This window comes from Streptomyces sp. NPDC060366, from assembly GCF_042725135.1.
In the GTDB taxonomy this organism is placed as follows: domain Bacteria; phylum Actinomycetota; class Actinomycetes; order Streptomycetales; family Streptomycetaceae; genus Streptomyces.
In genome coordinates, this window is sequence record NZ_JBHXDC010000003.1 from 113,922 (window position 1) to 171,012 (window position 57,091).

The following is a 57,091-nucleotide window of genomic DNA, read 5'->3' on the forward strand; positions in this document are numbered from 1 at the left end:
GGTGACTCGATGAGCCACCCATGACCACATTCCTTCCCGGCCGCGGTACAGCGTTCCTGCCGGCACGGAAAAGCCCTCCGGGAGCGGTGAATAGGGGCCGGCCGCCATCTTCTACTCGATGAAGCACAGTGGTGTCGGTCGCGCCCGGCCGGGTACGGTCCACCGGCCCCGGCCATCGTAGCGACGCTTTGTCGGTTCGATCGCCCGGGGGCCCATCGGTGTGATCAAACAGGCAGTCAAACAGCCACGGACGGGCTATCCGGACGGCCGGAGTCGCTGGATTCCTGCGAAACACGGGGTGCGGGCGGTCCGTCGGCCACGAGGCGCGCGACCCGGGAGCGGGCGAGGCGGCGCAGTTCGTCGGCGGCGACGGCGCGCTCCTCGTCGGGATCGTGGGTGAGCCTCTCGCGGATTGTGGTCAGCACCTGGTTCAGGCGCTCCTCGGGACGAAAGTGGTCGAGGCTGATGACGAAGGCGTGGCCGAAACTGCTCTCGTACGCGGCGTGCGCGGCCCGCAGCGCGGTCCTGGCGGCGAGTGGCGCCGCGTGGTGGGGGTCGGCGGACGACTCGTCGGCGAGCGCTTCGGCGAGATCCGTCCGGGACAGGTCGTAACTCGCCTCGTCGGCGGCGGCGAGGAGCGCGTCCACGGTCGGATACGGGCGGTGGTCGGTGAGCCGACGGGCCCAGCGGAGGTTTCCGCAGCAGGCCAGCAGGGCGTGCTCGACGGTGTCGGCCGGGGCGGTGTTGAAGCGCGCCAGGCCGGCGTGGGAATCGCTGGACAGCGTGGGCTCCTGGCGGGAGTGGCCGGCATCGGCCGACCGTGGTGGCGGAAGTGATGGGAGATAAGGGCGGGACGGATGTTTCACAACGCTATCGACGGTGGATGACGGGTGCCCGACAGATGCGCGAATTTCACCCGGACGGGACGCCCTCGGCTCGCGCGATGGGCAGGGACATGGGACGTTCGCCCTACTTCCTTCCTCTATCTCCATGCAAGGGATGATCACGGATGAGGTGGAACTCCCCAGCGACACTGGTGGGCGGCGCCGCGACAGTGGCGGCAGCCGTCACCCTCACGGTGGTGGCCTGGCCCGACGCCACCCCGCCCGACCACAGCGCCCCGGCGGGATCGACCACCGCACCGCCGGACGGCCCCAGGTCCGAGGCCTCGTCGGCGCGGTCCGACACCCGCCCGGCCGCACCCACCCCCTCGGGCAGCGGCGCGCTCTCGAAGGCGCCGAACGTCGTGCCCTCGGTGCGGAAGTTCGAGGCGGCCCCCGCATCCGGCTGGCGCCCCTCCGGCGACAGCGCCGTCGTGATCGCCAAGAACAGCGGGAAGCTGGCCGACGAAGGGCAGCTCCTCGCCAAGGAGCTGAAGATCGACTACCGGGGCGCCGTCGCGGCCGGGGCCGGTGACATCGAGCTGGCCCTGGAGTCGGGCAAGCAGGCGGACCCCGAGTCGTACACCCTCACCACACGCGACGGGCGCGTCCGGATCGCCGGGCCCGACGAGGCCGGGGTCTTCTACGGCACCCGCACGGTCAAGCAGTCGGTGCGCGCGGACGGGGCGATACCCGAGGGCGTCGTACAGGACCAGCCCGACCGCCCGCAGCGCGGACTCAACCTCGACATCGCGCGCAAGTACTACACCGCCGGCTGGATCGAGAACCGGCTGCGCGAGATGGCCGACCTCAAACTCAACCAGCTCGGCCTGCACTTCTCCGACGACCAGGGCTTCCGTATCGCCTCCGACACGCACCCCGAGATCGTCTCCCAGCAGCACCTCACCAAGGCCGAGGTCCGGGGAATCATCGCGCTCGCCGGGCGGCTGCACATCGACATCATTCCCGAGATCGACTCACCCGGGCATCTGGGCGCCGTGATGGCGCCCCACCCCGAGCTGCAACTGCGGAACGTGAACGGGCAGCCCACCCGGGGGGCCATCGACATCTCGCAGCCCGCCGCCGCGAAGATCGTGGACGACCTGCTGCGCGAGTACGACACCTTGTTCCCGGGGCCGTACTGGCACATCGGCGCCGACGAGTACCAGGCGCTCGTGGTCAGCGACCCCGAGGCGTCCTTCCCCCAACTGGCCGCCGCCGCGAAGAAGAAGTACGGCGCCGACGCCAAGGTCCAGGACCTCGCGACCGGTTGGATGAACGACCGCGCCGCCGTGGTCCGGCCCAAGAAGAAGGACATCCAGGCCTGGAACGACGGCTTCTTCGCCGGCGGTGTCGTCAAGGCCGACAAGAACCTCCAGGTCGACTACTGGACCGGCAAGGAGATCGGCGCGCGCCCCCCGCTGGACTATCTGCGCGAGGGCCGGTCCGTGGTGAACCTCAACGACGAGTTCCTCTACTACGTACTCGGCCAGCCGAACGACTTCGTGTACCCGACCGGTCAGCGGATCTACGAGCAGTGGACCCCGCTGGTGCTGCGCGGTACGACGCCGGTGCCCGAGAAGTACTCGAAGCAGATCCTCGGCGCACGGTTCGCGGTGTGGGGCGACATCGCGAACGCGCAGACACCGGCCCAGGTGGCCGCCGGGATCCAACTGCCGCTGGCGGCAATGTCGCAGAAGGTGTGGAACCCGGTGAAACCGGGGCTCACCTGGGCGGAGTTCAAGTCGCTGGCGAACAAGGTGAGCGGATGAGGACGGGCGCGGACCGCGAGCGGCTTGATCGGCGCGGTCCGTCATTCGGGACAAAACAGGTTCCGCGCGGTTCTTCCTCGCGTACCGAACCACAAGTCTGAGCCATCAGTGACGTATTTCAGCCGCCGGGCGCTGTAATGAGCAGTATTCTGCCCGCGACGGGAGACGTGAATGAGCCTGGTGGAACTGATTGTTCAGGCGGATGAGCGGGGCCTCGCCGCGAGCGGGGTCGCCTGCCTCGACCGCTGCCTGCCCCTGCTCGCCGACGAAGGCGAGGTGTTGCGCCCCCTCTGGTCCGGTATCGCCGACGGACAGGAGACCTGGGCCCCGCGGCTCGCGGTGGCCAGGGAGGCGATGGAGTCCGCCGTCATCGGCGACGAAACGGCGATCCTCGTACGGAAGATGCTCGCCGCCGCACCCTCCGAGTGGGCGGCGGAGCCGTTGCGCGGCTGGTCCGACAGCTGCTCCGTCGTGGCGCTGGAGATCCACCAGCAGTTCGACGTGGTGGGGGACCGGGTCATCGGCGCTCCCGGCACCGTCGAGAGCGGCGCGTACAGCGGCTGGGTGGAGCGCTGCCGTACGGGAGTGGCCGCGGGCCCCGACGGGGAGCCCGGCGTCGGGCCGTTCGTCGCCGGGCCGCTGGTCTCCGGTGAACTGCGCCGCCAGATCCAGATCCTGGAAATCCTGGCCGAAACGGCCGGCGCGGCGGGTTTGCGCCAGGCACTGGATCTTTCGACGGAGGGCCAGCGAGTGCTGCGGGCCGTCGTCTCGCGCCGAGCCAGAGCCCGAAGCTGAGGTCCGTCGGCCGTACCGGCACGGTGCTCCCACAGGTCGACATGCGCCCCGAGGGCCGCGTCGCGCTGCCTGAAAGCGGGCGAACGGGCAGGCCACGGAGGTGTGCGCGGGGGCTGGAGAGGACGACCGGGGCCGCCACCCCCCACAGGAGAGGCCCCGGTCGTCGTCCGGCGGGGACGCTTGGCGGCCCCGTACTCATGTCAGCGCCAGGAGAGCGTTTTCTGTCACACCGAGGTCGGAAGGCAGGTTGTTGCCGGTTGTACAAATTATGGACTTGGGCATCCGAGAGGCCGTAGCGTGCAGGAGCGCGTGGGGGCGCGCGGCAGTGACCAGCTGCGATTCAGGACGGGTTGAGTGGAGTGCTGGGGGACGACGCGGAGCTCACCGCCGCGGTGCTCGCGGCACAGGACGGGAACGAGAACGCGTTCCGGACTGTGTACCGCGCCGTGCACCCGCGGTTGTTGGCCTACATACGAACGCTCGTCGGCGAGCCTGATGCCGAGGACGTGGCTTCTGAGGCCTGGCTCCAGATAGCCAGGGACCTCGAACGCTTCAGCGGCGACGCCGACCGCTTCCGCGGCTGGACCGCGCGGATAGCGCGGAACCGCGCTCTCGACCACATACGGATGCGGGGCAGGCGCCCGGCATCCGGCAGCGACGAGACGGAGCTGGCGGGCAAGGCGGCCGATTCGGACACGGCGGACGAGGCGATGGAGGCCCTGTCCACGGGTACGACGATGGCGCTGATCGCCCAACTGCCGCAGGACCAGGCCGAGGCCGTCGTACTGCGCGTCGTGGTCGGACTCGACGCGAAGAGCGCGGCGCGCACGCTCGGCAAGCGGCCCGGTGCCGTCCGGACGGCGGCGCACCGCGGACTCAAGCGGCTGGCCGAACTGCTCGGCGCCGACGATCCGGAGGACCCGGAGTACCGTGAGAACCCGGCGGGTCCGGACAGTGCCGACCGCACCGCGCACGGCGGCGCGGCGAACGGCCTGGAGCTGCGATCCGTACCGCCCCAGCGCGGTCGCCACCAGGGCGCTCCCGAGCCTGCCGGTGTGACGCATTCGCCGCCGGGGACGCAGAAGGACATGTGATGGCGCACGAGCGTGAGACGTGGCTCGACCACGGCGCCGCGGAGCTTCTGCTGCGCGGCCGGCAGGTCGAGACCGCCGACATGCACGCCCAGGCGCAGGCCGACCGGCTCGCCAGGGTTCTGGAGGAAATCGCGTACGCCGCGTACGCGGGCCGGGTCGCCGACGGGACCCCGCGTGCGGGTACGGGTGCGTCCTCGGTCGAGACCTCGGATGAACTGCCCGGTGAGGCCGCCGCGCTCGCCGCGTACCGGCAGGCCGTCGGGACGGCGGGGCGAAGCGTGTCGTCCGGCCGGGACGCCGAGGCGGACGCCGGCGCCGACGGCATCGGGACCGTACGGCTCGGGCCCGAGCGCCGCGGGGACCGGATTCCGCGCTTCGGACGCCCGTTGCGGCTGGGGCTGGCCGCCGCCATGGCCGGATGCGCGCTGAGCGGTGTGGCCGCCGGAGCCGGTTATCTGTACGCGCCGTCCGCCGGTGAGAGCCAGCCGCAGCCGACGAACTCCGTCTCGGGCGTCGTGACACCGGAACCCCTGGCGTCCGACTCGCCGAGCGACAGCAGCCCTCCGGCCTCCCCGGACGACCTGCCGGGCGGCACGGGCGCGGGCCCGATCGTGCCCGGCGCCTCCGGCTCCGCGACCGGGACGGACACGTCCGGCGATCCGGCGCACAAGCGCCGGGGCGAGAAGGGCCAGACGTCCTCGGGCAACGGCTGGAAGAACGGCGACGGAGAGAAGTGGTACGCCAAACTCGTCCAGGCCTGCCACGAGTACCGCAACGGCACCATCGCCGTCGGAACAAAGAAGTTCCTGGAGAGCGCGGCCAAGGGACCGCAGGGCGTCACCCGCTTCTGTGAGCAGTTGCTGAGCGACGGCCCGGACGACGACGACGGCCATTACGAAGGCGCTCCCGGCAGCGGCGGCATCGGCGGTGGCAACGGCCCGCAGATCGGCGGCCCCACCGAGGGAGGTCCCTCCCACGGCGGCGGATCCGGCGGCGGTGGCGGCAACGGTGGCGGTATCGGCGGCGGGACCGGTGGGTCCGTGGCGCCGCCGAGCGGATGGCCGGGCGGTGACTACGGCGAGACGATCGGGATGAACCCGCCCACACCCGATGCCGACGACGCCGACGGCGCGAGTCTGCCGCCCCTGCTCCCGGCGATGCCCGGCGGAGACGCCGACCCGGACTCCGCCCCGGACGCGGACACCGGTACCGGCGAATCGCCCGCGCCGACGCCTGCCCCGGAATCCGACCCCGCTCCCGCCCCCGATCCCGACCTCTCCGCCCCTTAGCCGACCGCGATTTTCGGCCAGGATCGGCACCCCGGATCCGAGTGTGACGTTTTTTCGCGCTGTGGCGCAGTAAAGAGTGAGCCGACTGGTCATCGGCCGCGTCAGAGCCGGGGTTCCCCCCGTACCTTCGGCTCGACGCACAGTTGGCGCGGGCGGGATACGTTCCCCCGGTCCCGCCCGCGCCTCTCAATCCCACCGTCACCCCCGTCCCCCGGGCGCCCAGTTTTGGCGTGAAACCTCAACTTCCGCACGCGCGCGCCGTCGACTGCACGTTCACCCGCGAGCGGGATCCGCTACCAGTAGACGACGACCTTGTCGCCCGTCCGCACCTGGTCGAACAGCGAGGCGATCTTCTTCTCGTCGCGTACGTTGACGCATCCGTGCGAGGCCCCGCTGTAGCCCCTGGCCGCGAAGTCCGCCGAGTAGTGCACCGCCTGGCCGCCGCTGAAGAACATCGCGTACGGCATCGGGGTGTCGTACAGCGTCGAGACGTGGTGCCGGGACTTCCAGCCGACCTTGAACACGCCCTCACGGGTCGGTGTGTACTGCGAGCCGAACCGGACGTCCATCGTCGACATCACCTTGCCGTCGATCATCCAGGACAGTGACCGGCTGGTCTTGCTGATGCACAGCACCCGGCCCGTCATGCACCGTTCGTCCGGCTTCGGCGGCGGGGGCTTCTCGACGGCCGGCGGGCGCAGCTGGGCGGCCGTCGGCTTCTTCGTCATCCCGAGCAGCCTCTGCCAGGTGACGGTGTCGGTCGTGCCGGTGCGCGGCAGGCCGCGCTTGGCCTGGAAGGAGGAGACGGCGTCGGCCGTGACCGTGCCGTAGTAGCCGGTGGGGGCGCGGTTGAAGTGGGCGATCTGGCGCAGCCTGGCCTGGAGTTCACGGACCTGGTCGCCCTCGGCGCCGCTCGCCAGCACGATCTTCGGCTTCGGCGGCGCGGGCTTCTCGGTCGCGGTCTTCGACGGCGCCGGGGACGGCGTGGCCGGCGGCTTCGACGCGGCGGCCGGTCTGTCCGACGGCGTGCCGGACGCGGGTCCGGCCGGCTCGATCCGGACTCCGGTGCCGCTGCTCCGCTTCTCGTCCGCGCCCGCAGGATCGGTCGCGACCTGCGCCGAACAGCCGGCCGTGACCGCGAGCACGGCGCCCGTGGCGAGCGCGACGCGGAGCGTGGACGTACGCGCTCGCGTCCGCGGCCGCGTTGATGATCTGGGCAACTTCGTCCCCCTGTCTGCCACTGAGCTGTCCGATGGCGAGTACGGCGAGTGTGGCGAATGGTCTTTGAGCTTGCGGTTGTGCCGAGCGTCGTGCCGGACCGTTCAGCCGGCACGCATCTCCTGAGACATCTCAGGACCCGTTCCGGTTGCCCGGACGAGCGCGTCTGCGGGTAAAAACTTCCGGGCAGCGGAAATTCACCCCGGAGACACCGAAAAGAATGCGCGTCTCGACCGACGAGCCTTCCTGACGGACACCGTCCCGCGCAACCACGCATAACCGGATAGCCGAAACCGGAAGCGGGCCGGCGAATCCCCGCCGGAAGCGGGCCCGACACTCCGGAAGGCTCATATCGCCGTGCCGGCGGCGCCCGCATGATGGACGCGACGACAACCCTGAGCAGGAGCGACGGAGGCGGAGCGGATGGCGCACGAGCCCGGCGAAGAAGGAGCGGCACGACGGACGGAGAGCGGTGTGCCGGTCGAGCCGGTCTACGGCCCCGAGGCACTGGCCGGCTGGGACCCGGCCGAGCGGCTCGGCGAACCGGGCTCGTACCCGTACACCCGAGGCGTGTACCCGTCGATGTACACCGGCCGGCCGTGGACCATGCGCCAGTACGCGGGCTTCGGCACCGCCGTCGAGTCCAACGCCCGCTACCGGCAGCTGATCGCCCATGGCACCACCGGCCTCTCCGTCGCCTTCGACCTGCCCACCCAGATGGGCCACGACAGCGACGCGCCGATCGCGAGCGGCGAGGTCGGCAAGGTCGGGGTCGCCATCGACTCCGTCGACGACATGCGGATCCTCTTCGACGGGATCCCGCTGGACCAGGTCTCCACGTCGATGACGATCAACGCACCGGCCGCGCTCCTGCTGCTGCTCTACCAACTGGTCGCCGAGGAACAGGGCGTACCAGCCGCGGCGCTCACCGGCACCGTGCAGAACGACGTGCTCAAGGAGTACATCGCCCGCGGCACCTACATCTTCCCGCCGAAGCCCTCACTGCGGCTGATCGCGGACATTTTCCAGTACTGCCGGACGGAGATTCCCCGCTGGAACACGATCTCGATCTCCGGCTATCACATGGCCGAGGCGGGGGCGACGCCCGCGCAGGAGATCGCGTTCACGCTGGCGGACGGTATCGAATACGTCCGTACGGCCGTCGCCGCCGGAATGGACGTGGACGACTTCGCGCCCCGGCTCTCCTTCTTCTTCGTCGCGCGTACGACGATTCTCGAAGAAGTGGCCAAATTCCGTGCCGCGCGCCGCATTTGGGCCAGAGTGATGCGCGAGGAATTCGGCGCGCGGAATCCCAAGTCACTGATGCTCCGCTTCCACACGCAGACGGCGGGTGTGCAGCTCACCGCGCAGCAGCCCGAGGTGAACCTCGTACGGGTCGCGGTGCAGGGGCTGGCCGCCGTCCTCGGCGGTACGCAGTCGCTGCACACGAACTCCTTCGACGAGGCGATCGCGCTCCCGACGGACAAGTCGGCGCGCCTCGCGCTGCGTACGCAGCAGGTGCTCGCGTACGAGACCGATGTCACCGCGACCGTCGACCCGTTCGCCGGTTCGTACGCCGTGGAGAGGATGACGGACGACGTGGAGGAGGCGGCGCTGGCCCTGATGACCCGCGTCGAGGACCTCGGCGGCGCGGTCGAGGCCATCGAACGCGGCTTCCAGAAGGGCGAGATCGAGCGGAGCGCGTACGCCGTCGCACGCGAGACGGACAGCGGGGAGCGCGTCGTGGTCGGCGTCAACCGCTACCGGCTGGACGAGGAGGAGCCGTACGAGCCACTGCGCGTCGACCCGGCGATCGAGGCCCAGCAGGCGGCCCGGCTGGCGACCCTGCGCGCGGAGCGCGACCAGGACGAGGTGGACGCAGCGCTGTCGGAGCTGCGGCGGGCGGCGGAGGGGGAGACGGACAACGTGCTGTACCCGATGAAGCGGGCGCTCAAGGCGCGGGCGACGGTGGGGGAGGTGTGCGACGCGCTGCGGGAGGTGTGGGGCGCGTACGTGCCGACCGAGGTGTTCTGAAGAACGCCGAAGGGCGGGCACGGACGGAGAATCCCGTCCGTGCCCGCCCGGCTCGTGTTGTTCCTAGGTCGTGTCTTCGAAGTAGCGCCGTCCGCCCGCAGGGCGGGGCCCGCGGTGGCTGGTGCGGTGCATCGCAAGGCGGAGGATCGGCCTTGTGGATGGACCAGCCGTACTTGGCCGACTCCGACAACGCGGCGAGGTGCCGTGCCAGGCGTCGCGGGCCAGGCGGGACTTTGAAGACACGGCCTAGGGCTCGTCCGTGCCCTTCTCGGGCCGTGTCTCGCCCACTTCCTGGGTCTTGGCCAACTGCGCCCTGATGTGCAGGACGTCACCGATGAACAGGTCGTACAGCAGCACACCGATCACTCCGCCGATCAGCGGCCCGACGATGGGGATCCACCAGTAGGCGCTGAACGCCCCGGACAGGGAGCCCGGCATCGCCAGATCCCCCCAGCCGGCGGCCCAGGTGAGCAGGCGCGGGCCGAGGTCACGGGCCGGGTTGATGGCGTAGCCGGCGTTCGCCCCGTAGGACATGCCGATCGCCGCGACGGCGAACCCGATGATCAGTGGACCGAGGTTGGCCTTCACGGCCGTGTTGCGCAGGTCGACGACGGCGACGATGAACATCACCAGGAACGCGGTGCCCACGATCTGGTCGAGCAGCGGTCCCCAGATGCCGCCGTTGAAGTACGGCGCCGGGAACGTGCCGAAGATGGAGAACGACGCGAGCGTGTGACCGTTGGTCTTCGGGCCCTTCATCGCGGCGTCGAAGGCGTTGATGGCGTCGCCGTACACCCAGTAGACGAGCGCGGCGCCGACGAACGCCCCGGCGAGCTGCGACCCCATGTACGGGAGGACCTTCGCCCAGGCGAACTTGCGGCGTACCGCGAACGCCAGGGTCACCGCCGGGTTGATGTGCGCTCCGCTGACACCGCCGGCGACGTATACGCCGAAGACCACGGCCATCGCCCAGCCCCAGGTGATGAGCAGCCAGTCACCCGAGCTGATGAAGAACGTGGTGGGTCCCGCTGTGCGGCCCGACCCGGGCAGGGCCGCGACGGCCATCGCCACGACACCGCACCCGAAAGCGATGAGTACGAACGTTCCGAGGAACTCTGCCAGGCATTCGCCTCCGAGAGTTGCCCGACGCCTGAAATTCGAGGGCTTGATCAGGGGTGGAATCTCTACGGCCATGGGTCCTCTTAGGCTGTCGTCCGGTGCGCCGAAACGCGGCTGGGTCCCCTCCCTGCGATCGCACCCTAATGTCAGCCGACCGGGTGGGCCCGGCAGCGACGCGCCACGACCACGAGTGCCGCGACGACCTCATTCGGACGCACCAAGCGCCGACGCCCGCCTCGCCGCCCCGGCCCCTCACCGGACGGAACGGCGGCTAGGAGGCCGCGCCCTTCAGACGGCGCAGGATCGTCATCAGTTCGTCCGGCGGGACGACGGAGAAGGTCGTCGTCGCGTCGTCGATCCGCGTCAGACAGGTGACGGCGCCCTTGTGCCACCAGTAGATCCGCGGTGAGAGCGGCCCCGGGTTGTCCTGGTACGCGCCCAGGCCGAACGAGGCCAGGTCGTTGACCGCTCCGACCGCGTACTGGTCCTCCAGTGGGTGGAAGACCAGGAAGTGCCGGCTGGGGGCGGTGAACAGGGCCCCGTCGTCGGGGAGTTCGCGACCGGTGAGCGTACGTGCGAGGTCGCCGAGGACCAGGGCCTTGCTCGCGACGAACATCGACCCGCCCGTCACCAGGTGCACGGTCGCGCCGCTGTCCGTGCGTACCACGTCGTGGTCGACGGGCTCGCCGACCAGACGGGCGCGCCCGGCGGAGCGCAGCTCCTCAAGACCCACGCGGGCGACGTCCCGGTCGTCGAGCAGTCGCAGGGAGTCGGGCAGGTCCAGCGCGAGCGCTTCGAGCAGTCCGGTCGCCACCGGCCGGGTGTAGCCGAACGACGACGCCGCCTCGGCCGGGACGGCGTCGTCCGGCACGAGCCGCAGATACACGTTCCGGAGTATGTCCTCGGCGTCGGCGCCCGCCGAACGGGTCCCGTTGTCCAGGGCGTCGAAGTGATGCTCCACGATCCGGGGCCAGGTTTCCGGCTCCGCGCGGCGGCACAGCTCGGCGAGGTTGTACAGCGCCCGGGTGCCCTGGTCCGCGTGCACGGTGTCACCGCTCACGGTCACGGAGTCGCCCCGACGGGCGTGGTGCCGCCGCACCAACTCGCGCAGGTGATCGGCCTGTTCGGTGGTGAGCGCGGGCAGGTGGGCGTCGAAGGAGTTCATGGGCCGAGTCTATTTACGGTTCCATTCACGGATCTGTGCACGGAGCGCCGCTACGCCGCCTCCGAGTGAAGGAGCAGCGGTGACCGCCCGTCAGAAGTCGAGCGTGACGGTCGCGGCCTCGGGGACGAACTTCTTCCCGCCGTCCCGCGCCGTGAGCAGCGCGGAGACCGTCCAGTCGCCCCTCTCCATCTCCGCCGCCTCCTGCTCCGTGATCCGCAGCGTGTAGGTGCAGGTGGACTTCTCGTCGTCGACGCGCTCACAGACGGCGTCCTCCTTCACGTGCTCCATCTCCGCGGCCGTTGCGTTGAGGTCCGAGGCCCTCGGCCACGCGAGCACCTTGAGGTTCTTGACGCCCGAGTCGTCGGCCACGTCCGCGGCGAAGGTGAACGCACCCGGGGTCTCGCCCGACGGCGCGACGAAACGGGCCGACGCGTTGTCCACGGCCGGCTGGGAGGGCGCGGTGGCGGACGCCATACCGGCGACGGCGACACAGCCGATCACGGCGGCACCGCCGACGGACACCAGGACGGCACGCACGGAGATTCTGGACATGGCAAATCCTCCTCAGGACATCAGTGGGTTCGGAACATGTGACGCAGGGCCCGCGCTTACGGCCGGTGGGGCCGGGCTCGACGCGTTCCGGGCTGTGTTCCAAAACTAGGACCCCGGAGTCCGGCGGACGTCGGGCCACGGGATGACCGAGGTGTCCAACCAGAGATAGAGCCGGGACACCCGGTTCTCGATCGTCCGGGGTGAACCGTCAGCGCCCCACCCGCGCCACCGCACCCGTCTCCAGCGCCACCCACAGTGCGCCGTCCGGGCCCACCGTGATGCCGTGCGGCTCCGAGGACGGTGACGGCAGGTCGTAGACCGTGATCCCGCCCTCTCCGGTGATACGGCCGACGCGGCCCGTGCCCCACTCCGTGAACCAGCAGTCACCCGCGCCCGCGGCGACGATCGCGTGGGGCTTGGCCGCCAGGTCCGGGAGCGGGAACTCCGTCACCTCGCCCGTCACGGAGATCCGGCCGACCCGCCCCGCGATGATCTCGACGAACCACAGCGCCTCGCCGTCGGACGTGATCCCGACCGGGCCCGCGCCCGGCGTCGGCAGCGGATGCAGGGTGACGTCCCCGTCCACGGTGACGCGGCCGACGGCGTTCGCCTGGTTGAGCGTGAACCAGAGCGCGCCGTCCGGGCCCGCCGTGATCGCGGAGGGGTAGCCGCCCTCGACCGGCAGCGGGAACTCGGTGATCTCGCCGTCGACCGTGATCCGGCCGACACGGTCGGTGTTCATCGCGGTGAACCACAGCGCGCCGTCCGGGCCTGCCGTGATGCCGTACGGGCCGCCGGCGGGCGTCGGTACGGCGAACGACTCGCTCTCCCCGGTGACGGTGATACGGCCGATGGCGTTCGCCTGGTTGAGGGTGAACCACAGGGCGCCGTCGGGGCCCGGCGTGATCACCATCGGGCGGGCGGCCGACGGGTCCGGGGCGTCCACCCCGTACAGGGCCACCTCACCGTCCAGGCCGAGGCGGGCGATCTCGCCGCTGTGCACCAGCGTCACCCAGAGCGCCCCGTCCGGGCCGGCCGTGATGCCGTACGGACCGGACTCGGCGCCCGTCAACGGGACCTCACGGACGGCGGTGCGGGCGGGTGAGGCATCACGACGAGACACGGGGGAGTCCTTCCAGGACGACTGAGGGCGACTGCGCACGGGCCGGGCCCGGCCCCGCACCCTCCCCACCACCGCACCTCCGCCGCAACCATTTTTCGGGCTCCGGGCGTTCCATCCGCCGACGCAGTCAGTTCACCTTCCCGTCGCGCGGGTTTCCTAGCCTGTCGCCCACCCGCAACCTGATCGCGGGGCAGACAGACGCTGGGAGCACCATGACGAAGGTCCGCAACCGATGGCTCAGGCCGCGCGACGGGGACGGCCCGGCCGGGCCTCCCGACGAGGCCGGGCAGATCCCGGGTCGGGGGGACCGGATCACGCCGACCGAGCTGGACGTGTGTCTGCGTGCCTGCGCCGTGCACAGCGGGAAGATGGTCGCCAGCCTCGACCGCAAGCGCACCGAACTCGCCGAGAAGCTGCGCCTCGTGCTCGCCGCCCACGCCACCGACGCGGGCGAGAGCGCCCAGGCCGCGCCCGCCACGACGCCGCTCATCCGGCGCGCGGCCAAGAAAGTGGTCGCCGGAAGCACCGGCTCGCTGAGCGGTGAACTGCTGGACGCGCTGCTGGCCGTCGGCAACAAGGCCCTGGAGTGCGGCTACGACGACGAGCTGCGGCTCTCGCTGCTCATCAGCGACGCCGTGCTGACCCAGCGCAAGAACTCCCGCGCCGGCTGGCGGCTGCGCGCCCGCACGCTGGAAGCCATGGGCGACGAGCCGGCGACCATCGCCGCGTACGAGCGCTACCTCGCCCTGACCGAGGAGGACGGGTTCGGTGTCGCTCCCCGGATCGCGGGTCTGCGCACCGGCGGCGAGAAGCAGGACGAGATCCTGCGGCTGCTCGAACGCGGCTGTCCCCAGGCGGCGGTGTACGCGGACGGCCCCGCCACCGACATCTGGGCCGAGGGCGTCGAACTGCGCGAAGCGGGCGACGGCGCCGGCGCCGAGGCGCGGCTGATCGGCGCGCTGCTCGCGATGCGCGGCGACGGCAGCCCGGTGACGGACCTTCAGGTCTCCATCGGTCAGTACCTCGACCTGCGGCTCGCGGGCGGCGGAGCGGTCGAGGAGACCCGCCAACTCGCCGCGCTCTACGGCGAGATGCGCCGGAACAGGCAGCGCGGCCCGGTCCCCGACCCCACCTTCGGCGACGTCCGGTGGCTCACCCTCGGCGAGTTCCGCAACCAGATCGCGGACAAGTCCATCTGTCTGATCGCCAACTCGCAGAGTGTCGGGCGCGGTTCGCTCGGGGCCGAGATCGACGCGTACGACCTGGTGGTCCGCTTCAACTCGTACAAGATCGACGCGGCGGCCACCGGCAGGCGTACCGACATCCACACCTCCATCCACAAGCACGGCTTCAACTGGGACCAGAAGGTCACCACCCGGCTGATCTTCGGCGGACTCGGCAACGACTGGAAGAACTCGCTGCGCAACCGGCTCGTGCCCGGCGCCCAGACGTACGTCAACGACGAGTCGCTGCGCTGGCCGCTGCGCAACATCGGCCGTGTCGGCAACGACGAGTGGCCCGCCATCCCGACCAGCGGCTTCAACATGCTCTGGCTGCTGGACTTCCTGGACGTCAGTCCCAAGCTCGACCTGATCGGCTTCGACTTCTACGAGAGCGGCGCCTACCGCCTCAAGGAGGCGATGCGGATGCCCATCACGTCCGTGCACGAGTACACCAGCGAAAAGGCGTGGGTCATGGAACGCGCCCAGAGCGTGACCGACACGAGGATCTCCCTGCGATGACCGCCACCCCCCACGCCCCGGTCGGCCCCGCCGCGGCGGCCGCCGCCACCGCGCCGCTGTCCGCCAACGCGCTGACCGGCAAACGACGCCTCGCCTTCGCGTCCTTCGTCGACGAGAACTATCTGCCGGGCTTCCTCGCGCTGCTGCGCAGCCTCGCGCTGTCCAACCCCGGTGTGTGCGAGGACTTCGTCGTCCTCCACGACGATCTGCGGCCCCAGTCGGTCGCGTCGATACGGGCGCTGCACCCGCGGGTCCGCTTCCACCGCGTCGACGCCGCGCGCTACGACAGCTACGAGAAGGGCGACCAGGACAACTACCTGGTCCGCAAGGCGTACTTCATCCTCGACGTCTTCCGGCTGCGCGACTACGACACGATCATCACCCTCGACACCGACATGGTGGTCCTCGGTGACCTGTCCGAACTGCTCCAGCTCCGTGAAGGTCTCGCCGCCGTACCGCAGTTCTTCTACGGGCAGCACAAGCTCAACAGCGGACTGCTGGTCATCCAGCGTGAGTATCTGAGCGACGAGTTCTGCGCGCGGATCGACGCCACCGGACGCAGCGGCGACTACGAGCTGGACAAGCACGACCAGGGCATCCTCAACTCGGTGCTCGACGGCGACTTCGTACAGCTCGACTCGCGCTACAACTTCGTCAAGCGGCGGCTCTCCGGTGACAAGCCCGTCCCCGACGACACCGCGATCCTGCACTTCACCGGACGCCACAAGCCGTGGCAGGGCGGCGAGGCCGGTTACACACAGGCCGAGGACCGCTGGCGGGAGTTCGAGCTGACCGACGCGGAGTTCCATGCCGCGTACATGGCCGTCTCCGGCACCATGCACCACGACCTGGTCGTCAAGTACGGCACCGAGCACGTCGCGCGCACCGGGGACGTCGAGAGCGCCCGCAAGGTCGCGCACGCGCACATCAACGCGGGCGGCTTCCAGGAGGCCGCCGACATCCTCGGCAGCGTGCACATCCCGGTCGACGACACCTGGCCGCACGAGGTGCTGGGGCATGCCCTGATGAGCGTCTCGCGGTACGAGGAGGCCAGGGTCCAGCTGCACCTCGCGGCGGGCTCGCCCGGCCGCGCCGCGACGTCCTTCGGGCGGCTCGCGCAGATCGCCTGGATCCACGGCGACGACGCGACGGCGCACACGTACGCCATGGAGGGGCTGGCCGTCGACCCCACGCACCGCTCCAACCGGCTGATGCGGCTGCGGACCCGGGACCATGATCTGCCCGCCCCGCGCGAGGGCGCGCCCGAGGACCAACTCGCCCATGTGGCCTTCTACATGCCGCAGCAGGGCAACGCCGGCGACAAGCTGCTGCCCGAGTCCGTACGGCTCGCGGTCGGCACCAGCACCGGCGCGGACGGCGGCGCCGACACCGAGACGGGGCCGCGCCGCTGGCACTCGATCCACGCCCACCGGCTCTTCGACAAGGCGGCGCTGGCGCGCGTCAACGAGCGGCGCGCCCTGGTCATCGGCGGCGGCGGACTCTTCATCCCGGACACCGCGCCGAACGGCAACAGCGCCTGGCAGTGGAACGTCCCCGACGAGAACCTGAACGGCATCGACGTCCCCATCGTGGTGTACGCGGTCGGCTTCAACGCCTTCGACGGACAGTCCTACCGGGCAGGGCGCTTCAACTCCTCGTTGCGCCAACTGGTCGAGCGCAGCGCGTTCTTCGCGCTCCGCAACCACGGCTCGATCGAGAAGGTCCGCGCGCTGCTGCCGGCCTCGCTCCACGACAAGGTGCGCTTCCAGCCCTGTCCGACCACGGTCACCCGGCAGCTGGTCGACGGCTGGACCGACCCGGCCCCCGGGCAGCGCGAGAACACCGTCATGATCAACGCCGCGTACGACCGGGCGGGCCTGCGCTTCGGCCACGACTACGCGCACTTCCTGGCCGAGATGGCCAAGGCGGTACGGGCGCTGGGCGAGCACACCGAGGTCCTGTGCGTGGCGCACTCGCTGGACGACGAGAAGATCGCGTTCGACCTGCGGCGCGAGCACGGCATCTCGCTGCCGGTCATCCCGATGTACGACTTCGACAACGACGCGATCCGGGACACCTACGCCCGTACGAAGCTGGTCATCGGCATGCGCGGCCACGCGGGGATGATCCCGTTCGGCTGCGGCACGCCGATCATCTCGCTGATCTCGCACCCGAAGATGGCGTACTTCCTCAGCGACATCGACCGGCCGGAGTGGGGTGTCTCGGTCCACGACAGGAACCTCGGCGCGCTGCTCACGGAGCGGGCGCTGGGGCTGCTGAGCGACCACGCCGGGTCGGTGGCGGATGTGCACGGCAGGCAGCAGGAGCTGTGGAAGGTGACGCAGTCGAACGCGGCGGACCTGCGGGGGATCCTGGGGGCCTGACCCGTCTCGGTGACCGGGTCGGCAGGGCCGGGCCCGTCCGGCGGACGGTTTGTCCTCAATCGCCGGACGGGCTGTGGACCATCAGTAGTGCACCTGCGTCGGAAACGTGGCAGTGGGGGTGAACAGCGACGCGTACCCCTCCTCGTGGTGTCTGCGGTGCCGGCCCGCCCGGTTCGCCTCGGCGGTCTGGGCCGCGGACGGGGTGAGCATCCCGTTGTCGGCGAGGGCCTGTACGCGTAGCAGCAACGCCCGTACGTCCAGGCCCAGTTCGCCCGCCACCGTCTGGAGGTCGAGGCCGGACTGCCAGCTCCAGAGCAGCACCGAGTCCATGCTCGACGACCAGACCACCGGGTTGGTCTCGGCCTCCGGCGTGTGGAACACGGGGGAGACGGCGTCCTGGTGGTGGGCCATCTCCTGGAGCGGGACGCCCTCGGTGCGCGGATGCGGCAGGTGCACCTCCGCCGGGACGCCCTGGGGGACCTGCTGGAGATACGCCTGCTCGGAGAAGGTCTCCTCCTGCGGCTGTACGAGCGGCTGTACGGGTGGCTGCGCCGGTGGCTGAACGGGCGGCGCCGCGGTGGCCGTCTGCGCCTGTGGAATCGGCTGCGTGCTCGCCTGTGGGAAGCGCTCCAGCAGCTCCTCGGCGACGTTGCGCGCGTCGGTCTTGCCGACCGTGCGCCGCGCCAGCCGCACCTCGCGCTCGTTCAGCCCCATCAGGTCCGCGACGGCCCCGTCGTTGCCGACGGTGACGGCGAACGCGGCGAGCGTCCGGCTCCGCTCCGCCTGTGCCTCGTCCAGTACGGCCTGGGCCTGCCGTACCTGCTCGTCGCTGGCACAGAAGGCTTCGGCGAGGACGCTGTTCCTGTCCCAGAGTTCACGTGGTTCCACATGACCATCAACGCGCGTGGAGAGGAAGTGAATGCGACTTTACGTCGATTTCCGCCAAATGGGCCAAAGAGTCACTATCACCTGAAAGAGGGACTTGACACTCAATCGCCGGGCGCCCCAAGCCCTCCGGCGACTGAGGACACCGGCGGCCCGTACAGCAATTGACGACAACACCTACGCACGAAGTCGTAGCACCGCGCGCCGCAGGCGGCGCGCCCGGCGGACCACGCGCTGCGCCGCCGCGTTCTGCGGGATGCGCACGAGCTGCGGGCCCACCGCGCCCGGCAGCCCGAGCGTCGTGAGGCGGCGGCGCTTGAAGTACCGCAGCGTGTGCGGGTCCAGCCGAGCCGCCAGGAAGCTCTCCGCCGCCGGCCGCAGCCGCGGGTGCATCTGCGGCTGCATCGTGAAGCCGACGGCCGTGACCAGCTCGGCGGGCCGCGGCTCCGGCCGGTACGAACCGTCGTCGTCCAGCGGCGGGACCAGCGCGTCCACCAGCGTGACCGGCACCCGGTTGCTGTTCTGGAACGGCGAGAGCCGGTCGAGCAGCATGTCCGTGCCGGTGCGGGCCACCGGGATGCCGAAGAACGCCGACGCCGTGAACAGCGCCGTCGAGAAGCAGCCGACGACCAGGGCCGGCTTCAGCCGCCGGTACAGCACCTCGGCGAGTACCGGACTGTCCAGCACGGTCAGCCGGGCGCCGAGCCTCGACGCCTCTTCCTCCAGCCGCCGCGACCAGACGGCCGGCGCGGTGGGGTGCGGTTTGAACACCACGTGCTTGTGGCCGAGTTCGACCACGCCCCGCACCATCCGGATGTGCAGGTCCTCCTCCTCGCGCTCGGTGATGATGCCCAGCGTGGAGAGGTACTGCCCCAGCAGCAGCGCGGGTTGTTCGGCGGAGGCCTCGAAATCCGTCGCCGCGTCGGCCAGTTGGTCCAGCACGCGCAGGAAGTCCGCGGTCGGCACCGTCTCGGAGGGGACGCCGAACTCGGTGAGCAGCAGCGGCACCAGACCCGGTACGAGATCGAGGTGCAGCAGCCGCCGTATCCGCGCGCCCACCTGGAGGTCGAGCCGGTTACGGGTGGGGCCGTAGCTCATCAGCCCGTCCGCGTACACCTCGATCGGGGCGGCGGTGAAGATCTCCGCGAGCGTGAGCGCCGGGCTGACCTGGATCGATTCGAGGACCAGCTCCACCGTGTCGTCGCCCAGACCCCAGGCGAGCCGCAGATGGCGCTCCCAGATCGGCAGGTCGTCCTCGCGGGGGACCCAGCCGCCGGGGTGGAACGGCGCGATCGTCTCGTTCCACGACAGCACGGAGTCGAAGCGGTGGTGCAGCCGTTCGAAGCCCGGCATCTCGTGGACGGCCGGGGTCAGTTCGGGCGTACCGGCGTTGTTGCTCACGACCAGGACGGTCCGGTCGACCGCCGGGTACAGCCCCGCGTCGATCGCGGCGGCCAGCGTGGCGGCGCCGTACAGGGTGGACGCGTAGAACACCCGTGTCGTACGGGCGCCGGGGGAGAGTGTCGTCATCAGGCCGCCGCCTTCCCGCTCGCGCCCTGACGCCTGCGCAGCCGGCGCAACTGGGTCGAACGGTCCAGGTCCATCGAATTCAGCGCTTCTCTCAGTACGTCCTGCGGCAGCCGTTTCATCGCGGCGGCGCTCATCGTGCGCAATTTCCGGGCCACGGCCGGTTCGAACCGTTCTTTCGCCGCCAGGTGGTGCGAAATGATGGCCAGATAGGTCCGTACCGCCTTCAGCAGAAAACGTTCGCTCTCGTGGTCCGCCGCCGTTTCCTCCACGACCTGGTCGAAAGCGCGGATGAAGTCCAGTTGCCGTACGTCGCCGATCTGGGTGAGAGACGAGGCGACGCCGCGCCGGTAGAAGATCCCGAGCAGACCCACCGCGGCGAAAGACTCCGCCTCCCGGTGCAGCCGCCAGATCCACGGCCGGTCCTCGGCGGTCCGCAGCCCGTCCGTGAAGTGCAGCAGCCCCCGGTCGGCGAGGCGCCGGTGGTAGATGCCGGCCCAGGCGTACGCGTAATCCACCGACGTCGTCCTGTCGGAGGGCAGGATCGCCTCGCGCGGCTTCAGGGCCTCGCCGCGCGGGCCGACCGGGACGCGGTGCACCGTACGGGCCCGGCCGGTGAACTGGACGTGGTCGGTGCGGACGAAGTCGCAGCCCAGGCCCTCGACGGCGGCCAGCAGATCCTCGTAGTAGCCGGGCTTCACCCAGTCGTCGCCGTCGAGGTAGGTGATGTATTCACCGCGTGAGGCGTCGAGACCGGTGTTGCGCGCGGTGGCCAGTCCGCCGTTCTTCTCGTGTCTCAGCAGGACCGCGCCGGGAAGATCGCGTTCCGCGCGCCGCAGGAGATCGGGGGTCCCGTCGGTCGAGCAGTCGTCGACGAGCAGGAACTCGAAATCCTTTCGCGTGTTCGCCGCGAGGCTCCGGAGGGTTTCGGGGACGTATGTCTGCACGTTGTAGAACGGCACGACGACAGAGAGCTTGACCACCCCGGTGACGCTAAGGGGCGGCTCGTCATTCGTTCCGACTTCCGCGAGGATGCCAGGTGAACGACGGATGGCGGAATGGTTAACCAAGCCCGATCCTGAGCCATTTCGCTCTCCGTCGACCCTCTGTTAACCCTTTATTGCTGTTGCGTTGGGCCGCCAATCTCCATGCCTTCCTAACGTCCAACACGTGCCATCACGTACCAGCAAAGCGGTCCGGGTCGCCGTGCTCGCCGACTCCGACACACGGTGGAAGTGGGGCGCGCTGACCGCGCGCCGCATCGCACCCGACGACCGCGACATCGAGCTCAGCGGCTTCCTGCTGCGCGGACGAGCCACGCCCACAGCCCGCCAGCTCGCGGAGGTGGGGGCCGAGGCCGACGCGCTGCGCGAGATGACGGGGACGGAGTTCCTGGACGTGCTGCGCGAGGAGACGTACGACGTCGTCGTCCTCGCCCTCGTCGGCGGCGCCGTACAGGCCATGCTGCACGGGATATCCGCGCTGGGCCTGCCCGACCGGCCCGCGCTCGTCACCGGCTACGTCGGTGTCGTCTACGAGAAGCTGTCCGACGGGCTGCTGCTGCGCCACGGCGCGGACATCGTCCTCGCCAACTCCCGCCACGACGCGCAGCGTTTCCGCGCCGTGTACGAGGGCGTGGGCGCCGGCTCCGACTCGGTGACCGAGGCCGCGCTGCCCTTCCTCGGCGGCGCGCGCTACACCCCCGAAGAGGGCAGGGACACGGTCGTCTTCGCGGCCCAGCCGTCCGTCCCGCTGACCCGCGCCGACCGCGCGTATCTGCTGCGGCGGCTGGTCGAGCACGCCAGGCTGCACCCGCGCCGCGAGGTCCTGCTCAAACTGCGCAGCCGCGTGGGGGAGCAGACCACGCACGTCGAGGAGTACCCGTACCAGCGCCTCGCCGAGAAGCTGCCCGGCGGTCCGCCGCCCAACTTCCGCCTGGTGTACGGGAACATGGGCGAGGTCCTGGACGGCACCGACCTGCTGGTCACCGTCTCCTCGACGGCCGCGCTGGAGTCCCTGCACCGCCGTATCCCCACCGCGATCCTCACCGACCTCGGGATCCGCGAACCGCTCGGCAACCACCACTTCATCGGCTCCGGCTGCCTCGCCTCCTGGGACCAGCTCGACGGCGGGCAGCGGCCGAAGGCCGACCCCGTCTGGGCCGACCGGCAGGGGGTCGCCGCCGACGGCAGCTACGCCTCCGCCTTCGACGCCGCCCGCGAGCGCGTCGCGAAGCTGCTGGCCGACGGCGAACTGCCGCCGATCACCCCGTACTACACGGCGACCACGGCGCCCGGCTATCTGCCGGGCCTCCTCGCCCGCTACCACCTTGCGCCCGACGGCACCCCGCTGACGGCGTCGAACCGCACCGCGAACGCGGGCACGACCGGTGTCCGCCGGGTGGTCCGCGACACGGTCCGCGCGGCGGCCCGCGGTGCCTACCGCCACGGCGTCCAGCGCGTGGCCCCGGTGATCCGGCGAATGGGCGAGCTGTGACGGCCCTCGTGCCGAGCCCGGCGCCGGCACCCGCGTGCGGCGCAGCCGCGCCCGGCCGTGACGCGTGGCCGTCCGCGAGTGCCGCGCTCACGGGCGTCGCACCCGGCGGTGACGCCCAGGTGTCCGCCGCTGCCGCGTCCGCGAGCGGCGTGCTCGCGCAGGACGGCAACCCGCAGGCACCCGCGACCGCCCCGTCGCACGGCGGCACCCCCAACTCCGCCCCCCGCGTACGCCGTCGGCCCCTGCCGGCCGACGTGCTCGCCGAATACGGGTGGTCCGGCTGGGCCGCGCGGGGGACGAGCGTCGTGGACGAACGTCCGGGCGCGGAGATCAAGCACGACGCAGTGAACCAAGGAGACCCGTCCATGACCGTCCTCGCCGTGATCCCCGCCCGCGGTGGATCCAAGGGCGTCCCCGCCAAGAACCTCGCCCAGGTCGGCGGTGTCCCCCTCGTCGTACGGGCCGTCCGCGCCTGCCGGGCCGCCCGCCAGGTGACCGACGTCGTCGTCTCCACGGACGACGCGGCCATCGCCGACGCCGCCCGCGCCGCCGGGGCCGAGGTCGTCCTGCGCCCCGCCGCCATCGCCGGAGACACCGCGACCAGCGAGGCCGCCGTCCTGCACGCGATGGACGCGTACGGCGCGATGCGCGGCGCCGCCCACCGCACCGAAGTGGTCCTGCTCGTGCAGTGCACCAGCCCCTTCATCACCCCGGGCGACCTCGACGGCGTCGTCTGCGCCGTCACCGAGGGCGGCGCCGACAGCGCGCTGACCGTCGCCCCGACCCACGGCTTCATCTGGCGCTCCGAGAGCGACGGCTTCGGCGTCAACCACGACAAGTCGAACCGGCCCCGCAGGCAGGACCGCCCCCAGGAGTTCCTGGAGACCGGCGCCGCCTACGCGATGCGCGCCGAGGGTTTCCGCGAGGCCGGACACCGCTTCTTCGGCCGCACCGAACTCGTCTCCACCGACCCCGAGCGGGTGCTGGAGATCGACGACCCGCACGACCTGGAGCGCGCCCGCGCACTCGCGCCGCTCCTGGACACTCCCTCGCTCCCCGGCCGCGCGGACATCGACGCGGTCGTCCTCGACTTCGACGGCACCCAGACCGACGACCGGGTGCTCGTCGACTCGGAGGGCCGCGAGACCGTCGCCGTACACCGCGGTGACGGCCTCGGCATCGCCGCCCTCCGCCGCGCCGGCCTGGAACTGCTCATCCTCTCCACCGAGCAGAACCCGGTCGTCGCCGCACGCGCCCGCAAGCTGCGCGTGCCGGTGCTCCACGGCATCGACCGCAAGGACCTCGCACTGAAGCAGTGGTGCGACGAGCACGGAGTCACACCCGACCGGGTGCTGTACGTCGGCAACGACGTCAACGACCTCCCGTGCTTCGCGCTCGCCGGCTGGCCGGTCGCCGTCGCGAGCGCTCACGACGCCGTACGCGCGGCGGCGCGTGCCGTCACGACAACCCCCGGCGGCGCCGGTGCGATCCGCGAGATCGCCACCTGGCTCCTCGGTCCCGGTCTGGACGTCAACACCCCCGCTACCCCCCACGGCACCACCGCCGACACCCCGGAAAGTTAAGGAACCCCCTCATGAGCACCAACTCCCGTCTGCGTACCCTCGGCACCCGCACCGCGGGCCCCGGCCGCCCCGTCTACGTGACCGGTGAGATCGGGATCAACCACAACGGCGACATCGACAACGCGCTCGCGCTGATCGACGCCGCCGCCGAGGCCGGCTGCGACGCCGTCAAGTTCCAGAAGCGCACCCCCGAGATCTGCACCCCGCGCGACCAGTGGGACATCGAGCGCGACACCCCCTGGGGCCGGATGACGTACATCGACTACCGCCACCGCGTCGAGTTCGGCGAGGACGAGTACCGCACCATCGACGAGCACTGCAAGAAGCGTGGCATCGACTGGTTCGCCTCCCCGTGGGACACCGAGGCCGTCGCCTTCCTGGAGAAGTTCGACGTGCCCGCCCACAAGGTGGCCTCCGCGTCCCTCACCGACGACGAGCTGCTGCGCGCCCTGCGCGCCACCGGCCGCACGGTCATCCTCTCCACCGGCATGTCGACGCCGAAGCAGATCCGGCACGCGGTCGAGGTGCTCGGCAGCGAGAACATCCTTCTCTGCCACGCCACCTCGACGTACCCGGCCAAGGCCGAGGAGCTGAACCTGCGGGTCATCAACACCCTCCAGGCCGAGTTCCCGAACGTGCCGATCGGCTACAGCGGCCACGAGACCGGTCTCCAGACCACCCTCGCCGCCGTCGCGCTCGGCGCCGCCTTCGTCGAGCGCCACATCACGCTCGACCGCGCCATGTGGGGCTCCGACCAGGCCGCCTCCGTCGAGCCGGGGGGCCTCACCCGCCTCGTGCGCGACATCCGCACCATCGAGGCGTCCCTCGGGGACGGCGTCAAGAAGGTCTACGAGTCGGAGCTCGGCCCGATGAAGAAGCTCCGCCGGGTCGCCGGTGTCGTCGCCGAGTCCGCGGACGGCGCACAGCCCGTGGCGGTCTGACAGCCATGAGCCGTCCCTCCGGGGTGCGCACCCCGTCCCCTCGCGCCATCGCATTCGTGGAGAGCCCGGTCCAACTCCTGAACGTGCTGGAGTGGGCGCGGGCTAGCGCGACCGGTGCGGAGCTCACCGTGGTCGTCCTGTCGCCGACCGACCCCATGTCGCGCGGCCAGCTCCGGCGGATGGCCGAGCTGGCCCGCGACGCGGATTTCACCGTGCGCTGGCAGGAGGCCCGCGGCGGCGCGAGCGCGCCGCTGCGGACGATACGGGAGCTCGCTCCGCTGCTGCGCAGGGCGGAGCGGATCGTCATCGGGGACCCGTTCTCCCGCTACGTGCAGCTCCTGCTGACCCTCGTCAGCAGCAAGGAGCTGACCGTGGTGGACGACGGGACGGCGACGATGGAGTTCATCGCGCAGCTCGTCCACGGCGAGCCGCTGGTGCGCTGGCACCGGCGGGGCGGCAGGCGGGGGCCGCGCGAGATGGTCCTCGCGCCGGTCTCCGCCGTCGCGCGGCGCCGGCTCACGCCGTCGCGCACCCGCAGCGTCGAGGTGTTCACCTCGATGCCCGTGGAGGCGCCGCCGGGCATCACGGTCACGGCCAACACGTTCGAGTGGACCAAGGCCACCTTCGGGCCGCCCCGGATCACCAAGGGCGCCGACATGGTCGGCACCTCGCTCGTGGAGACGGGCGTGGTCGACCTGGAGCAGTACGTGACGGCGGTCGGCTCGCTCGCCCGCAGCCACGGCGCGACGCGGTACTTCGCGCACCGCAGGGAGAGCGTGGAGAAGCTGCACCGGCTCGCCACGGAGACGGGCCTGGAGATCGTCCGCCCCGACCTCCCGCTGGAACTGATCGCCCGGCGCGGCCCGATCGGGTCGACCGTGCTGAGCTTCCCGTCGACGGTCGTGCACACACTGCCGCTCGCGCTCGCCGGTACAGGCGTACGGGTGGCGGTCTGGGACATCGCCCCGGAGTGGCTGAAGGAGACGGCCTCCCCTCGCGCCCACGGCTTCCTGTCGGTGGTCACGGGCACGGCGAGAGACGTCCACCGGCTGCCGAGCGTGGCGGCGTCGGCGTAGGTCCTGACACCGCTGTGGCCCGCGCCCTCGAGGGCGCGGGCCGCAGCGGTCTGTCGTGGTGCTACGTGGCGGGGATGAGCGACGGCTCGGGCTTCAGCCCGGCGTTGTCGTCGCACTTGAGCTCCTTGACCATGGCGAGGGCGAAGGAGTGGGCGAGGGTGGCGTAGGCGTTCTTTTTCCGGCGCTCGTCGCCTTCGGGCCTGGTACGCACGGTGGCTTCGGCCGAGGCGCTGATGTAGTCGGGCGAGGAGTTGGGCTGGTCCTTGTGTCCGCAGGCGAAGGTGACGTAAGCCATGTCGTGAGTGGCGCCGGCGTCCTCGCCCATGGGGAGAGTGGTGAATCTCTGGGCGGAGGGTCCCTTCGGGGCGGTGCTCATCAACTCCCACCGTATGCGCAGCTCGTTGGCAGAATCATCGGGGTAGATTCGGCAGATGTCTCCGAGTTCGTAGTTGCGGTACGTGGCTTTGTCGGTCAGTTCCTCGACCGCGTCGGCGACGGTGGAATACTTCCCGGAGGCTGCGAACCGGGTGTCACCTGTGATCACTTGGAGTGCTTTCGCCGCGTCCTTGGTCACTGCCCGTCCGCCGCAGAGTTTGTCGGCCGTCACGTAGACGTCGGGCGGCTCTTTGCCGGTGTCGTCGCTGCAACCTGCGGCCAGAAACGTGAGGGAGCCGGCCACTGCCGCGCACAGGAGCCTGTGCGTCCTCGTGCGGGTGGTCACCATCAGGTTCCTTCTGTGTCGATTCGGTCGGGGGAGAGGCTCAGGACGTTTCGGGGTCGTGGCCCTGCTGGTTCTCACGGGCGTTGCCTTGGTCGTAGCCAAGTCCCCTTGATTCCTTGAGGTCCTGCCGGAAGTCTGTGTCGACGATCCGATCATGCCGATCCAGGAAGTCCTTCATCGGGGCCTCGGACAGGCCTTCACCCGTGAAGTAGATGTTGGTCTTCTCCTCCCGGATGCCTTCCTCGACCTTCTCCTTGTGCTCGTCCACCGAGTCCTCGGAGACGCCGCCGACGAACTGGCTGAAGACCCCTTCGACCACGGTGCTGCCGGCGTCCGTCGCGAGCGGGATGAGGACCGCTGCCGCGCCGACGGCCGGGGCCACGGGCAGGAAGGCGACAGACGCCGCCACTCCGACGCCCGCTCCCATCTCGATCCAGCCCTGGCGTTTGGCGACCGCTTTCTCGTAGTCCTCGTGGGTCTTGAGGCCGTCGGCCTCGACTTGGTCGGCCCGCGACTGGTCGAGCATGCCCTGCACCTCGGCGCCGACGAAGACCGCCGACCTGGCAGAGCCAGTGTCGATCTTGCCGTCCGGGCCGACCTGTCCCTCCAGGGCACTGCGTGTGTAGACCTGTTCGGCCGTCGAGAGCGTGGCGTACGCGTCGGGATGCTGGCCCAGGGCGCTGAGGAAGCCGCGGGCGACGCTCCGTCCGTACTCGTCGTCGGTGTCCGCGAAGTCGAGGCGCCCCTCTGAGTTTCTGCCCGGTGCGAAGACACTGCCCGAGTCATTCCTGTCCAGCGCCCAGTTGATGTCGTCGATGTATCCCGCGCCCATGGTCCCGAGGCTGTCGGACAGTGCCTCCTGGTGGTCGAGCAGTTCCGGGTCCGAACCGTACTTCTCCATGACCGTCCGCATGATCGCCGCGTTGTCCGCGTCCCGGACGACATCGGCGTCCGGGTGTCCCGCCGGGTAGCCGAGGGTCGCGGCCTCCAGTGCCCTGCCCAGGGCGTCGGGCATGTGGTTGCGCGCCTTGGAGTCGTCACCCGCGTTGTGATCGTTGGTGTCGGGGAAGCCCTCCCACTTCTCGTTGCCGAAGAAGTCGAGGTAGTTGTCGATCGCGGTGCCGTCGGTCTTTCCGAGGTCGGCCGTCGCGCCGCCCTTGACCGTGCCGTCCTCGTTGTACGCGGTCGGCGGGTCGGTAAAGAACTGCTTCGCCGCGTCCGGGCTGTTGCCGAGGGCCTCCAGCATGGCGGTCATCGGGTCGTAGCCCGCGCCGTTGACGCCGGAGGGGTTGAACGGGTTCGTGAACGTGCCCGCTCCCCTGGAACTGAACAGGGTCGGGTCCTTCTGGTGCAGCTGTGCCACGTGTTCGGCCATCGGGTTGAGGAACTTCGGGTCGTAGTTCCCGCTCCGCATGATGCCGCCGAGGAGTTGGTACCCGAAGGCCCCGTTGTAGTCGCCCTTGTACAACGGGATGCGTTCCGTGCCCAGTTTGCGCAGCTCCGGGCCCCACTCGGCGGTGAACTTCGAGTCGTGCGAGGCGTTGGCCAGGTTGAGCCCCAGGTTTCGCTGGAGTTCCTGTACGTCCTTGAGCCGTTGCTTGTCGACCTCGCCGCCGAATTTGGACGTGTCGGTGGCGAGCGCGCCGAAGAATGCGAGGGACTTCTCCGGGCCGAGCTTCTCGTAGAAGTTCTTCGAGAACTCGACGGACTTGCTGTTGTCGGCCAGCAGTTCGTTGAGCGCCTGGAGTTCGGTGTGGGTGAGGTCACGGCCCTTGCCGGCCAGGGCGGCGGCTCGTGCGGCCTCTTCCTGGTCCAGTTTGGTGTACGTCGGGCCGCTGAAGTCCTTGCGGTCGGTGACGTTGGCCTCAAGGGCGTTCTTGAGCGCCATGTCGGTGTCGTCGCAGTTGTCGACGATGCGGTCGATCTTCGCCTGCCAGGCGGCGATGTTCTGCTTCTCCCGCTGGAGGGTCTCCTGGTAGCCCGGGTCATGGGCGCGCTGGTACGGCGTGAGCTCCTGGATCGAGTCCCGGGCGGTGACCTTGCCCTTGGCGTCCACGTGGATATTGGCCGCCGGCCCCTCGTGGTCCCGGATGTTCAGCAACTGGTCCCTGGCGGTCTTGATGGCCGCGTAGCCGTCGTCAAGGATCTGCATCACGCCCCTGGCCTCGGCCGCCGCGTCCTTGAACTCCTTGGCCGTCTTGGCGATGAACTCCTTGGTGACGCCCGCGTTCACGCCCTCCCACGCGGCCTTGTCCGCCCTGGCCCTCATACCGTCCCAGGCGTCCGGCGCCAGCCGGTCCAGCCTGGCCGTCATCTCCGTCCAGCCGTCGGCGGCGGCCTTCAGCTTCGCCACCGGGGCGTTGATGATGTCCTCGTACGTCAGCATGCCGAACTTCCCCGTCGTTCCCCGCGTGTGGTGCGTTACTTCATGTAATCCGTCAGTGCCGAGATCGGGGCGATGTCACCCTCGATCTTCACGTCGTCCTTGGCATGCTGCGCCTTGGTGAAGTCCAGGTGGTTCGAGATCCGCGCGCAGGCGTCCAGCAGCGTCTTGAGATGGGTCTGCCACCGGTCGTTCACCTTGAGCAGCGCGGAACCGCTCGTGAACTGCCCGTTGGTCAGCGCGATCGCCGCGTCGTGGGTGGCGGGACGCGCGTGGTCGCCGTCCCTGGAGAGCCGGACCCGCAGGTCGTACGCGTCGTTCCCGATACGGCCGAGATCGTCCCGGTTGACGACAAGATTTCCGCCGCCGCCCTCGGCCGGAAGGCTGTTGAGCCGCATCGAGTGACGCCGGGCCGCCTCGTCGCGGAGTTGGGCCCATTCCTCGTCGAACGACATGAAGTCCCCCGTATCTGCATCGGCCGGCCGGCCGCTCGAAACTGGACCGCCCGCGCGCCCGCGTAATTCAATCGGCCCCGTCGCCACTGCCATCAAGTGTCCATGATCAGGCGGCAGTTGGCATCGGCGCCCGGTCGGCGGGTGTTCGGTGCTGTGCGTGTGGGAGGTCCATGCGTGGCCGGGCCCGTACGTGACACGGGCCGGCCGGGGAGCGGACGGGCTGCGAAATGGCCCGGCGGGCGGCGTGCCGGGAGTCGTACGCCCCTGTGCGAGGGCGTCCGGATTCTGGACAGGTTCGACACTCTCCGTCACCGCCCCGCGACGGACGGGCGAGTTTACCCGCCACGGCGATGTGTCACTCGCCTTCCGGCCCGCTTTCTTACGCCTTTCGGGCCTAAGTTTTGTTGATCGTCGGGCAGGCGTCCCCCCGGGGGGCCTAGGCTTCAACAGGTGAACCAGTTGATGTCCCGCGAGTCCGAAGCCGAGCTCTCCGGTGAGTCCGGCGCGGCGGCGCTGCCCGGCAAGCTGCCCGAGACGCTGCGTACCGAGCTGATCGCCTTCCGCAGAGACATGCACATGCACCCGGAGCTCGGCAACCAGGAGTTCCGTACCACCGCCGCGCTCAAGCACCGCCTGGAGCAGGCCGGCCTCGTTCCGCAGGTGCTCAACACCGGCACCGGACTCTTCTGTGACATCGGCACGCGCGACGGCACCACCGCCGCCTCCGGCGTACGGCCCATGCTCGCCCTGCGCGCGGACATCGACGCACTTCCCATCCCGGACACCAAGGCCGGGGTCGCCTACCGCTCCACCGTGCCCGACCGCGCGCACGCCTGCGGCCACGACGTCCACACCACCGCCGTCCTCGGCGCCGGTCTGGTCCTGGCCGCGCTCGACCGCGAGGGCCTGCTGCCCCACCCCGTGCGGCTGATCTTCCAGCCCGCCGAGGAGGTGCTGCCCGGCGGCGCGCTCGACGCGATCGAGTCCGGCGTCCTGGAGGGCGTCGGCCGGATCATCGCGGTGCACTGCGACCCGCGCGTGGACGTCGGCACGATCGGTCTGCGCACCGGCCCGATCACCTCCGCCTGCGACCGGCTGGAGGTCACCCTCGACGGCCCCGGCGGCCACACCGCCCGCCCGCACCTGACCACCGACCTGGTCACCGCCGCCGCGAAGGTCGCCACCGAGGTGCCCGCGCTGCTGGCCCGCCGCGTCGACGCCCGGTCCGGGCTCGCGCTCACCTGGGGCCGTATCGCCGCCGGCCACGCCTGCAACGTCATCCCGCAGCACGCCGAACTGTCCGGCACCGTCCGCTGCCTGGACCTGAAGTCCTGGCGCGAGGCGCCGGACCTGGTGCACGCCGCGATCGACGAGATCTCCGCGCTCTACCACGCCAAGTCTCAGATCAACTATGTGCGTGGGGTCCCGCCGGTCGTCAACGACCTGATGATGGCCGAGCTGCTGCGTGACGCCCAGACCGCGCGCCGCGGCGCGCAGTCGATCGAGGACACCGAGCAGAGTCTCGGCGGCGAGGACTTCTCCTGGTACCTGGAGCAGGTGCCCGGCGCGATGGCCCGGCTCGGCGTACGGACTCCGGGGGACTCCGCCCGGCACGACCTTCACCGGGGCGATTTCGACGCGGACGAACGGGCGATTCAGGTCGGGGTGGAGCTTTTCACCGCCGCCGCGCTCATCGACGGCGACCGTTCGTAACCGGCCATGCCCCTTCCCGTAATCGGACGTCGCAGGTCCTGTTCGCGACGATCCGATAACGGCTTCCGTACAGGGCTTTATCTGACATCTACGCGCGTTACGATCGCGGCGAAACCAGCGCCGGAAGAGGCGCTTAGGTCGCTTTGAAGGAGCCTCCCTTGCGCCGGATCACCAGGATCGCAACCGTGGGCGTCGCGTCCGCGGCGCTTGCGCTCACCGCCACCGCGTGTGGCAACACCTCCTCCTCGGACGCCGCGTCCGACTCCAAGGAGAAAAGCGTCGCCATCGCGTACGACATCGGCGGCCGCGGTGACCAGTCCTTCAACGACGCCGCGTACGCGGGTCTCGCGAAGGCCGAGAAGGACCTCAAGGTCAAGGGCAACGACGCCGAGCCGTCCGACGGCGAGTCCGACGCCGACAAGGTCCAGCGCCTGACCGAGCTGGCCCGTGCCGGCAACAACCCGGTGATCGGCGTCGGCTTCGCCTACGCCCCGGCCATCAAGAAGGTCGCCCCGAAGTTCCCGAAGACGACCTTCGGGATAATCGACGACTCGTCGGTGACCGGCAAGAACATCGCCAACATGGTCTTCAACGAGGAGCAGGGCTCCTACCTCGCCGGTGTCGCGGCGGCCAAGGCCACCAAGTCCAAGACCGTCGGCTTCATCGGTGGTGTCGAGACCCCGCTGATCAAGAAGTTCGAGGCCGGCTACGCGCAGGGCGTCAAGGACACCGACCCCTCGGTGAAGGTGCTCTCGCAGTACCTGACCCAGCCCCCGAACTTCGACGGCTTCTCCAAGCCCGACCTCGGCAAGGCCGCGGCGCAGGGCCAGCTCGACAAGAAGGCCGACGTGGTCTACGCGGCGGCCGGTCTGGCCGGCTCCGGCTCGATCGAGGCGGTCTCGGCCGCGGGCAAGTGGAACATCGGCGTCGACTCCGACCAGTACATGCAGGCCGGTCTCGCCCAGTACAAGGACAGCATCCTGACCTCGGTCACCAAGGACATCGCCGACGCGGTGTTCAACCTGATCAAGTCGGTCGAGGACGGCAAGCCGCAGAACGGTGAGATCCGCTACGGTCTCGACAAGGACGGCGTCGGCCTCACCGACTCCAACCCGGCCTACGTCAAGCTGACCGACGTGACCGCCGCGGTGGACAAGGCCAAGCAGGAGATCGTCGACGGCAAGATCACCGTCAAGACGGCTCCGTAACCTCTGTCGTGCACGGGGCCCGGAGCGACGGCGACATCCGCCGACGCTCCGGGCCCCGGTCACGACGGCGGTACGTTTCTCCCCAAGATCTACGCTCACGATTCGGCAGCGCTACGCGTGTAGACGCCCCTCCGGCGCGATAGCTTCACCCCCGCCCTGCCCTCCGCCCCGCCCCAGCTCCTGTCCGGCCAAGGAGAGTGCGTCATCAACGCGTCCAGCAGTCCCCCCGCCGTAGAACTGCACGGCATCACCAAGCGGTTCCCCGGCGTCGTGGCCAACCACGACATCGGCATCACCATCGGCAAGGGCACCGTCCACGCCCTCGTCGGTGAGAACGGTGCCGGCAAGTCGACCCTGATGAAGATCCTGTACGGCATGCAGAAGCCGGACGAGGGAACCATCACCGTCGACGGCACGCAGGTCACCTTCAACAGCCCGGCCGACGCCATCGCGCGCGGCATCGGCATGGTGCACCAGCACTTCATGCTCGCCGACAACCTCACCGTCCTGGAGAACGTCGTCCTCGGCGGCGAGAAGCTGTACGGCATCGGCCAGGGGGCGCGGCGGAAGATCAACGAGATCTCCGACGCCTACGGCCTCGGGGTGCGCCCCGACGCCCTCGTCGAAGAACTCGGCGTCGCCGACCGCCAGCGCGTGGAGATCCTCAAGGTCCTCTACCGCGGCGCCCGCATCCTCATCCTCGACGAGCCCACCGCGGTCCTCGTCCCGCAGGAGGTCGACGCGCTCTTCGACAACCTGCGCGAGCTCAAGGCCGAGGGCCTCACCGTCATCTTCATCTCGCACAAGCTGGGCGAGGTGCTGTCCGTCGCCGACGACATCACCGTCATCCGCCGCGGTACGACCGTGGGCACGGCCGACCCCGCGAACACCAGCACCAAGCAGCTCGCCGAACTGATGGTCGGCAGTGAGCTCCCCTCGCCCGAGACCCGCGAGTCCACCGTCACCGACGTACCGGTGCTCCAGGTCGCGGACCTGCGGCTCACGGCCACCGACCCCGACGGTGTCGTACGCGAGGTGCTCGCGGACATCGGCTTCACCATCCACCGCGGCGAGGTCCTGGGCATAGCGGGCGTCGAGGGCAACGGCCAGACCGAGCTGATCGAGACGCTGATGGGTCTGCGCGACCCCGACGGCGGCGTGATCACCCTCGACACCGCGGACATCTCGCACGCGCCCACCCGTAAGCGCCGCGAGGGCGGCATCGGCTACATCCCCGAGGACCGGCACCGGCACGGACTGCTGCTGGAAGCGCCGCTGTGGGAGAACCGCATCCTCGGCCATGTGACCGAACGCCCCAACAGCCGGGGCGGACTCCTCGACCCCAAGGCGGCGCGCGCCGACACCAAGCGCATCGTCGTCGAGTACGACGTCCGCACCCCCGGCATCGACGTCACGGCCTCCTCCCTCTCCGGCGGCAACCAGCAGAAGCTGATCGTCGGCCGCGAGATGAGCCACAGCCCGAAGCTGCTGATCGCCGCCCACCCGACGCGCGGCGTCGACGTCGGCGCGCAGGCCCAGATCTGGGACCAGATCAAGGCCGCCCGCCGTGACGGGCTCGCGGTGCTGCTGATCTCCGCCGACCTCGACGAGCTGATCGGGCTCTCCGACACCCTGCGCGTGATGTACCGCGGCAGGCTCGTCGCCGACGCGGACCCCGCGACCATCACCCCGGAGGAGCTGGGCACCGCCATGACCGGCGCCGCCACCGGCCATCTAGAGGCAGCCCCGGAGGACGAGGCCCGATGAAGAAGTTCGACAAGGACCGGCTGATCCTGGGCCTGGCCGGCCCGGTGCTCGCGCTGGTCGTCGCCATCGCCCTCACCACGGTGGTGCTGCTCGCCTCGGGCACCAACCCGTGGGAGCCGTACCGCATCATGTTCGAGTCGGCGAGCTACGTCGACGTACAGGTCCTGATCATCAACCAGGCCGGTACGTACTACCTCGCCGCGCTCGCGGTCGCCGTCGGCTTCCGGATGAACCTCTTCAACATCGGGGTCGACGGCCAGTACCGGCTCGCCGCGATGATGGCGGCGCTCGTCGGTGCCAGCGTGAACCTGCCGGGACCGCTCCAGATCGCGCTCATCGTCATAACGGCGATGCTCGTCGGCGCCTTCTGGTCGGGTATCGCGGGCATCCTCAAGACCACGCGCGGGGTGAGCGAGGTCGTCTCCACGATCATGCTCAACTCGATCGCGACCAGCCTCGTCGCCTGGCTGATCCTGCCGAAGAACTTCGGTGAGCAGCCCCCCGGCTCCAACAACCTGACGACCGGTGAGATCCCGGAGTCCGGCTGGTTCCCCGGACTGTCCATGGGCGCCGAGGCCGGCGAGATCTACGGCTTCACCTTCGTCGCCGCGCTCTGCGGTGTCATCTACTGGTTCGTCCTCGGCCGCACCCGCTTCGGCTTCGACCTGCGCGCCACCGGCGCCAGCGAGAGCGCCGCACAGGCCTCCGGCGTCGACGCCAAGAAGATGATCCTCACGTCGATGCTGATCTCCGGCGCGATCGCCGGTCTGGTCGGCATGCCGACGCTGCTGGGCGACACCCACACCTACAGCCTCGACTTCCCCACCGGGATCGGCTTCACCGGCATCACGATCGCGCTGCTCGGCCGCAACCACCCGCTCGGCATCGCGTTCAGCGCGCTGCTGATCGCGTTCCTCGACAAGTCGTCCGCCTCTCTCGACCAGTTCGGGTACGAGAAGGAGATCGCGACGATCATGCAGGGCCTGATCGTGATATCTGTCGTGGTCAGCTATGAACTGGTCCGCCGTTACGGGCTCCGCCGCCAGCAGCAGAAGGTCGGCGAGGAGCTCGCGGCGGGCGGCGCGATCCGGACCGAGGCCGACTCCGGACCTGGCACCGGGCCGGGCTCCGACTCCGATTCCCTTTCCAAGAGCGACAAGAACGACAAGGGGGCTGCCCTGTGAGTACCAGCACCGTTACCGCAGCGAGTGCGGCTCCCAAGAAGGGCGGCGGGCGGCGCAAGCTGACCCTGCCCGTCATCCTGCTGATCATCGCCGGCGGACTGGCGCTGATCTCCCTGGTCCGGCTGATCAGCGGCGCCGAGGACATCACCTCCGTAGGGCAGGTGGCCGGCGCGCTCGAACTCGCCGTACCCATCGGCCTCGCCGGACTCGGCGGCCTGTGGGCCGAGCGCGCGGGCGTCATCAACATCGGGCTCGAAGGAATGATGGTCCTCGGCACCTGGTTCGGTGCCTGGGCCGGCTTCCAGTGGGGCCCCTGGGTCGGTGTCCTGTTCGGCATACTCGGCGGGGCGCTCGGCGGTCTGCTGCACGCGATCGTCACCGTCACCTTCGGCGTGAACCACATCGTCTCCGGTGTGGCCATCAACATCCTCGCCGTCGGCGTGACCCGCTACCTCTCCAACTTCACCTTCGCCCACGAAGAGGGCGGCTCCTCGAAGCAGTCGCCACGCATCGACTCGATCACCGAGATCACCATTCCAGGACTCGCCGACGGGCTGGCGGATCTCCAACAGAAACACTGGTTCCTGATCTCCGACATCGCCGGAGTGCTCGGCGGTCTGGTGACGGGCCTGTCCCTGCTGACGATCGTCGCCCTGCTGCTGATCCCCGCCACCTGGTGGATCCTGTGGCGTACGTCCTTCGGACTGCGTCTGCGCTCCTGCGGTGAGAACCCGATCGCCGCCGAGACGCTCGGCGTCAACGTCTACAAGTACAAGTACATCGCCGTCACCGTCTCCGGCGGACTCGCGGGACTCGGCGGCGCGTTCCTCGCCATCGTCGCCACCGGCATCTACCAGGAGAACCAGACCGGCGGCCGCGGCTACATCGGTCTCGCCGCGATGATCTTCGGCAACTGGATGCCGGGCGGCATGGCGCTGGGCGCCGGACTGTTCGGCTTCACCGACAGCCTCAAGCTGCGCGGCGGCGCCGAGAACGTGCACGCCATGCTCCTGCTGCTGGCTGTGCTCGTCTGGCTCGTGGTGCTGTGGCGGCTCTACAAGAAGAGCCCGAAGCCCGCGCTGGGCGCACTCGTCGTCTCGGCGCTGCTGCTGCTCGCCTACGACAAGGGCGGCGACCCGACGAGCTGGTTCCACGAGTCGTACGTCACGAGCACGGTGCTCGTCCTCGCGCTCCTGCTCTGGGCCGCTGTCGCGGCCCTGCTGCTCAAGGACAAGCAGTGGCCCACCGTGCTGTCCGCCGCCGTCGCCGCCGGTCTGTTCACCTGGTACGCCCTGACGGACCAGGTCCCGAGCCAGTTCGTCGACGCCGCACCGTACGTGACGACCCTGCTCGTCCTCGCCCTGTCCGCACAACGGCTACGGATGCCCAAGGCCAACGGCATGGCGTATCGCAGAGGCCAGGGCACATGACCGGCGCCGACGCCGCCACCGGCGGCGTGGACTGGGAGGCCCTGCGCGCGGCGGCCCGGGACGCCATGTCCCGTGCCTACGCGCCGTATTCGGGCTACCCGGTCGGCGCCGCCGCCTTGGCGGACGACGGCAGGACGGTCACCGGCTGCAACGTCGAGAACGCCTCGTACGGCCTCGGCCTGTGCGCCGAGTGCGGGCTCGTCTCCGCGTTCCACGCGACGGGCGGCGGCCGGCTCACGCACTTCACCTGCGTGGACGGCACGGGCGCGCTCCTGGTGCCGTGCGGCCGGTGCCGCCAGCTGCTGTACGAGTTCGGCGGCCCCGGCCTGCTGCTGGACACCCCGGAGGGGGTCCTCCCGCTCTCCGAGATGCTGCCCCAGGCCTTCGGCCCGCAGCACCTCTCCTAGGGCAAGAACCTCCCAGAACCGAAGGAACACCATGGACGTCATCTCCGTCATCCGTACCAAGCGGGACCGCGGTGAGCTGAGCCCCGAGCAGATCGACTGGGTCATCGACGCCTACACGCGCGGTGACGTCGCCGACGAGCAGATGTCGGCCCTCGCCATGGCGATCCTGCTCAACGGCATGAACCGCACGGAGATCGCCCGCTGGACCGCCGCCATGATCGCCTCCGGCGAGCGCATGGACTTCTCGTCGCTCTCCCGCCCCACCGCCGACAAGCACTCCACGGGCGGCGTCGGCGACAAGATCACGCTGCCGCTCGCACCGCTGGTCGCCGCCTGCGGCGCGGCCGTCCCGCAGCTCAGCGGACGCGGCCTCGGCCACACCGGCGGCACCCTCGACAAGCTGGAGTCCATCCCCGGCTGGCGCGCCCGGATCTCCAACGCGGAGATGCTGGCCGTACTGGACTCCGCCGGCGCCGTGATCTGCGCCGCCGGTGACGGGCTGGCCCCGGCCGACAAGAAGCTGTACGCGCTCCGCGACGTCACCGGCACCGTCGAGGCGATCCCGCTCATCGCCTCCTCGATCATGTCCAAGAAGATCGCCGAGGGCACCGGCTCACTGGTCCTGGACGTCAAGGTCGGCTCCGGCGCCTTCATGAAGACCGTCGAGGACGCGCGCGAGCTGGCCTCGACGATGGTCGGCCTCGGCACCGACCACGGCGTACGCACCGTGGCGCTGCTCACCGACATGGCCACCCCGCTCGGGCGCACCGCGGGCAACGCCCTGGAGGTACGCGAGTCGGTCGAGGTCCTCGCGGGCGGCGGACCGGCCGACGTCGTCGAGCTGACGCTCGCCCTGGCCCGCGAGATGCTGGACGCCGCCGGTCTGCCGGACACCGACCCGGCCAAGGCGCTGGCCGACGGTTCGGCCATGGACGTCTGGCGCCGCATGATCGCGGCCCAGGGCGGCGACCCGGACGCGGCGCTCCCGGTGGCGCGCGAGCGCCAGGTGGTCACCGCGCCGTCCTCCGGGGTGCTGACCCGGCTCGACGCGTACGGCATCGGCGTCGCCGCCTGGCGCCTGGGCGCGGGCCGCGCCCGCAAGGAGGACGTGGTGCAGGCGGGCGCCGGCGTGGAACTGCACGCCAAGCCGGGGGACACCGTGACGGCGGGGCAGCCGCTGCTCACACTGCACACCGACACCCCCGAGAAGTTCGACTACGCGCTCGAATCGCTGACCTCGGCGTACGACATCGCCCCGGCCGGGACCACGTTCACCGCTGCCCCGATCGTCCTTGACCGGATCGCCTGACGGGCTCGCCCGCCGGACGGCACTCGCACACCGTGTCCGGCGCACCGCGATGAGTTCCGGCACCCGCGCCGGTCTCAATGGATGTGGAAGCCACCAAGACGATCCTCCTCGCACTGCGCGGACCGATCACCGCGGCCGATGTCCCTCAGCTCTGCGACCAGCTCGCCGCACGGCTGAGGGACGGCGACGCCACCGACGCGGTCTGCGACGTCGGCGCGCTCGGCAGGCCGACCGCCGTCACCGTGAACGCCCTGGCCAGACTGCAACTCGTCGCCCGCGGGCGCGGGTGCCGGATCCGGCTGAGCGGCGCGGGGCCCGAGCTCCTGCTGCTGCTGGAACTCGTCGGCCTGACGGACGTCCTCCCGGCCGACGGGCCCGGCGGCGGGTCGGTCGAAACAGGTCCCCACCCCCCGCCGGTCAGACGGGCGTGAGGCTCTGCTCGGCCCAGATCGTCTTGCCGGTGTACGTCTGACGGGTGCCCCAGCCCTGCGTGAGCTGCGCGACCAGGAGCAGTCCACGGCCGCCCTCGTCGGAGACCCGGGCGCGGCGCAGATGGGGGGCCGTGCTGCTGCCGTCGGCGACCTCGATGATCAGGTTGCGGTCGCGGATCAGCCGCAGGCGGATGGGTGCGTCGCCGTAACGGATCGCGTTGGTGACCAGCTCGCTGACCACCAGCTCGGTGATGAACACCGCGTCGTCCAGGCCCCAGTCGCCCAGCTGCCGGCAGGCGTCCTTGCGGACCTTGGCGACGGCCGCGGCCTCGTGCGGCACGTCCCAGGTGGCGACATGGGCCGCGTCCATGGCGCGGGTACGGGCCATCAGCAGCGCCACGTCGTCGGCCGGGCGGTCCGGGTCGGGGAGAAGCGTCCGGAGCACGGTGTCGCACCTCTCCTCCAGGGACTCGGCGGGGCGCGCCAGCACCTCGCGCAGCGTGTTGGCACCTTCCTCGGGGTCACGGTCGCGGGCCTCGACGAGTCCGTTGGTGTAGAGCGTGAGGACGCTGTCCACGGGCAGCTCCAGCTGGGTGGTCTCGAAGGGCAGGCCGCCGAGTCCCAGGGGCGGGCCCGCGGGTACGTCGAGGAACTCCACGGCGCCGTCCGGGGTCAGCAGGGCGGGTACCGGGTGCCCGGCACGGGCCAGGGTGCAGCGCCGGGTGACCGGGTCGTAGACCACGTACAGCATGGTCGCGCCGATGTCGCCGGAGGGGACGTCCGCGCTGTCGGCCTCGGCGGAGAGACGGATGACGAGGTCGTCCAGATGCGTCAGCAGCTCGTCGGGCGGGAGATCGACGTCGGCGAGGGTACGGACCGCGGTGCGCAGCCGTCCCATGGCGGCGGAGGCCTGGATACCGTGGCCGACCACGTCGCCGACGACCAGGGCGACGCGGGCGCCGGAGAGCGGGATCACGTCGAACCAGTCTCCGCCGACGCCCGCCCGCGCGCTGGCGGGCAGATAGCGGGTGGCGATCTCGACCGCGGCCTGCCGGGGCGGCCGTCCCGGCAGGAAACTGCTCTGGAGGGTGAGGGAGGTGCGGCGCTCGCGGCCGTAGCGGCGGGCGTTGTCGATGCAGACCGCGGCCCGCGCGGTGATCTCCTCGGCCAGCAGCAGATCGTCCTGTTCGAACGGCTCCGGGCGCCGGTGGCGGGAGAAGGTGACGGCGCCGAGGGTGATGCCCCGGGCACGCATCGGCACGGCCAGCACCGAATGGAAGCCGTACTTGCGCACCCGCTCGGCCCGTTCCGGCGCGTTCTTCTCCCATGCGGCCAGCGTGGCCGGTGTCACTTCCCGGATCAGCGGCCGGCCCGTGGACAGGCACTCGGCGGCGGGCGAGCCCTTCGGGTAGACGGCCACCGCCCCCTGACCGACCACCGCCTCGGGGCAGCCGTCCAGAACGGACCGGCAGGCGACCCGGCGCAGCCTGACGGGGCTGCTCAGCGGACCGGCGCGGAGATCCTCGCCGTCTTCGATGGAGGGGAGCAGGTCGACGGTGACGAAGTCGGCGAGCCGCGGGACGGAGACATCGGCCAGCTCCTGCGCGCTGACGGTGAGATCCAGGGTGGTGCCGATGCGGACGCTTGCCTCGTTGAGCAGCGCCAGTCGGCTCCGGGCCCGGTGTTCCTCGGTCATGTCCTGGCCGGAGACGAGTACGCCGCGCACCTCGCCGCCGGGGTCCCGCACCGGCGCGAGGGAGATCGTCCAGGTGCTCTTGCCGCGGTGACCTGCCAGCTGAAGGACGGCCTGCACCTGGTCCGGTTCGCCGGTCTCCAGCACCCGGCGCATGTGCCGCTCCGTCCGCACGGCCTGCGGGTCGGCCACGATCTCCGAGACACGCAGGCCCCGCATCGCCTCCTCGGACAGACCGATCGCACGCTCCATGTCCGAGTTGGCGAGCCGCAGCCGCAGGTTGGCGTCGTACAGCGCGGCCGTGGTCGGGGACCCGGCGAACGCCCACTTCACCAGCTCGTCGTCCTTCGAGGGCGACGACTCGGGGGTGATGGCGGAGAACAGGAACCACCCGCCCTCGGCGGTCTCGCTGTCGGCGTCGTCGCTGTCCCGGGTCCGGCGGTGGGCCAGCAGCCGCACCGTGAGGCTGTGACCGTCCTTGTGGAGGAGCTTCACCGACCCGTCCCACCTGCGCAGCGCCGCGGCGAACCGCAGCGACTCGGCGGACGGCCCCTCGGCGAGCAACTCGCGCGCCGGTCGCCCGACCATCTCCTCGGAGGCATGACCGAGCAGCCGCCGAGCGCCTTCGTTCCACCCTGTGACAGTGCCGCGCGGGTCCACCGTGACTCTGGCCGTGCCCGCTGCCGCGGCGGCGTCCTCCGGCCACGGCACCCGGTTCTCACTGGCGGTTTCGGTTGGCGTCATCGTGCCCTTCCCGCCGACACCCCGATACCTCCACCATGGGCCGGGCCCCGCCCAGGAGCAAACGCAGCCCCGGGCCGATCCCCGAAGATCCGCCGGACAGGCCCTAGGCCGGGCTCCCGTCCTTCTCCAGGCGCGCCGGGAGATCGAACAACGGGAACCACCGCTCGGTGTCCAGGAACGACGTGATGCCTCTGACCTTGCCTTCCTCGATCTCGATGACCATGAGCGCCCACGGCGTGAACCCGTCGCCGTCCGGGGCCGGGTGGTAGTGCGCGAACGCGGGCGTGCCGTTGGCGACCGTCGGCAGCAGCCGGGAACCGCGGCAGACCTCGCCGACACCGAGCATCCAGCCCACGATGTCGTCGTGTCCGCGCAGCCACAGGTCGTACGGGGGCATGGAGAGCGTCGCGTCCTCATGGAGGAGCGCGGTCAGCGCCTTCATGTCGTAGCCCTCGAACGCGGCCACATACCGCTCCAGGAGCGCCTTCTGCTCCTCGTCGAGCGGGTCCGAGGCATCGGTAGAGGCCGGTTCCGACTCGGCGATCGTCGCGCGGGCCCGCTGGAGCGCGCTGTTGACCGAGGCGACCGTCGTCTCCAGCAGCTCGGCGACCTCGCTGGCCTTCCACGCCAGCACCTCGCGCAGGATCAGCACGGCACGCTGCTTCGGCGGCAGATGCTGGAGCGCGGCGACGAAGGCGAGCCGGATCGTCTCCCGCTCCACCGCCGTCTCCGCGGGGTCGACCACCAACGTCAGGACCCGGCCGTCGGGGACCGGCTCCAGCCAGGTGACCTCCGGTCGTGAGTTCAGCTTCGCCTGGGACACCGGGGTCGCCTCATTAAGATCCATGGGCCTGGCACGCTTATTGCCCGCGTTGAGCATGTCGAGGCACACGTTCGTCGCGATGCGGTAGAGCCACGAGCGCAGCGACGACCGGCCCTCGAACTTGTCGAAGCTCCGCCAGGCGCGGACCATCGTGTCCTGCACGGCGTCCTCGGCCTCGAAGGCGGAGCCGAGCATCCGGTAGCAGTAGCCCGTCAGCTCCGTCCGGTGCTTCTCCAGACGCGAGTCGAGATCCTGCGTCGTAGCCGTATCACTCATCGATGGTCACCCCAGTAGCCCCCTTCGAACCCAGTCCTTCGGAAGCTACCGCAGCCCACTGACAATCGGCGCGCCACGGTGAAAACTGCCTGGTCCGCCAAGGGGTGTGTCGCGCGGGCCCGCCCCGTTCGGGGGTACCCGGGACCGGTTCTAGCGCCCGGCCGCCGCCAGGGCCCGCCGCTCCACGCGGGCGGCGTGCGTCCCGAACAGCGTCACCGAGACCACCCCGAGCACCGCGAGCAGTCCGAGCGCCACCGTCGCGCCCCAGCCGCCCGTGTGGAACGCCACGGCGCCCAGCGTGCCGCCCACGCTGCTGCCCACGTAGTACGCGCTCTGGTAGAGCGCCGAAGCCTGCGCGCGGCCCGTCTTCGCCGTACGGCTCACCGCCGACGAGGCGACCGCGTGGCCCGCGAAGAAGCCCGCCGTGATCAGGACCAGACCGAGCAGTACGGCGGCGAGCGAGTCGGTCAGCGACAGCAGCAGACCCGCCGCCGTCGTCCCGACCGCCAGGTACAGCGCGCCGCGCCGCCCCAGCCGCGCCACCAGCTTCCCGGCCGCCGCCGAGGAGACCGTACCGACCAGATAGACCAGGAAGATCGAACCGATCACGCCCTGCGGGAGGTTGAACGGCGCCTCCACGAGCCGGAAACCGATCGCCGTGTAGACCGCGCCGAACACCGTCATGAAGAGCGCGCCGATCGCGTACAGCCTGCGCAGCAGCGGATCGGCCAGATGACGGCCCACCGTCCTCGCCAGCGCGCGCGGGTTGAGCGTTCCGGGCGTGAAGTGGCGTGCCTTGGGGAGCAGTACGCGGAAGGCCACCGCGCACACCAGGGCGATGAGCCCGATCGCCGCGAGACCGGCACGCCAGCCCCACAGCTGGCTGACCCAGCCGGCCACGATACGGCCGCTCATCCCGCCGATGCTGTTGCCCGCGACGAACAGCCCGATCGCCCCGACCAGCGCCTTGGGCCGTACCTCCTCCGCGAGATACGCCATCGCGGAGGCGGGCAGCCCGGCCAGCGCCGCGCCCTGGACCGCGCGCAGCGCGATCAGCCACTCCAGATTCGGCGCGAGGGGCACGAGCAGCCCCACGGCCACCGCGACCGTCAGCGAGACGGTCATCAGCGTGCGCCGCCCGAAGCGCTCGGACAGGGCGCTGAGCGGCAGGACGAACAGCGCGAGCGCGCCCGTGGCCGCCGACACCGTCCAACTTGCCTGCCCTGCCGTCGCGCCGAAGTCCGCGGAGATCGCGGGCAGCAGCGCCTGCGTGGAGTAGAGCAGCGCGAACGCCGCGACCCCGGCGGCGAAGAGACCGAGGCTCATACGCCGGTAGCCGGGTCGGCCGGGGGACAGGGATTCGGCGGGCGGAGACGCTACGGACGCGGAGGCGAGGGCACCCGTGGTGACGGGCGCCTCTGTACTGACGTAGGGCATACGACGAACGTACGGACACCGATCTCATGCGTCCAATGCATGGAATCGTCATAATCGTTCCCATGGTGCATCAACGCAGGCCCAGGCCCCGGCTGTCATCAAGCAGTTACGCACAAGACATCACCCCGTCGATCCCGGCCGCCGCCACGCCGCCGACCGCGCCACCCACCGCCGGCCTCGACCCCGAGTCCTGGTCCGCGCTGCTGGCGCCCCGGCTCGCCCAGTTCGCGGGCGTCGCGCGCCACGAACACGTCACCCGCGCCGCGCAGGACATGAACGTCCCGCAGTCCACGCTCTCGCGCGCGATGGTCCGGCTCGAACAGGACCTGGGTGTCGCCCTGTTCGCCCGCAAGGGCCGCACCGTCTCGCTCACCCCCGCCGGCCGCGCCTTCCTCACCTCCGTGGAAGGCGCGCTCGCCGAGGTGGAGAGAGCGGCCGAGGCCGTACGGGCCGACGCCGACCCCGCGTCCGGCAAGGTCGCCTTCGGCTTCCTGCACACGATGGGCTCCGAGACCGTCCCCGAACTGATCCGCGCCTTCCGCGCCGACCATCCGCGCATCCGCTTCCAACTCGTCCAGAACTACGGGGAGGCGATGCTCGAACGCCTCCGCGCGGGTGAGCTGGACCTCTGCCTCACCTCCCCGGTCCCCGAGGCCCCCGACCTGGTCGCCCGCCGCCTGGACGAACAGCGGCTGCGTCTCGTGGTCCCCGACGACCACCGGCTGGCCGGCCGCAGACGCATCCGGCTCGCCGAGGCGTCCGACGAGACGTTCGTGACCCTCGAACCGGGCTACGGGCTGCGCCGGATCACCGACGACCTCTGCGAGGCCGCCGGATTCCGGCCGCGTATCGCCTTCGAGGGCGAGGAGGCCGAGACGCTGCGCGGCCTGGTCGCGGCGGGCCTCGGCGTCGCGCTGCTGCCGCCCCCGGCGGTGGCCCGCCCCGGCGTCGTGGAACTGACGGTCACCGCGCCCCGCGCCGTGCGCGAGGTCGGCGTCGCCTGGCTCGACGGGCACCCCGACACCCCGCCGGTGGCGGCCTTCAAACGCTTCCTGCTCTCCCGCAGGGGCCATCTGCTGCCCGACTGAACCCAGTTGGCATTCCTACGGCCGCAACGACCGCCCGAAGCCCGCCGCGAGCGGCATCCGCAGGCCCAGCGGTGGCGGCGCGGCCAGCGCGTCGGCCACGGGCCGGGAGTACGTACGCGACAGCAGCGCCCCCAGGACGAAGTCCTTGGCCAGCGCCAGGACTTCACTGTGATGCTGGCGCAGCGCGTGCCCGTCCGAGTGGACCTCGAAGCGGCAGGTGTGCCGGTTGGCCTTCCGGGCGCGCTCCGCGAGCCGGAGGGACAACGCGGGGTCGCTGCGCTCGTCGTTGGTGCCGTGCACGATCAGCACCTGTCTGCCCGCGAGCTGGGTCACCGGCTCCGGCTCCACGCCCGCCGCCTCGTCCGGCAGCCAGGGCGCCATCGCCAGCACCGAGCTGACGGCCGGGTGCCCGGCGGCCCGCAGGGCGGCGCGTCCGCCCATGCCGTGCCCGGCCAGACAGACCGGCACGTCGCCGTAGCGCCGTACGACCTCCTCGGTCGCCCACGCCGCGTCCGCCGAGAGCTGCGCGTCGGCGCCGTTCCAGCCCCGCGAGCGGTAGCGGACCAGGTGCACCAGCAGCCCCTCGGCGGCGCCCGCGCGCGCCAGCGTCCGCGCCAGCGGCAGCATCGACGCGTAGGCGACGGTGGAGGGCCCGCGGGCGGAGACCGGCTCGCCCGGCGGCAGTACGAGAACGACCCCTCCCACCTCCGGCGGCGAGGCCGGCGCGGAGACCGCCCGCCCCAGCCGTGCCTGTGACTCCGTACGACGTCCGCGCACCCCAGCGCCACGCCCCGGCGCGCGCCCGCCAGGGCCGGGAACTGCCTGCTGTCCCATAGCAGAACAGTCTCAGAAGGTGAGGTGTACGCCACCCGTACGCACGGTCACTGTTACGTATCGGCGAGAGGCGATCTACGCGCGTAGGCTATAAGGTGCGCAGATGACGAGCCAGACCTACCGACCTCCTACGGCCGACCAGATCCGCCGCGCCCCCAAGGTGCTCCTCCACGACCATCTCGACGGCGGCCTGCGCCCCGGCACGATCGTCGAACTCGCCCGTGAGACGGGCTACGAGGGCCTTCCCGAGACCGAGCCCGGCAAGCTCGGCCTCTGGTTCCGCGAGTCGGCCGACTCCGGCTCGCTGGAGCGGTATCTGGAGACCTTCGCGCACACCTGCGCCGTCATGCAGACCCGCGACGCGCTGTTCCGGGTCGCCGCCGAGTGCGCCGAGGACCTGGCGCTGGACGGTGTCGTCTACGCGGAGGTGCGGTACGCCCCCGAGCAGCACCTGGAGGCCGGCCTCAGCCTCGAAGAGGTCGTGGAGGCCGTCAACGAGGGCTTCAAGGAAGGCGAGCGCCGGGCCCGCCAGGCGGGCCGCCGGATCCGCGTCGGCGCCCTGCTGACCGCGATGCGGCACGCCGCCCGCGCTCTGGAGATCGCCGAACTCGCCAACCGCTACCGGGACTCGGGCGTCGTCGGCTTCGACATCGCCGGCGCAGAGGCGGGCTTCCCGCCCACCCGCCACCTCGACGCGTTCGAGTTCCTGAAGCGCGAGAACAACCACTTCACCATCCACGCGGGCGAGGCGTTCGGCCTCCCGTCGATCTGGCAGGCCCTCCAGTGGTGCGGCGCCGACCGGCTCGGCCACGGCGTGCGCATCATCGACGACATCGAGGTCGCCGACGACGGCTCGGTGACACTGGGCCGCCTCGCCTCCTACGTACGCGACAAGCGCATCCCGCTGGAACTCTGCCCGAGCTCCAACCTCCAGACGGGCGCCGCCGCTTCGATCGCGGAACACCCCATCGGTCTGCTGCGCAAACTGCATTTCAGGGCGACCGTGAACACGGACAACCGGCTCATGAGCGGTACGAGCATGAGCCGTGAATTCGAGCTGCTGACCGAGGCGTTTGACTACACGCTCGACGACATGCAGTGGTTCTCGGTCAATGCGATGAAATCAGCATTCATTCCTTTCGATGAACGACTGGCCATGATCAACGACGTGATCAAGCCCGGATACGCCGAGTTGAAATCCGAATGGCTGTTCACGCAGACCGCTACGACCAGCGAGTCTCTGGGCTGAGTAGGACGATCACAGTTCCAGGGAAGCGGGCCGGGACACACCCTCCGGCTCGCTTCCGGGTGTTTGCGGGCGATGTGCGGCGATGGCTAACTTGCAGGGCCGCTCGTATTCCCCATTCCCCAAGGGACGTAATTCCTCATGAAGCAGACCGCTGCCAAGACTCTCGGCGTCGCCGCTCTCGGTGCCGCCTTCGCCGCCACCGCCGCCGGTAGCGCGTCCGCCGCCCCGGCCGCTCCCGACGCCGGCGGCGCTCTCGACAGCGTCACCAAGAACCTGCCGACGGAAGTCCTGACCAAGGGACTCCCCAACGGGACCTCCGAGGGCCTGACCGCCGCGCAGGACTCGCTCGGCAGCGGCGTCGGCACGGTCCGCCAGGTCACCCCCACGGCCGTGTCCGCCGTCACGGCCGCCAACCCCCTCACGGGCCTGCTGGGCGGCCTCCCGGTGGGCACGCTGCCGGTGGGCTAGCCCCCCCCGGCCTGCCCGCAATCGACGGGCGGGCGCGGTGTTCTGCCCTCAAGCGCCGGGCGGGCCATGTGCTGTGCCCGCAATCGCCGGGCGGGCTCATTGAGCCCGCCCGGTGGTCGAGCCCCCTACCAAGCCGTGTCCGCCGCGCGCTTCTCGCTCGGCAGGAACACCCACAGCGCGAGGTAGAGCAGGAACTGCGGGCCGGGCAGCAGGCACGAGACCAGGAAGATCACACGCATCGTGTTCGCGGAGGTGCCGAAGCGCCGTGCCAGCGCCGCGCACACTCCACCGATCATGCGTCCCTGACTCGGGCGGGCAATCGCGGACATGATGGGCTCCTTTGCGAGTCCGTCGAGGGAGCCTCTCTGTGTGCTCCCGATGACTCGATGGTGCCCCGGACCGGTAGGACAAAGCGTCGCTCTACGGGGCGATGCCGACCCTGGTAATCGTCGGGGTCGTCCCCTGAGTCCCCTGAGGAGCCCTCTCCCGCAGGGCGCGCGGGGGCTCGGTGTCCGCCTCACGGGGGGCCGGCGCCGGGGCCGGCTTCCGTCCGCGACCGCGCCGACGCCGCAGCCTCGCCCGGCCCGCCGGGACGAACAGCAGATGCGCGATCCCCACCCCGGCCGTGTTGAGCAGCAGCGAGTCCACGTCGACGACCTGCCCGGGGACCCCGGTCTGGAGCAGTTCGATGCCCAGCGAGATGAACGCCCCGGCGGCCATCGTGCGGGTCAGCGAGGCCAGGGGGGAGACGGTCAGTCTGCCCCCCGCCATGGGGAGGAGAACCCCGAGAGGGGCCAGCAGCAGAAGCCCTTCGCCGATCCGCCGGACGGCCTGGAGCGGCCCGAGCGCGAGATCGGCTCTGATACCCGCGAGCGGCTCGAAGTTCGCCGCGGTCACCCACACCACGTCCAGCGGGCGCAACGTCAGCCACGCGACGAGCAGCAGATGCACGAGGAGGAGGACGACCCCCGCCACGCGGAAATGGAAAGCGGCACTGCCGCCCGGACCTTGGCGCTGCACGAACCCCAAGACGCGGCTTCCGCCGGGAACGGTTCCGGGCAGTTCCAAATGGAGGGCCACGTGAGACGGGGGTCACCCGGAAGGCGGCGGCCGACCCCGTACACCGGCCGCCTCCTGCCCCGCCGGGCCCGCCTCCTCAGGAAGCGGACGGCAGCGGACCCGTCGTCGGCAGGGCCGACTCGGGGCTGCGCTTGGTGTCGTCGTCGCACCGGTACCCGCGCGCGCCGTACGCCCCCGGCCCGCCCAGCACCACCGAACCGTCCGTCGCCGCGCCCTCGATGAGCGTGCACACGATCTGCGCCAGCGCGGCCGTCGGCAGATCCTCCGGCTGGCGGTTCAGCCGCAGCGTGCCCAGCGGATCGCCCGCGCGCGCCCCGGAGACCGTCAGGGGCCCCCGTACGTACGACTCGAAGCCCGCGTCCCGCTCCGTGGGCGACGGCTCCTCCGCCAGCTCGTCCAGGAGCGCCTGTGCCACCTGTACGCGGTCGCCGAGCGCCTTCTCGGCCGGGATGGACGCGGCGCGCTCCACCGGCGTGAGCTCGGACGCGCACACCAGATAGACCCTGACCGCCACCCCCGGCTGCGCCTGGGTGGTCAGATTCCCCTCCGACACCTCGCACGCCACCCGTGAGGGCGCGGCGCCCGCGTTCACCGGCACCGTCGTCGTCCTGATGCCGCAGCCCGTCGCGAGGCCCGCCAGCGCGAGCGCGCCGGCGAGTACGGCGAGAGACCGGCCTGCCGGTGTTCCAGGCCTCACTGCGCCCCGCCTCCCTCTCCCCGTCCGTGCCCGTGCCCGTTGTCGAAGCCTTCCGCGAAACCCTCGGAGGGGTCCTCGGATATCTCGTGCGGCAGCCGCAGGACGAAGACCGCGCCGCCGTCGGGGGCGTTGGCCGCGGTGATGTCGCCTCCGTGGATGTGCGCGTTCTCCATCGCGATGGAGAGACCCAGACCGCTGCCCTCGGACCGCGGCCGTGACGCGCTCGCCTTGTAGAAGCGGTCGAAGACGTGCGGCAGTACGTCCTGCGGAATGCCCGGCCCGTTGTCCCGTACCTCGATGACCAGCTCCTGGCCGACCGTGCGCACGGACACCCGCACCGGCGAACCGCCGTGCTTGAGCGCGTTGCCGATCAGATTCGCCAGGATCACATCGAGCCGACGCGGATCGAGGCGGGCCATCATGCCGCGCTCGGCGTCCAGCTCCACCGCGTCCAGCCAGGCCCGCGCGTCGATACAGGCCGTGACCTGGTCGGCGACGTCGACGTCGTCGAGGACGAGCCGGGCGGTGCCCGCGTCGAAGCGGGTCACCTCCATCAGGTTCTCCACCAGGTCGTTGAGCCTGCGGGTCTCGCTCACGACCAGCGTCACGGCGGGCTTGATCATCGGGTCGAGGGTGTCCGCCTCGTCCTCCAGCACCTCGGTCACCGCCGTCAGCGCCGTCAGCGGGGTGCGCAGCTCGTGCGACATGTCGGCGACGAAGCGGCGGCTCGACTCCTCACGCGCGCTCATGTCGTCGATCTTCTTCTGGAGGGAGGCGGCGGCGTTGTTGAACGTCCTTGACAGATCGGCCAGTTCGTCCGTCCCCGTCACCCGCAGCCGGGTGTCGAGCTTGCCCTCGCCGAGCCGCCGCGCCGCGTCACCGAGCCGCTGCACCGGCTTCAGTACGGTCGTGGCCGCCGCCTGCGCGAGCAGCGCGGACCCGATGAGCGCCAGGCCCGTCGCGATCGCCAGCGACCACGCCAGCGCGTTGAGATCCTCCCGCTCCTGTTCCAGCGAGAGGAAGACATAACCGGTCGGCCCGCCGCCGACGATGCGGGTGCCGCCGACCAGGTACGGCGTCCCGCCGCGCTGCGTGCGCTGCCAGAAGACGTGGTACGGCGAGGAGTTGCCCGACGTGACCTTCTGCCGGTCGTTCACCGCGGTCCGCAGCGACTGGGGCACGTCGTCCAGCGTGAACGAGTCCTGGTCGGAGACCCCGGCCACCGGCTTGTCCTCGGCGCGCTCACCGATCAGCAGCACACTGAACCCGGAGCCGCCGTCGGCCATCTGCCGCGCCGTGTACTCCAGCTCGGGCTGGGTCGGCCGCAGTGGCAACCGGGCGGCCTTGTCCCGCATCTCCTGCTTGAACTCTTTGAGCGCGGCCGTCTGCGTACGGGAGAGCACCGACTCGCGGTTCAGCCAGTACGCGATCCCCGACGCCGAGACGGCGGCGGTCAGCGCGACGGCGCCGAAGACGACGACCAGCCGCAGCCGCAGACTCGTCCAGCGCAGCCCGGCGAGAAACGCCCTCTTGCGCGTACTTTGCCCGGTCGTTCCGTCCGCCGCCTCCCCGTCGGAGCCGTCGGCGCCGTCCGGGCCGCCCGGTCGGTCCGCCCCGTCGGTGAACCTGTCGGCCGTGGGTTCCCCGCCGCTCACGAAGGCGCGTCCAGCCGGTATCCCACGCCTCGTACCGTACGGATCAGCGTCGGCGACGACGGAACGTCCTCGACCTTCGCGCGCAGCCGCTGCACACAGGCGTCGACCAGCCGTGAGTCGCCCAGATAGTCGTGCTCCCACACCAGACGCAGCAACTGCTGCCGGGACAGCGCCTGTCCGGGCCGCCGGCTCAGCTCCAGGAGCAGCCTCAGCTCGGTGGGTGTGAGCTGGAGGTCGTCACCGTTCTTCGTGACGGTCATCGCGGAACGGTCGATGACCAGGCTGCCGAAGGTCGCCGAATCGGTCGACTCCCGTTCCCCGCGCCGCAGTACGGCCCGGATACGGGCGTCGAGCACCCGGCCCTGCACGGGCTTGACCACGTAGTCGTCCGCACCGGATTCCAGTCCGACGACCACATCGATGTCGTCACTGCGTGCGGTCAGCAGAATGATCGGCAACTGGTCGGTCCGCCTGATACGGCGGCAGACCTCGAAACCGTCAATACCGGGCAGCATCACATCCAGAACGATCAGGTCTGGCCGCTGTTCTCGCAGCAGATTCAGGCCGTCCTCTCCCGTCGCCGCAGTGGCCACTCGGTGGCCCTGGCGTGACAACGAGAGTTCGAGGGCCGTGCGGATGGCGTCGTCGTCCTCGATCAGCAACAGGAAAGGCACAGAGGTCATTCTGGCCCATGGGGGGACCACAGTTCGACAGTCGGAGCGCTCCCACAGTTCCACCACATCTCCCGCCATGATCCAGAACCCCTGTGACAGGCCTGTGACAGTCGGCGGACAGGCCCATGAAACTGGCCCGGCAATCTCATTGTCAGAAGGAAACAAGCAGACTCCAGCCGACGGGGGGCGCGAGATGAACTCACTGCACAGCACGACCTCAAGCGCAGTAATCACGCGTCTCCACGACGTCGCACGGAGCACCGAGAAGTCCGGCGCCGTGAACGGGCGGGGGTGCGTTCGCGGCGCCGGGCGTCAGCACCGACCGCCGTACATCGCGGTGGTCGAGGCGGCGCGCAGGCCCACGGCGGACAACGCCGAGGCACGGGGGAACGAGGGCGCGGCGTACAGAGAGGCCACGGGGGAGCGCACCCAGGTGACGGAGGCCACGGACGCCGAGACGGCGTTCACGGCCTACGTCCAGGAGCGCCGGGCCTCTCTGTACGCGACCGCCTACCACCTGACCGGCGACCGCTTCGAGGCGGAGGACCTGCTCCAGAGCGCGCTCTTCTCCACGTACCGCGCCTGGGACCGGATCAGCGACAAGGCGGCCGTCGGCGGCTATCTCCGCCGCACGATGACCAACCTGCACATCAGCGCGTGGCGCAGGCGCAAGCTCAACGAGTACCCGACGGAGGAGCTGCCGGAGACGGCCGGCGACACCGACGCGATGCGCGGCACGGAGCTGCGCACGGTGCTCTGGCAGGCGCTTTCGCGCCTTCCCGAGACGCAGCGCACGATGCTGGTGCTGCGTTACTACGAGGGCCGCACCGATCCCGAGATCGCGGACATCCTCAACATCAGTGTCGGCACGGTGAAGTCGAGCATCTGGCGGTCGCTCCGCCGGCTGCGCGAGGACGAGGTCCTCAGCTTCGGACGTGACGAGGAAGAGTCCTTCGGCGAGCTGGTGGCCTGAAGGCGGCGGGGGAGCAGGACCCGGGGGGACCGGGGGAGGGGCTGCCGTTTCGGGGGAGACGGCAGGAACAGCACGGGGGTTGGGGGCACGGGGGTGCACCGAGCAGGACCGGACAGGCTGGGGGGCCTGTCCGGTCTTCGCGCGTTCAAGAGGACTTTTTCGTCGTCCGTCCCGGCCCGCGAGGTGGGCCGGGCGCTCAGCGCCCGGTGTTCGCCGGACGGACGGGCACGGACGGGTCCGCCGTCGCCGTACGCGGCCGGGTGCTGCCCGCCGCGGCGTTGGCGATCCGCCCGAGCGCCTCCGCCTTCGCGCAGGGATGCGCACCCAGCGCCGTCTGACGGCAGACGATGCCGCGCTCCGCGCGCATCAGCCGCCAGCCGCGCCGCAACAGGAACGCCACCGACTTGCGGCCCTCGCGCAGATCCCGCACCAGCCTGCGGCGGAACGTCGTCGAGGGGCGGCCCCGCAGACAGAGCGCGTCGGCCAGTACACCCAACTCCTCGCAGCGCGCGACGACATCGGCCGCGAAGATGCCCTCGGCGATGAACAGTTGGGTACGCCCGATGTCCAGCTCCTCCTGGTCGACACGGGAGCTGGTGGCGATCGAGTAGACCGGGACGGTCGTACGGCCCGTACGGCACAGCTCCAGGATCGCGGCGACCGCCGCGTCCGCGTCCCAGGACAGCGCGGAGTCCCAGTCGATGTCCGTACTGCCCGCGACCAGCGGCAGCGTCGGGTCGTCGCCCTCTTTGTAGAAGTCGTCGAGACGGAGCACGGGCAGGCCCGCGCGGGCGGCGAGCGACGACTTGCCGGAGCCGGAGGGGCCCGCGAGCAGGACGACGCGCGCGGAGGCGGTTCGGTGGGGACTCACGGGACACCAGTGTGAGGCATACACCCGCCCAGGGGACCCCCGCCTGCGGTGTTGGTATCGAGCGTCACATCTCAACTACTGTGCGTGTCATTCCCATTACTCGACTCCCTCGCCCAGGCAGGAATCCCATGGCACGTCACTCAGCTCCCACCTCCCGGCGCCGCGCCCTGCTGCGCGCCGGGCTGACGTTCACCGCGGCGGGCGCGGTCATCGGGCTCGGCGGCGCCGCCGCGCAGGCGGCACCGGCCGCGCCCGTGCCCGCGTCGGGCCCCGACAGCGAGCTCGCCGAGGCCGGGAAGGCCGCCGGCGAGGGGCTCGCCGGCGCGGTCGGCCACAGCCTCGCCGGGAGCCTGGGGCCGGTCAAGAGCCTTCAGCTCAACCCGCTGGCCAAGACGGGTGTTGACCCGCTGGACAACGCGGTGGGCACGCAGATCGCCGACTTCAAGCCGCTGTCGACGGCGGTCGTGACGGACTCGATCACCCAGGGCGGCGGTCTCCAGGACCTGCCGCTGGTCGGACCGGTGACGGGGCTGCTGCCCGGCTGAGCGCGCCGACGCAGGCCTCGGCCGCCGGGTGGGCCGCGTGGGGCCCGCCCGGCGATCGAGGACGGATCAGTAGCCGGAGCCCGACGCGCCCAGACTGCCCGTCGGGTGCCAGACGGTCTTCGTCTCCAGGAAGGCCGTCAGGCGCCCGATGCCGGGGTCGGCGGAGAAGTCCACCGGCGACGGGCGCAGCACCCGCTTGAGATTGTCCGCCGCCGCGATCTCCAGCTCCTTGGCCAGCGTCTCGTCGGCGCCGTACAGATCGATGCCGTTGACGTCCTGGTGCGCCGCGAGCGGGGCGGCCAGCTCCGCCGTACCGCCCGAGAGGATGTTGACGACGCCGCCCGGCACGTCGGAGGTGGCCAGCACCTCGCCCAGGGACAGGGCGGGCAGCGGCGAGCGCTCGCTCGCCACGACGACCGCAGTGTTGCCGGTGGCGATCACCGGGGCGAGGACCGAGACCAGGCCGAGGAACGACGAGTCCTGTGGCGCGAGGACCGTCACGACACCGGTGGGCTCCGGCGTGGACAGGTTGAAGAAGGGGCCCGCCACCGGGTTGGCACCGCCCGTGACCTGGCCGATCTTGTCCGTCCAGCCCGCGTACCAGACCCAGCGGTCGACGGTCGCGGCCACGACGGCCGCCGCCTTCGCCTTCGAGATGCCCTCGGAGGCGGCCACCTCGGCGGTGAACTGCTCGCGGCGGCCCTCCAGCATCTCGGCGACGCGGTAGAGCACCTGGCCTCTGTTGTACGCGGTGGCGCCCGACCAGCCGCCGAACGCCTTGCGGGCGGCGGAGACCGCGTCACGGGCGTCCTTGCGGGAGGACTTCGGCGCGTTGGCCAGCCACCTGCCCTTGGAGTCGCTCACCTCGTACACCCGGCCGCTCTCGGAGCGGGGGAACTTGCCCCCGACGTACAGCTTGTAGGTCTTGAAGACTGACAGTCGCTCGGACTCAGACATCGAGATACGCCTCCAGGCCGTGGCGACCGCCCTCGCGGCCGTGACCCGACTCCTTGTAGCCGCCGAAGGGCGAGGTCGGGTCGAACTTGTTGAACGTGTTGGCCCACACCACGCCCGCGCGGAGCTTGTTCGCGACGGCGAGGATCCGGGAGCCCTTCTCCGTCCAGATGCCGGCGGAGAGGCCGTACTGCGTGTTGTTGGCCTTGGCGACCGCCTCGTCCGGCGTGCGGAACGTCAGTACGGAGAGCACCGGGCCGAAGATCTCGTCGCGCGCGACGGTGTGCGCCTGCGTGACGTTGGTGAAGAGGGTCGGCGCGAACCAGTAGCCGGACGAGGGGAGTTCGCACTCCGGCGACCAGCGCTCGGCGCCCTCGGCCTCGCCCGCGTCGGCCAGTGTCCTGATCCTGGCCAGCTGCTCGGCGGAGTTGATGGCGCCGAGATCCGTGTTCTTGTCCAGCGGGTCGCCGATGCGCAGCGTGGACAGCCGGCGCTTGAGCGAGTCCAGCAGCTCGTCCTGGATCGACTCCTGGACCAGCAGCCGCGATCCGGCGCAACAGACCTGGCCCTGGTTGAAGAAGATGCCGGTGACGATGCCCTCGACGGCCTGGTCGATCGGGGCGTCGTCGAAGACGATGTTGGCGCCCTTGCCGCCGAGTTCGAGCGTGACCTTCTTGTCCGTGCCCGCGATCTGCCGGGCGATGGCCTTGCCGACGGCGGTCGAACCCGTGAAGGCGATCTTGTTGACGTCCTCGTGCTCGACGAGGGCTGCGCCCGCGTCGCCGTACCCGGGAAGGATGTTGACGACGCCGCGCGGCAGACCGGCCTGGCGGCAGATGTCCGCGAAGAACAGAGCGCTCAGCGGGGTCGTCTCGGCGGGCTTCAGGACCACCGTGTTGCCCGTGGCGAGCGCCGGGGCGATCTTCCACGCGAGCATCAGCAGCGGGAAGTTCCACGGGATGACCTGGCCGGCGACGCCCAGCGGTCGCGGGTTCGCCCCGTAGCCGGCGTGGTCGAGCTTGTCGGCCCAGCCCGCGTAGTAGAAGAAGTGCGCGGCGACCAGCGGGAGGTCCGCGTCGCGGGTCTCGCGGATCGGCTTGCCGTTGTCGAGGGTCTCCAGGACGGCCAGTTCGCGCGAGCGCTCCTGGATGATCCGGGCGATCCGGAAGAGGTACTTGGCGCGCTCGGTGCCGGGCAGCGCCGACCACTTCGCGAATGCCTTGCGGGCCGCCTTCACGGCCCGGTCGACGTCCTCCGCGCCCGCCCGGGCGACCTCGGACAGGACTTCCTCCGTGGCGGGGGAGACCGTCTTGAAGACCTTGCCGTCGGCGGAGTCGGTGAACTCGCCGTCGATGAACAGGCCGTAGCTCGGCGCGATGTCGACGACCGAGCGCGACTCGGGGGCCGGTGCGTATTCGAAAGCCATCGTGTATCAGTCCACCGTGACGTAGTCGGGGCCGGAGTAGCGGCCGGTGGCCAGCTTCTGGCGCTGCATCAGCAGGTCGTTGAGGAGGCTGGAGGCGCCGAAGCGGAACCAGTGGTTGTCCAGCCAGTCCTCGCCCACGGTCTCGTTGACCAGCACGAGGAACTTGATCGCGTCCTTGCTGGTACGGATTCCGCCGGCGGGCTTCACGCCCACCTGGACACCGGTCTGGGCCCGGAAGTCGCGTACGGCCTCCAGCAGCACCAGCGTGTTGGCCGGGGTGGCGTTGACGGCGACCTTGCCGGTCGACGTCTTGATGAAGTCCGCGCCGGCGACCATGCCGAGCCAGGAGGCGCGGCGGATGTTGTCGTACGTGGACAGTTCGCCGGTCTCGAAGATGACCTTGAGGCGGGCGGTGCCGCACTCGGCCTTCACGGCCACGATCTCCTCGTAGACCTTCAGGTAGTGGCCCGCGAGGAACGCGCCGCGGTCGATCACCATGTCGATCTCGTCGGCACCGGCGGCGACGGCGTCCCGTACGTCGGCGAGCTTCACCGCCAGGGCGGCGCGGCCGGCCGGGAAGGCGGTCGCGACCGAGGCGACCTTCACATCGCTCCCGGCGAGTGCGGCGACGGCGGTCTCCACCATGTCCGGGTACACGCAGAGCGCGGCGGTCGTCGGGACGGTGCGGTCCGTCGGGTCCGGGTGCAGCGCCTTGGCGGCGAGCGACCGGACCTTGCCGGAGGTGTCGGCGCCTTCGAGGGTCGTCAGGTCGATCATCGAGATGGCCAGGTCGATGGCGTACGCCTTGGCCGTCGTCTTGATCGAGCGCGTACCGAGCGATGCGGCGCGCGCCTCCAGGCCGACGGCGTCGACGCCGGGCAGCCCGTGGAGGAACCGGCGCAGCGAGCTGTCGGACGCGG

General features: G+C 70.6%; 49 protein-coding genes and 1 pseudogene (2 of these 50 only partly in view). 24 read left to right on the forward strand and 26 right to left on the reverse strand.

The annotated features are described in order from the left end of the window. Together sdhC and ACFWHU_RS09480 are read right to left on the reverse strand one after the other, a co-directional pair. On the reverse strand, positions 1–66 hold the 5' end (the start) of the coding sequence (sdhC, locus tag ACFWHU_RS09475) for a succinate dehydrogenase, cytochrome b556 subunit (RefSeq protein ID WP_078075423.1). The gene continues 315 nt to the left of window position 1, outside the view; the window shows 66 of its 381 coding nt (coding positions 1–66); the start codon lies at positions 64–66; its stop codon lies beyond the left edge, outside the window. A gap of 170 nt (positions 67–236) precedes the next feature. Beyond that, positions 237–866, reverse strand: a complete 630-nt coding sequence (locus tag ACFWHU_RS09480) for a 2-oxo-4-hydroxy-4-carboxy-5-ureidoimidazoline decarboxylase (RefSeq protein WP_387224520.1) — start codon at positions 864–866, stop codon at positions 237–239. Positions 867–1,009: 143 nt separating this feature from the next. Here ACFWHU_RS09480 and ACFWHU_RS09485 point away from each other — a divergent pair, with 143 nt between their 5' ends. The 4 genes from ACFWHU_RS09485 (at position 1,010) to ACFWHU_RS09500 (ending at position 5,831) form a co-directional block, all read left to right on the forward strand. Then, on the forward strand, positions 1,010–2,653 hold the full coding sequence (locus tag ACFWHU_RS09485) for a glycoside hydrolase family 20 protein (RefSeq protein WP_387224521.1): 1,644 nt from the start codon (positions 1,010–1,012) through the stop codon (positions 2,651–2,653). 171 nt (positions 2,654–2,824) lie between these two features. Next, positions 2,825–3,448: a hypothetical protein gene (locus ACFWHU_RS09490; protein WP_385791363.1), complete on the forward strand. Its 624-nt coding sequence runs from the start codon at positions 2,825–2,827 to the stop codon at positions 3,446–3,448. A gap of 359 nt (positions 3,449–3,807) precedes the next feature. Next, positions 3,808–4,542: an RNA polymerase sigma factor gene (locus ACFWHU_RS09495; RefSeq protein ID WP_385791745.1), complete on the forward strand. Its 735-nt coding sequence runs from the start codon at positions 3,808–3,810 to the stop codon at positions 4,540–4,542. Beyond that, positions 4,542–5,831 carry a hypothetical protein gene (locus ACFWHU_RS09500; protein WP_387224522.1) on the forward strand — a complete coding sequence of 430 codons (1,290 nt, stop codon included), beginning with the start codon at positions 4,542–4,544 and terminating at the stop codon, positions 5,829–5,831. Before ACFWHU_RS09495 ends, ACFWHU_RS09500 begins: the two co-directional genes overlap by 1 nt. A gap of 293 nt (positions 5,832–6,124) precedes the next feature. On the opposite strand, the gene ACFWHU_RS09505 is transcribed toward ACFWHU_RS09500, so the two are convergent. Beyond that, positions 6,125–7,051, reverse strand: a complete 927-nt coding sequence (locus tag ACFWHU_RS09505) for a L,D-transpeptidase family protein (RefSeq protein ID WP_387224523.1) — start codon at positions 7,049–7,051, stop codon at positions 6,125–6,127. Between the two features lie 421 nt (positions 7,052–7,472). Here ACFWHU_RS09505 and ACFWHU_RS09510 point away from each other — a divergent pair, with 421 nt between their 5' ends. Then, positions 7,473–9,083, forward strand: a complete 1,611-nt coding sequence (locus ACFWHU_RS09510; RefSeq protein WP_387224524.1) for a methylmalonyl-CoA mutase — start codon at positions 7,473–7,475, stop codon at positions 9,081–9,083. Positions 9,084–9,329: 246 nt separating this feature from the next. Here ACFWHU_RS09510 and ACFWHU_RS09515 read toward each other — a convergent pair whose 3' ends face one another. The 4 genes from ACFWHU_RS09515 to ACFWHU_RS09530 form a co-directional block, all read right to left on the reverse strand. Then, on the reverse strand, positions 9,330–10,277 hold the full coding sequence (locus tag ACFWHU_RS09515; RefSeq protein WP_385791356.1) for an MIP/aquaporin family protein: 948 nt from the start codon (positions 10,275–10,277) through the stop codon (positions 9,330–9,332). A gap of 196 nt (positions 10,278–10,473) precedes the next feature. Beyond that, a complete protein-coding gene (locus tag ACFWHU_RS09520) occupies positions 10,474–11,367 on the reverse strand; it encodes a hypothetical protein (RefSeq protein ID WP_387224525.1) in 894 nt (297 codons plus the stop codon). A 90-nt stretch (positions 11,368–11,457) separates the two neighbouring features. Continuing rightward, on the reverse strand, positions 11,458–11,919 hold the full coding sequence (locus ACFWHU_RS09525) for a DUF5707 domain-containing protein (RefSeq protein WP_385791352.1): 462 nt from the start codon (positions 11,917–11,919) through the stop codon (positions 11,458–11,460). 208 nt (positions 11,920–12,127) lie between these two features. After that, positions 12,128–12,991 carry a virginiamycin B lyase gene (locus ACFWHU_RS09530; RefSeq protein WP_385791743.1) on the reverse strand — a complete coding sequence of 288 codons (864 nt, stop codon included), beginning with the start codon at positions 12,989–12,991 and terminating at the stop codon, positions 12,128–12,130. Between the two features lie 263 nt (positions 12,992–13,254). On the opposite strand from ACFWHU_RS09530, the gene ACFWHU_RS09535 reads away from it, so the two are divergent. Then, positions 13,255–14,784: a hypothetical protein gene (locus ACFWHU_RS09535; protein WP_387224526.1), complete on the forward strand. Its 1,530-nt coding sequence runs from the start codon at positions 13,255–13,257 to the stop codon at positions 14,782–14,784. Next, complete coding sequence (locus ACFWHU_RS09540) at positions 14,781–17,168, forward strand: glycosyltransferase (RefSeq protein WP_387224527.1); 2,388 nt, start codon at positions 14,781–14,783, stop codon at positions 17,166–17,168. The genes ACFWHU_RS09535 and ACFWHU_RS09540 overlap by 4 nt, the downstream gene beginning before the upstream one ends. An 81-nt stretch (positions 17,169–17,249) precedes the next feature. Here the strand turns inward: ACFWHU_RS09540 and ACFWHU_RS09545 are convergent, their stop codons facing one another. The 3 genes from ACFWHU_RS09545 to ACFWHU_RS09555 form a co-directional block, all read right to left on the reverse strand. Then, on the reverse strand, positions 17,250–18,056 hold the full coding sequence (locus ACFWHU_RS09545) for a hypothetical protein (protein WP_385791346.1): 807 nt from the start codon (positions 18,054–18,056) through the stop codon (positions 17,250–17,252). Between the two features lie 174 nt (positions 18,057–18,230). Then, positions 18,231–19,583: a polysialyltransferase family glycosyltransferase gene (locus ACFWHU_RS09550; RefSeq protein ID WP_387224528.1), complete on the reverse strand. Its 1,353-nt coding sequence runs from the start codon at positions 19,581–19,583 to the stop codon at positions 18,231–18,233. Further along, a complete protein-coding gene (locus ACFWHU_RS09555; RefSeq protein WP_387224529.1) occupies positions 19,583–20,563 on the reverse strand; it encodes a glycosyltransferase family 2 protein in 981 nt (326 codons plus the stop codon). The genes ACFWHU_RS09550 and ACFWHU_RS09555 overlap by 1 nt, the downstream gene beginning before the upstream one ends. A gap of 187 nt (positions 20,564–20,750) precedes the next feature. Here ACFWHU_RS09555 and ACFWHU_RS09560 point away from each other — a divergent pair, with 187 nt between their 5' ends. From ACFWHU_RS09560 to ACFWHU_RS09575, 4 genes are all read left to right on the forward strand, one after another. Further along, complete coding sequence (locus ACFWHU_RS09560) at positions 20,751–22,076, forward strand: DUF6716 putative glycosyltransferase (protein ID WP_387224530.1); 1,326 nt, start codon at positions 20,751–20,753, stop codon at positions 22,074–22,076. A 365-nt stretch (positions 22,077–22,441) separates the two neighbouring features. Further along, positions 22,442–23,659: a cytidylyltransferase domain-containing protein gene (locus ACFWHU_RS09565; RefSeq protein WP_387224818.1), complete on the forward strand. Its 1,218-nt coding sequence runs from the start codon at positions 22,442–22,444 to the stop codon at positions 23,657–23,659. Positions 23,660–23,670: 11 nt separating this feature from the next. Further along, entirely contained in the window at positions 23,671–24,600 is a 930-nt protein-coding gene (locus ACFWHU_RS09570; RefSeq protein WP_385791338.1) for an N-acetylneuraminate synthase family protein, read from the forward strand. A gap of 5 nt (positions 24,601–24,605) precedes the next feature. Then, positions 24,606–25,676: a hypothetical protein gene (locus tag ACFWHU_RS09575; protein WP_385791336.1), complete on the forward strand. Its 1,071-nt coding sequence runs from the start codon at positions 24,606–24,608 to the stop codon at positions 25,674–25,676. A gap of 61 nt (positions 25,677–25,737) precedes the next feature. On the opposite strand, the gene ACFWHU_RS09580 is transcribed toward ACFWHU_RS09575, so the two are convergent. The 3 genes from ACFWHU_RS09580 to ACFWHU_RS09590 are packed head-to-tail and all read right to left on the reverse strand — an operon-like array spanning position 25,738 to position 29,235. Further along, positions 25,738–26,400 (reverse strand): hypothetical protein, encoded by a 663-nt coding sequence (locus tag ACFWHU_RS09580; RefSeq protein ID WP_387224531.1) that lies wholly within the window; start codon positions 26,398–26,400, stop codon positions 25,738–25,740. Positions 26,401–26,437: 37 nt separating this feature from the next. Then, positions 26,438–28,783 (reverse strand): hypothetical protein, encoded by a 2,346-nt coding sequence (locus ACFWHU_RS09585; protein WP_387224532.1) that lies wholly within the window; start codon positions 28,781–28,783, stop codon positions 26,438–26,440. A 35-nt stretch (positions 28,784–28,818) separates the two neighbouring features. Continuing rightward, positions 28,819–29,235 (reverse strand): hypothetical protein, encoded by a 417-nt coding sequence (locus tag ACFWHU_RS09590; RefSeq protein WP_385791330.1) that lies wholly within the window; start codon positions 29,233–29,235, stop codon positions 28,819–28,821. A 462-nt stretch (positions 29,236–29,697) separates the two neighbouring features. Between ACFWHU_RS09590 and ACFWHU_RS09595 the strand changes: the two genes are divergently transcribed. The 8 genes from ACFWHU_RS09595 (at position 29,698) to ACFWHU_RS09630 (ending at position 38,684) form a co-directional block, all read left to right on the forward strand. Further along, positions 29,698–30,948, forward strand: a complete 1,251-nt coding sequence (locus ACFWHU_RS09595; protein WP_387224819.1) for an amidohydrolase — start codon at positions 29,698–29,700, stop codon at positions 30,946–30,948. 158 nt (positions 30,949–31,106) lie between these two features. Then, positions 31,107–32,156: a BMP family protein gene (locus ACFWHU_RS09600; RefSeq protein WP_385791328.1), complete on the forward strand. Its 1,050-nt coding sequence runs from the start codon at positions 31,107–31,109 to the stop codon at positions 32,154–32,156. A 180-nt stretch (positions 32,157–32,336) separates the two neighbouring features. Further along, positions 32,337–33,923 carry an ABC transporter ATP-binding protein gene (locus ACFWHU_RS09605; protein WP_385791737.1) on the forward strand — a complete coding sequence of 529 codons (1,587 nt, stop codon included), beginning with the start codon at positions 32,337–32,339 and terminating at the stop codon, positions 33,921–33,923. Next, positions 33,920–35,107 carry an ABC transporter permease gene (locus tag ACFWHU_RS09610; protein WP_385791326.1) on the forward strand — a complete coding sequence of 396 codons (1,188 nt, stop codon included), beginning with the start codon at positions 33,920–33,922 and terminating at the stop codon, positions 35,105–35,107. Before ACFWHU_RS09605 ends, ACFWHU_RS09610 begins: the two co-directional genes overlap by 4 nt. Then, positions 35,104–36,537 (forward strand): ABC transporter permease, encoded by a 1,434-nt coding sequence (locus ACFWHU_RS09615; RefSeq protein ID WP_385791324.1) that lies wholly within the window; start codon positions 35,104–35,106, stop codon positions 36,535–36,537. The genes ACFWHU_RS09610 and ACFWHU_RS09615 overlap by 4 nt, the downstream gene beginning before the upstream one ends. After that, complete coding sequence (locus tag ACFWHU_RS09620; protein ID WP_385791322.1) at positions 36,534–36,944, forward strand: cytidine deaminase; 411 nt, start codon at positions 36,534–36,536, stop codon at positions 36,942–36,944. The genes ACFWHU_RS09615 and ACFWHU_RS09620 overlap by 4 nt, the downstream gene beginning before the upstream one ends. A 31-nt stretch (positions 36,945–36,975) precedes the next feature. Then, the gene (locus tag ACFWHU_RS09625; RefSeq protein WP_385791320.1) at positions 36,976–38,253 is read left to right on the forward strand and encodes a thymidine phosphorylase; all 1,278 of its coding nucleotides are present in this window, start codon (positions 36,976–36,978) and stop codon (positions 38,251–38,253) included. 77 nt (positions 38,254–38,330) lie between these two features. Further along, positions 38,331–38,684: an STAS domain-containing protein gene (locus tag ACFWHU_RS09630; protein ID WP_387224533.1), complete on the forward strand. Its 354-nt coding sequence runs from the start codon at positions 38,331–38,333 to the stop codon at positions 38,682–38,684. On the opposite strand, the gene ACFWHU_RS09635 is transcribed toward ACFWHU_RS09630, so the two are convergent. The 3 genes from ACFWHU_RS09635 to ACFWHU_RS09645 form a co-directional block, all read right to left on the reverse strand. Next, positions 38,671–41,121 (reverse strand): SpoIIE family protein phosphatase, encoded by a 2,451-nt coding sequence (locus ACFWHU_RS09635; RefSeq protein WP_387224534.1) that lies wholly within the window; start codon positions 41,119–41,121, stop codon positions 38,671–38,673. The two genes, ACFWHU_RS09630 and ACFWHU_RS09635, sit on opposite strands and share 14 nt — an antisense overlap. A gap of 103 nt (positions 41,122–41,224) precedes the next feature. Then, positions 41,225–42,220, reverse strand: coding sequence for a sigma-70 family RNA polymerase sigma factor (locus ACFWHU_RS09640; protein WP_387224535.1), 996 nt, complete (start codon positions 42,218–42,220; stop codon positions 41,225–41,227). A gap of 150 nt (positions 42,221–42,370) precedes the next feature. Further along, entirely contained in the window at positions 42,371–43,657 is a 1,287-nt protein-coding gene (locus tag ACFWHU_RS09645) for an MFS transporter (protein ID WP_387224536.1), read from the reverse strand. Between the two features lie 62 nt (positions 43,658–43,719). Here ACFWHU_RS09645 and ACFWHU_RS09650 point away from each other — a divergent pair, with 62 nt between their 5' ends. Then, positions 43,720–44,745: a LysR family transcriptional regulator gene (locus ACFWHU_RS09650; RefSeq protein ID WP_385791310.1), complete on the forward strand. Its 1,026-nt coding sequence runs from the start codon at positions 43,720–43,722 to the stop codon at positions 44,743–44,745. Between the two features lie 15 nt (positions 44,746–44,760). On the opposite strand, the gene ACFWHU_RS09655 is transcribed toward ACFWHU_RS09650, so the two are convergent. Next, positions 44,761–45,579 carry an alpha/beta hydrolase gene (locus tag ACFWHU_RS09655; RefSeq protein WP_387224537.1) on the reverse strand — a complete coding sequence of 273 codons (819 nt, stop codon included), beginning with the start codon at positions 45,577–45,579 and terminating at the stop codon, positions 44,761–44,763. 103 nt (positions 45,580–45,682) lie between these two features. Here ACFWHU_RS09655 and ACFWHU_RS09660 point away from each other — a divergent pair, with 103 nt between their 5' ends. After that, positions 45,683–46,828, forward strand: coding sequence for an adenosine deaminase (locus ACFWHU_RS09660; protein WP_385791305.1), 1,146 nt, complete (start codon positions 45,683–45,685; stop codon positions 46,826–46,828). Between the two features lie 138 nt (positions 46,829–46,966). Continuing rightward, positions 46,967–47,296: an ATP-binding protein gene (locus tag ACFWHU_RS09665; RefSeq protein WP_387224538.1), complete on the forward strand. Its 330-nt coding sequence runs from the start codon at positions 46,967–46,969 to the stop codon at positions 47,294–47,296. A gap of 125 nt (positions 47,297–47,421) precedes the next feature. Here ACFWHU_RS09665 and ACFWHU_RS09670 read toward each other — a convergent pair whose 3' ends face one another. The 5 genes from ACFWHU_RS09670 to afsQ1 form a co-directional block, all read right to left on the reverse strand. Continuing rightward, positions 47,422–47,625: a PspC domain-containing protein gene (locus ACFWHU_RS09670; RefSeq protein ID WP_385791301.1), complete on the reverse strand. Its 204-nt coding sequence runs from the start codon at positions 47,623–47,625 to the stop codon at positions 47,422–47,424. A gap of 91 nt (positions 47,626–47,716) precedes the next feature. After that, the gene (locus ACFWHU_RS09675; protein WP_387224539.1) at positions 47,717–48,316 is read right to left on the reverse strand and encodes a VanZ family protein; all 600 of its coding nucleotides are present in this window, start codon (positions 48,314–48,316) and stop codon (positions 47,717–47,719) included. 136 nt (positions 48,317–48,452) lie between these two features. After that, complete coding sequence (locus ACFWHU_RS09680) at positions 48,453–49,073, reverse strand: hypothetical protein (protein ID WP_387224540.1); 621 nt, start codon at positions 49,071–49,073, stop codon at positions 48,453–48,455. Beyond that, a complete protein-coding gene (locus tag ACFWHU_RS09685) occupies positions 49,070–50,728 on the reverse strand; it encodes an ATP-binding protein (protein ID WP_385791295.1) in 1,659 nt (552 codons plus the stop codon). Before ACFWHU_RS09685 ends, ACFWHU_RS09680 begins: the two co-directional genes overlap by 4 nt. Beyond that, a complete protein-coding gene (gene afsQ1, locus ACFWHU_RS09690) occupies positions 50,725–51,402 on the reverse strand; it encodes a two-component system response regulator AfsQ1 (protein WP_023539102.1) in 678 nt (225 codons plus the stop codon). Before afsQ1 ends, ACFWHU_RS09685 begins: the two co-directional genes overlap by 4 nt. A 193-nt stretch (positions 51,403–51,595) precedes the next feature. Here afsQ1 and ACFWHU_RS09695 point away from each other — a divergent pair, with 193 nt between their 5' ends. After that, positions 51,596–52,375, forward strand: a complete 780-nt coding sequence (locus ACFWHU_RS09695) for a SigE family RNA polymerase sigma factor (protein WP_385791293.1) — start codon at positions 51,596–51,598, stop codon at positions 52,373–52,375. A 196-nt stretch (positions 52,376–52,571) separates the two neighbouring features. Here ACFWHU_RS09695 and ACFWHU_RS09700 read toward each other — a convergent pair. Next, a pseudogene (locus ACFWHU_RS09700) lies at positions 52,572–53,314 on the reverse strand (uridine kinase). Positions 53,315–53,374: 60 nt separating this feature from the next. Between ACFWHU_RS09700 and ACFWHU_RS09705 the strand changes: the two are divergent. Next, positions 53,375–53,791 (forward strand): hypothetical protein, encoded by a 417-nt coding sequence (locus ACFWHU_RS09705; protein ID WP_385791291.1) that lies wholly within the window; start codon positions 53,375–53,377, stop codon positions 53,789–53,791. 66 nt (positions 53,792–53,857) lie between these two features. Here the strand turns inward: ACFWHU_RS09705 and ACFWHU_RS09710 are convergent, their stop codons facing one another. The 3 genes in view from ACFWHU_RS09710 to deoC are tightly spaced (at most 6 nt apart) and all read right to left on the reverse strand, a layout consistent with a single transcriptional unit that may run on beyond the window. Next, positions 53,858–54,748: an aldehyde dehydrogenase family protein gene (locus ACFWHU_RS09710; protein WP_385791289.1), complete on the reverse strand. Its 891-nt coding sequence runs from the start codon at positions 54,746–54,748 to the stop codon at positions 53,858–53,860. Beyond that, a complete protein-coding gene (locus ACFWHU_RS09715) occupies positions 54,741–56,171 on the reverse strand; it encodes an aldehyde dehydrogenase family protein (RefSeq protein ID WP_385791287.1) in 1,431 nt (476 codons plus the stop codon). Before ACFWHU_RS09715 ends, ACFWHU_RS09710 begins: the two co-directional genes overlap by 8 nt. A gap of 6 nt (positions 56,172–56,177) precedes the next feature. Continuing rightward, on the reverse strand, positions 56,178–57,091 hold the 3' portion of the coding sequence (deoC, locus tag ACFWHU_RS09720; protein ID WP_385791285.1) for a deoxyribose-phosphate aldolase. It continues 64 nt past the right edge of the window; only the last 914 of its 978 coding nucleotides appear in the window; its start codon lies beyond the right edge, outside the window; the stop codon is at positions 56,178–56,180.

Excerpts from the sequence above, each read along its gene's own strand:
- ACFWHU_RS09645 (WP_387224536.1), bottom strand. The coding sequence starts at position 43,657 with ATGCCCTACGTCAGTACAGAGGCGCCCGTCACCACGGGTGCCCTCGCC.
- ACFWHU_RS09665 (WP_387224538.1), top strand. The coding sequence starts at position 46,967 with ATGAAGCAGACCGCTGCCAAGACTCTCGGCGTCGCCGCTCTCGGTGCC.
- ACFWHU_RS09625 (WP_385791320.1), top strand. The coding sequence starts at position 36,976 with ATGGACGTCATCTCCGTCATCCGTACCAAGCGGGACCGCGGTGAGCTG.
- ACFWHU_RS09595 (WP_387224819.1), top strand. The coding sequence starts at position 29,698 with ATGTCCCGCGAGTCCGAAGCCGAGCTCTCCGGTGAGTCCGGCGCGGCG.
- ACFWHU_RS09580 (WP_387224531.1), bottom strand. The coding sequence starts at position 26,400 with ATGGTGACCACCCGCACGAGGACGCACAGGCTCCTGTGCGCGGCAGTG.
- ACFWHU_RS09585 (WP_387224532.1), bottom strand. The coding sequence starts at position 28,783 with ATGCTGACGTACGAGGACATCATCAACGCCCCGGTGGCGAAGCTGAAG.
- ACFWHU_RS09515 (WP_385791356.1), bottom strand. The coding sequence starts at position 10,277 with ATGGCCGTAGAGATTCCACCCCTGATCAAGCCCTCGAATTTCAGGCGT.
- ACFWHU_RS09520 (WP_387224525.1), bottom strand. The coding sequence starts at position 11,367 with ATGAACTCCTTCGACGCCCACCTGCCCGCGCTCACCACCGAACAGGCC.
- ACFWHU_RS09490 (WP_385791363.1), top strand. The coding sequence starts at position 2,825 with ATGAGCCTGGTGGAACTGATTGTTCAGGCGGATGAGCGGGGCCTCGCC.
- ACFWHU_RS09635 (WP_387224534.1), bottom strand. The coding sequence starts at position 41,121 with ATGACGCCAACCGAAACCGCCAGTGAGAACCGGGTGCCGTGGCCGGAG.
- ACFWHU_RS09610 (WP_385791326.1), top strand. The coding sequence starts at position 33,920 with ATGAAGAAGTTCGACAAGGACCGGCTGATCCTGGGCCTGGCCGGCCCG.
- ACFWHU_RS09510 (WP_387224524.1), top strand. The coding sequence starts at position 7,473 with ATGGCGCACGAGCCCGGCGAAGAAGGAGCGGCACGACGGACGGAGAGC.
- ACFWHU_RS09590 (WP_385791330.1), bottom strand. The coding sequence starts at position 29,235 with ATGTCGTTCGACGAGGAATGGGCCCAACTCCGCGACGAGGCGGCCCGG.
- ACFWHU_RS09570 (WP_385791338.1), top strand. The coding sequence starts at position 23,671 with ATGAGCACCAACTCCCGTCTGCGTACCCTCGGCACCCGCACCGCGGGC.
- ACFWHU_RS09565 (WP_387224818.1), top strand. The coding sequence starts at position 22,442 with ATGACCGTCCTCGCCGTGATCCCCGCCCGCGGTGGATCCAAGGGCGTC.
- ACFWHU_RS09485 (WP_387224521.1), top strand. The coding sequence starts at position 1,010 with ATGAGGTGGAACTCCCCAGCGACACTGGTGGGCGGCGCCGCGACAGTG.
- ACFWHU_RS09620 (WP_385791322.1), top strand. The coding sequence starts at position 36,534 with ATGACCGGCGCCGACGCCGCCACCGGCGGCGTGGACTGGGAGGCCCTG.
- ACFWHU_RS09575 (WP_385791336.1), top strand. The coding sequence starts at position 24,606 with ATGAGCCGTCCCTCCGGGGTGCGCACCCCGTCCCCTCGCGCCATCGCA.
- ACFWHU_RS09525 (WP_385791352.1), bottom strand. The coding sequence starts at position 11,919 with ATGTCCAGAATCTCCGTGCGTGCCGTCCTGGTGTCCGTCGGCGGTGCC.
- ACFWHU_RS09660 (WP_385791305.1), top strand. The coding sequence starts at position 45,683 with ATGACGAGCCAGACCTACCGACCTCCTACGGCCGACCAGATCCGCCGC.
- ACFWHU_RS09640 (WP_387224535.1), bottom strand. The coding sequence starts at position 42,220 with ATGAGTGATACGGCTACGACGCAGGATCTCGACTCGCGTCTGGAGAAG.
- ACFWHU_RS09670 (WP_385791301.1), bottom strand. The coding sequence starts at position 47,625 with ATGTCCGCGATTGCCCGCCCGAGTCAGGGACGCATGATCGGTGGAGTG.
- ACFWHU_RS09715 (WP_385791287.1), bottom strand. The coding sequence starts at position 56,171 with ATGGCTTTCGAATACGCACCGGCCCCCGAGTCGCGCTCGGTCGTCGAC.
- ACFWHU_RS09630 (WP_387224533.1), top strand. The coding sequence starts at position 38,331 with ATGGATGTGGAAGCCACCAAGACGATCCTCCTCGCACTGCGCGGACCG.
- ACFWHU_RS09535 (WP_387224526.1), top strand. The coding sequence starts at position 13,255 with ATGACGAAGGTCCGCAACCGATGGCTCAGGCCGCGCGACGGGGACGGC.
- ACFWHU_RS09705 (WP_385791291.1), top strand. The coding sequence starts at position 53,375 with ATGGCACGTCACTCAGCTCCCACCTCCCGGCGCCGCGCCCTGCTGCGC.
- ACFWHU_RS09710 (WP_385791289.1), bottom strand. The coding sequence starts at position 54,748 with ATGTCTGAGTCCGAGCGACTGTCAGTCTTCAAGACCTACAAGCTGTAC.
- ACFWHU_RS09500 (WP_387224522.1), top strand. The coding sequence starts at position 4,542 with ATGGCGCACGAGCGTGAGACGTGGCTCGACCACGGCGCCGCGGAGCTT.
- ACFWHU_RS09655 (WP_387224537.1), bottom strand. The coding sequence starts at position 45,579 with ATGGGACAGCAGGCAGTTCCCGGCCCTGGCGGGCGCGCGCCGGGGCGT.
- ACFWHU_RS09540 (WP_387224527.1), top strand. The coding sequence starts at position 14,781 with ATGACCGCCACCCCCCACGCCCCGGTCGGCCCCGCCGCGGCGGCCGCC.
- ACFWHU_RS09695 (WP_385791293.1), top strand. The coding sequence starts at position 51,596 with ATGAACTCACTGCACAGCACGACCTCAAGCGCAGTAATCACGCGTCTC.
- ACFWHU_RS09650 (WP_385791310.1), top strand. The coding sequence starts at position 43,720 with ATGGTGCATCAACGCAGGCCCAGGCCCCGGCTGTCATCAAGCAGTTAC.
- ACFWHU_RS09550 (WP_387224528.1), bottom strand. The coding sequence starts at position 19,583 with ATGACGACACTCTCCCCCGGCGCCCGTACGACACGGGTGTTCTACGCG.